The 57,671-nt window shown below is 71.4% G+C and carries 42 protein-coding genes and 1 riboswitch (2 of these 43 cut by a window edge); of the genes, 13 read left to right on the forward strand and 29 right to left on the reverse strand.

Annotated features, from left to right (window positions below; genetic code table 11):
* On the reverse strand, positions 1-4,099 hold the 5' portion of the coding sequence (locus ACTWQC_RS11395; protein ID WP_443315494.1) for an SDR family NAD(P)-dependent oxidoreductase. The gene continues 4,706 nt to the left of window position 1, outside the view; the window shows 4,099 of its 8,805 coding nt (coding positions 1-4,099); it begins with the start codon at positions 4,097-4,099; its stop codon lies off the left edge, out of view.
* Between the two features lie 262 nt (positions 4,100-4,361).
* On the opposite strand from ACTWQC_RS11395, the gene ACTWQC_RS11400 reads away from it, so the two are divergent.
* The 3 genes from ACTWQC_RS11400 (at position 4,362) to ACTWQC_RS11410 (ending at position 7,236) form a co-directional block, all read left to right on the forward strand.
* The gene (locus ACTWQC_RS11400; RefSeq protein ID WP_443315495.1) at positions 4,362-5,411 is read left to right on the forward strand and encodes an FkbO/Hyg5 family chorismatase; all 1,050 of its coding nucleotides are present in this window, start codon (positions 4,362-4,364) and stop codon (positions 5,409-5,411) included.
* A 61-nt stretch (positions 5,412-5,472) separates the two neighbouring features.
* On the forward strand, positions 5,473-6,711 hold the full coding sequence (locus tag ACTWQC_RS11405; RefSeq protein ID WP_443315496.1) for a 3-deoxy-7-phosphoheptulonate synthase: 1,239 nt from the start codon (positions 5,473-5,475) through the stop codon (positions 6,709-6,711).
* A gap of 150 nt (positions 6,712-6,861) precedes the next feature.
* Positions 6,862-7,236, forward strand: a complete 375-nt coding sequence (locus ACTWQC_RS11410) for a hypothetical protein (RefSeq protein WP_443315497.1) — start codon at positions 6,862-6,864, stop codon at positions 7,234-7,236.
* A gap of 1,016 nt (positions 7,237-8,252) precedes the next feature.
* Here the strand turns inward: ACTWQC_RS11410 and ACTWQC_RS11415 are convergent.
* The 4 genes from ACTWQC_RS11415 to ACTWQC_RS11430 all read right to left on the reverse strand — a co-directional run bounded on the left by ACTWQC_RS11415 (position 8,253) and on the right by ACTWQC_RS11430 (position 14,287).
* On the reverse strand, positions 8,253-8,903 hold the full coding sequence (locus tag ACTWQC_RS11415) for a thymidine kinase (protein ID WP_443315498.1): 651 nt from the start codon (positions 8,901-8,903) through the stop codon (positions 8,253-8,255).
* Between the two features lie 240 nt (positions 8,904-9,143).
* Positions 9,144-10,355: an alkaline phosphatase family protein gene (locus ACTWQC_RS11420; RefSeq protein WP_443315499.1), complete on the reverse strand. Its 1,212-nt coding sequence runs from the start codon at positions 10,353-10,355 to the stop codon at positions 9,144-9,146.
* Position 10,356: 1 nt separating this feature from the next.
* A complete protein-coding gene (locus ACTWQC_RS11425) occupies positions 10,357-10,950 on the reverse strand; it encodes a DUF5998 family protein (protein ID WP_443315500.1) in 594 nt (197 codons plus the stop codon).
* 463 nt (positions 10,951-11,413) lie between these two features.
* The gene (locus ACTWQC_RS11430; RefSeq protein ID WP_443315501.1) at positions 11,414-14,287 is read right to left on the reverse strand and encodes a bifunctional acetate--CoA ligase family protein/GNAT family N-acetyltransferase; all 2,874 of its coding nucleotides are present in this window, start codon (positions 14,285-14,287) and stop codon (positions 11,414-11,416) included.
* Between the two features lie 117 nt (positions 14,288-14,404).
* Here ACTWQC_RS11430 and ACTWQC_RS11435 point away from each other — a divergent pair, with 117 nt between their 5' ends.
* A complete protein-coding gene (locus ACTWQC_RS11435; RefSeq protein ID WP_443315502.1) occupies positions 14,405-14,686 on the forward strand; it encodes an HPr family phosphocarrier protein in 282 nt (93 codons plus the stop codon).
* A gap of 133 nt (positions 14,687-14,819) precedes the next feature.
* Here ACTWQC_RS11435 and ACTWQC_RS11440 read toward each other — a convergent pair whose 3' ends face one another.
* The 4 genes from ACTWQC_RS11440 to ACTWQC_RS11455 form a co-directional block, all read right to left on the reverse strand.
* Positions 14,820-15,521 (reverse strand): GntR family transcriptional regulator, encoded by a 702-nt coding sequence (locus tag ACTWQC_RS11440; RefSeq protein WP_443315503.1) that lies wholly within the window; start codon positions 15,519-15,521, stop codon positions 14,820-14,822.
* Between the two features lie 163 nt (positions 15,522-15,684).
* On the reverse strand, positions 15,685-16,452 hold the full coding sequence (locus ACTWQC_RS11445) for a M23 family metallopeptidase (protein WP_443315504.1): 768 nt from the start codon (positions 16,450-16,452) through the stop codon (positions 15,685-15,687).
* 15 nt (positions 16,453-16,467) lie between these two features.
* Positions 16,468-16,629: riboswitch (cyclic di-AMP (ydaO/yuaA leader) on the reverse strand.
* A 208-nt stretch (positions 16,630-16,837) separates the two neighbouring features.
* Complete coding sequence (locus ACTWQC_RS11450; RefSeq protein WP_443315600.1) at positions 16,838-18,205, reverse strand: M16 family metallopeptidase; 1,368 nt, start codon at positions 18,203-18,205, stop codon at positions 16,838-16,840.
* Positions 18,206-18,222: 17 nt separating this feature from the next.
* Complete coding sequence (locus tag ACTWQC_RS11455; RefSeq protein ID WP_443315505.1) at positions 18,223-19,575, reverse strand: M16 family metallopeptidase; 1,353 nt, start codon at positions 19,573-19,575, stop codon at positions 18,223-18,225.
* 241 nt (positions 19,576-19,816) lie between these two features.
* Here ACTWQC_RS11455 and ACTWQC_RS11460 point away from each other — a divergent pair, with 241 nt between their 5' ends.
* Complete coding sequence (locus tag ACTWQC_RS11460; RefSeq protein WP_443315506.1) at positions 19,817-22,267, forward strand: DNA gyrase/topoisomerase IV subunit A; 2,451 nt, start codon at positions 19,817-19,819, stop codon at positions 22,265-22,267.
* A 132-nt stretch (positions 22,268-22,399) separates the two neighbouring features.
* On the opposite strand, the gene ACTWQC_RS11465 is transcribed toward ACTWQC_RS11460, so the two are convergent.
* A complete protein-coding gene (locus tag ACTWQC_RS11465; protein WP_443315507.1) occupies positions 22,400-23,497 on the reverse strand; it encodes a CobW family GTP-binding protein in 1,098 nt (365 codons plus the stop codon).
* Between the two features lie 216 nt (positions 23,498-23,713).
* The gene (locus ACTWQC_RS11470) at positions 23,714-24,865 is read right to left on the reverse strand and encodes a citrate synthase/methylcitrate synthase (RefSeq protein ID WP_443315508.1); all 1,152 of its coding nucleotides are present in this window, start codon (positions 24,863-24,865) and stop codon (positions 23,714-23,716) included.
* An 87-nt stretch (positions 24,866-24,952) separates the two neighbouring features.
* On the opposite strand from ACTWQC_RS11470, the gene ACTWQC_RS11475 reads away from it, so the two are divergent.
* Positions 24,953-26,218, forward strand: a complete 1,266-nt coding sequence (locus tag ACTWQC_RS11475) for a citrate/2-methylcitrate synthase (protein WP_443315509.1) — start codon at positions 24,953-24,955, stop codon at positions 26,216-26,218.
* Between the two features lie 102 nt (positions 26,219-26,320).
* Here ACTWQC_RS11475 and ACTWQC_RS11480 read toward each other — a convergent pair whose 3' ends face one another.
* Complete coding sequence (locus ACTWQC_RS11480) at positions 26,321-26,824, reverse strand: hypothetical protein (RefSeq protein ID WP_443315510.1); 504 nt, start codon at positions 26,822-26,824, stop codon at positions 26,321-26,323.
* Between the two features lie 4 nt (positions 26,825-26,828).
* On the opposite strand from ACTWQC_RS11480, the gene ACTWQC_RS11485 reads away from it, so the two are divergent.
* From ACTWQC_RS11485 to ACTWQC_RS11495, 3 genes are all read left to right on the forward strand, one after another.
* The gene (locus ACTWQC_RS11485) at positions 26,829-27,770 is read left to right on the forward strand and encodes a sucrase ferredoxin (protein ID WP_443315511.1); all 942 of its coding nucleotides are present in this window, start codon (positions 26,829-26,831) and stop codon (positions 27,768-27,770) included.
* A gap of 238 nt (positions 27,771-28,008) precedes the next feature.
* Entirely contained in the window at positions 28,009-29,646 is a 1,638-nt protein-coding gene (locus ACTWQC_RS11490; protein WP_443315512.1) for an ATP-binding protein, read from the forward strand.
* The gene (locus tag ACTWQC_RS11495) at positions 29,643-30,347 is read left to right on the forward strand and encodes a response regulator (RefSeq protein ID WP_443315513.1); all 705 of its coding nucleotides are present in this window, start codon (positions 29,643-29,645) and stop codon (positions 30,345-30,347) included. Before ACTWQC_RS11490 ends, ACTWQC_RS11495 begins: the two co-directional genes overlap by 4 nt.
* Positions 30,348-30,439: 92 nt before the next feature.
* Here ACTWQC_RS11495 and ACTWQC_RS11500 read toward each other — a convergent pair whose 3' ends face one another.
* The 3 genes from ACTWQC_RS11500 to ACTWQC_RS11510 all read right to left on the reverse strand — a co-directional run bounded on the left by ACTWQC_RS11500 (position 30,440) and on the right by ACTWQC_RS11510 (position 34,825).
* Positions 30,440-32,053, reverse strand: coding sequence for a solute symporter family protein (locus tag ACTWQC_RS11500; protein ID WP_443315514.1), 1,614 nt, complete (start codon positions 32,051-32,053; stop codon positions 30,440-30,442).
* Positions 32,050-32,574 (reverse strand): DUF485 domain-containing protein, encoded by a 525-nt coding sequence (locus ACTWQC_RS11505; RefSeq protein WP_443315515.1) that lies wholly within the window; start codon positions 32,572-32,574, stop codon positions 32,050-32,052. Before ACTWQC_RS11505 ends, ACTWQC_RS11500 begins: the two co-directional genes overlap by 4 nt.
* A gap of 130 nt (positions 32,575-32,704) precedes the next feature.
* Positions 32,705-34,825 carry a DNA gyrase/topoisomerase IV subunit B gene (locus ACTWQC_RS11510; RefSeq protein ID WP_443315516.1) on the reverse strand — a complete coding sequence of 707 codons (2,121 nt, stop codon included), beginning with the start codon at positions 34,823-34,825 and terminating at the stop codon, positions 32,705-32,707.
* A gap of 442 nt (positions 34,826-35,267) precedes the next feature.
* On the opposite strand from ACTWQC_RS11510, the gene ACTWQC_RS11515 reads away from it, so the two are divergent.
* Positions 35,268-35,498, forward strand: coding sequence for a DUF7455 domain-containing protein (locus ACTWQC_RS11515; protein WP_443315517.1), 231 nt, complete (start codon positions 35,268-35,270; stop codon positions 35,496-35,498).
* A gap of 147 nt (positions 35,499-35,645) precedes the next feature.
* On the opposite strand, the gene ACTWQC_RS11520 is transcribed toward ACTWQC_RS11515, so the two are convergent.
* The 6 genes from ACTWQC_RS11520 to ACTWQC_RS11545 form a co-directional block, all read right to left on the reverse strand.
* Positions 35,646-36,473 carry a S1 family peptidase gene (locus ACTWQC_RS11520; protein ID WP_443315518.1) on the reverse strand — a complete coding sequence of 276 codons (828 nt, stop codon included), beginning with the start codon at positions 36,471-36,473 and terminating at the stop codon, positions 35,646-35,648.
* Positions 36,474-36,662: 189 nt separating this feature from the next.
* Positions 36,663-38,237, reverse strand: a complete 1,575-nt coding sequence (locus ACTWQC_RS11525) for an RNA polymerase sigma factor (RefSeq protein ID WP_443315519.1) — start codon at positions 38,235-38,237, stop codon at positions 36,663-36,665.
* Positions 38,238-38,640: 403 nt separating this feature from the next.
* Positions 38,641-39,582, reverse strand: a complete 942-nt coding sequence (locus tag ACTWQC_RS11530; RefSeq protein WP_443315520.1) for a FadR/GntR family transcriptional regulator — start codon at positions 39,580-39,582, stop codon at positions 38,641-38,643.
* A 56-nt stretch (positions 39,583-39,638) separates the two neighbouring features.
* Complete coding sequence (locus ACTWQC_RS11535) at positions 39,639-41,753, reverse strand: ATP-binding cassette domain-containing protein (RefSeq protein ID WP_443315521.1); 2,115 nt, start codon at positions 41,751-41,753, stop codon at positions 39,639-39,641.
* Positions 41,754-41,977: 224 nt separating this feature from the next.
* A complete protein-coding gene (locus ACTWQC_RS11540; RefSeq protein WP_443315522.1) occupies positions 41,978-42,742 on the reverse strand; it encodes an NUDIX hydrolase in 765 nt (254 codons plus the stop codon).
* Between the two features lie 130 nt (positions 42,743-42,872).
* Positions 42,873-44,147 (reverse strand): DUF4192 domain-containing protein, encoded by a 1,275-nt coding sequence (locus tag ACTWQC_RS11545; RefSeq protein WP_443315523.1) that lies wholly within the window; start codon positions 44,145-44,147, stop codon positions 42,873-42,875.
* A gap of 146 nt (positions 44,148-44,293) precedes the next feature.
* Between ACTWQC_RS11545 and ACTWQC_RS11550 the strand changes: the two genes are divergently transcribed.
* The gene (locus tag ACTWQC_RS11550) at positions 44,294-46,459 is read left to right on the forward strand and encodes a RecQ family ATP-dependent DNA helicase (protein ID WP_443315524.1); all 2,166 of its coding nucleotides are present in this window, start codon (positions 44,294-44,296) and stop codon (positions 46,457-46,459) included.
* Between the two features lie 206 nt (positions 46,460-46,665).
* Positions 46,666-47,304, forward strand: a complete 639-nt coding sequence (locus tag ACTWQC_RS11555) for a hypothetical protein (RefSeq protein ID WP_443315525.1) — start codon at positions 46,666-46,668, stop codon at positions 47,302-47,304.
* A gap of 104 nt (positions 47,305-47,408) precedes the next feature.
* Here the strand turns inward: ACTWQC_RS11555 and ACTWQC_RS11560 are convergent, their stop codons facing one another.
* The 3 genes from ACTWQC_RS11560 to ACTWQC_RS11570 form a co-directional block, all read right to left on the reverse strand.
* Positions 47,409-48,020, reverse strand: coding sequence for a hypothetical protein (locus ACTWQC_RS11560; protein WP_443315526.1), 612 nt, complete (start codon positions 48,018-48,020; stop codon positions 47,409-47,411).
* A gap of 67 nt (positions 48,021-48,087) precedes the next feature.
* A complete protein-coding gene (locus ACTWQC_RS11565) occupies positions 48,088-48,789 on the reverse strand; it encodes a ribonuclease HII (RefSeq protein WP_443315527.1) in 702 nt (233 codons plus the stop codon).
* Between the two features lie 47 nt (positions 48,790-48,836).
* On the reverse strand, positions 48,837-49,460 hold the full coding sequence (locus tag ACTWQC_RS11570; protein WP_443315528.1) for a TetR/AcrR family transcriptional regulator: 624 nt from the start codon (positions 49,458-49,460) through the stop codon (positions 48,837-48,839).
* A 116-nt stretch (positions 49,461-49,576) separates the two neighbouring features.
* On the opposite strand from ACTWQC_RS11570, the gene ACTWQC_RS11575 reads away from it, so the two are divergent.
* Positions 49,577-51,130 carry an MFS transporter gene (locus ACTWQC_RS11575; RefSeq protein WP_443315529.1) on the forward strand — a complete coding sequence of 518 codons (1,554 nt, stop codon included), beginning with the start codon at positions 49,577-49,579 and terminating at the stop codon, positions 51,128-51,130.
* Positions 51,131-51,297: 167 nt separating this feature from the next.
* Here ACTWQC_RS11575 and ACTWQC_RS11580 read toward each other — a convergent pair whose 3' ends face one another.
* The 5 genes from ACTWQC_RS11580 to ACTWQC_RS11600 all read right to left on the reverse strand — a co-directional run.
* Positions 51,298-53,058 carry a DUF4153 domain-containing protein gene (locus ACTWQC_RS11580; protein ID WP_443315530.1) on the reverse strand — a complete coding sequence of 587 codons (1,761 nt, stop codon included), beginning with the start codon at positions 53,056-53,058 and terminating at the stop codon, positions 51,298-51,300.
* Positions 53,059-53,317: 259 nt separating this feature from the next.
* A complete protein-coding gene (locus ACTWQC_RS11585) occupies positions 53,318-54,226 on the reverse strand; it encodes an ADP-ribosylglycohydrolase family protein (RefSeq protein WP_443315531.1) in 909 nt (302 codons plus the stop codon).
* 12 nt (positions 54,227-54,238) lie between these two features.
* Positions 54,239-54,898 (reverse strand): histidine phosphatase family protein, encoded by a 660-nt coding sequence (locus ACTWQC_RS11590; protein ID WP_443315532.1) that lies wholly within the window; start codon positions 54,896-54,898, stop codon positions 54,239-54,241.
* 40 nt (positions 54,899-54,938) lie between these two features.
* The gene (locus ACTWQC_RS11595) at positions 54,939-55,544 is read right to left on the reverse strand and encodes a YdbC family protein (RefSeq protein WP_443315533.1); all 606 of its coding nucleotides are present in this window, start codon (positions 55,542-55,544) and stop codon (positions 54,939-54,941) included.
* A gap of 66 nt (positions 55,545-55,610) precedes the next feature.
* On the reverse strand, positions 55,611-57,671 hold the 3' portion of the coding sequence (locus ACTWQC_RS11600) for a vitamin B12-dependent ribonucleotide reductase (protein WP_443315534.1). The gene runs 822 nt beyond the window's last position; 2,061 of the gene's 2,883 nt are visible here — the last part of the coding sequence; its start codon lies off the right edge, out of view; the stop codon is at positions 55,611-55,613.

Consider the following 57,671-nt stretch of genomic DNA (forward strand, 5'->3'; position numbering starts at 1 on the left):
TCGGTGCGGTCAGTCCGTTGGACGCACCGTCCTGATTCACCGCCGAACCGCGGATCACGGCCAGGACCGGGTGTCCGTTGCGGCGAGCGTCCGAGAGCCGTTCCAGCAGCAGCACTCCAACGCCCTCGGACCACCCCGTACCGTCCGCTGCCGCGGCAAACGCCTTGCACCGGCCATCCCGGGACAAGCCCCGCTGGCGGCTGAACTCCACGAACACCGCCGGAGTGGACATCACCGTCACGCCACCGGCCAGCGCCAATGAGCACTCCCCCTGCCGCAGCGACTGCGCAGCGAGGTGCAACGCCACCAACGACGACGAACACGCCGTATCGACCGTCACCGCCGGGCCCTCCAGGCCGAAGCTGTAGGAGATCCGGCCGGAGGCGACACTGCCCGCAGTCCCCACACCCAGGTACGCCTCGAGGTCTTCGCGAATCTCGCCGGGACGAGCGGCGTAGTCGTGGTGCATCACTCCCGTGAATACGCCTGTTCGGCTCTCCCGCAGGGTGCCCGGGTCGATACCCGCTCGCTCGAACACCTCCCAGGAGGTTTCCAGCAGCAGACGCTGCTGCGGATCCATGGCGAGGGCCTCCCGGGGAGAAATCCCGAAGAAGGAGGCATCGAACTCACCCGCGTCGTGAAGGAAACCGCCGTGGCGGGCGTAGGTCGTGCCCGGGTGGTCCGGGTCCGGATCGTAAAGCCGCTCCACGTCCCAGCCCCGATCCCCCGGGAACTCCGTAACGGCGTCAATGCCCTCGGACACCAGCCGCCACAAATCCTCCGGCGACCGCACCCCGCCCGGATACCGGCAACTCATCCCCACAATCGCCACCGGCTCATCCGACAGCCGGGCGGAGGCAACCGGCTCTCTCGTCGGGCGGTCGCCCACGAGTTCTGCCCGCAGGTGGCAGGCGAGTGCGGCGGGGGTGGGATGGTCGTAGGCCACGCCGGTCGGCAAGCGGAGCCCCGTCGCCGCGGTGAGCCGATTGCGCAGCTGTACGGCGCTCATCGAGGTGAGCCCGATTCCCTTGAACGGGCGATCGACATCGATGGACTCTGCCGTCAGTCCGCATACCTCCGCGACTTCGTCCCGCACCAGATCCAGAAGCAAGCTGTCCCGCTCGGCCTTCGGCAACCCGGCCAGGCGCCTGCGGAGGGCCGCCCTGTCCTCTTCGTCCGGTGCACTCAAGCGACTCGGCACGTCGACCAGGTTCCTCAGCAATGGCGCGACCGACCCCGTCGCGGCCGGTACCTGAAGCCCCGCCGTGTCCAGCCGCACGGCGACGAGGAACGCCTGATCCACCCTGTTCACCGCGTCGAAGAGCGCGAGGCCCTCCTGTCCCGAGAGCACACCGAGGCCGGGCAGCAGCGTGCCGGGGGGAGTTCGCGGATCCCACGGACCCCATGCCACCGACACAGCGGGCAGCCCCCGAACGCGGCGGTGCTGTGCAAGCGCGTCGAGGAATGCGCCGGCCGCGACGTCCTCACGCCGGTCGACGGCACCCAGCGCGCCCACCGCAGAAGAGCACAAGACGAACGCCGAAAGGCCCATGTCCTCAGTGAGTTGGTGCAAGTTGAGCGAGCTGCCCACCGTGGACGTGAGCGCCTGACCCGCATCGCCTGCCAGCACCGAGAGCGCGGTGCAGTCCAGGCCGGTGTCGGTGTGCACCACCGCTGTGATCGGACGTCGCGCCCCGTCCAGAACCGCTGCGAGCGCGTCTCGGTCCTCGAGGTCGCACGCTGCAAGCACGACCGCAACTCCCAGCCAGGTCAGTTCGGACTTGAGTTCCGCCGCTGCCTCGTCGGCCCCTCCGCGCGGACTGATCAGCAGCAGATGACGTACGCCATGCGCGGCTACCAGGTGACGCGCGATCCGCGCGCCGACCTGGCCCGCCGCACCGGTGATCACCACGGTGCGTCGCGGATCGAGCAGCGCCTTCGAGCCGTGGTCGGCGGATACGGGAACCCGTGCCAGCCGGGGCGCTAGTACCGCCCCGGAGCGGATCGCCAGTTGCGGCTCACCCGCGTCGAATCCGAAGGGCAGGACATGGCCCGTGGCTTCGTCGTCGGCATCGACGATGACGAACCGGTCCGGGTGCTCGACCTGCGCCGCGCGCACCAGTCCCCACAGCGGCGCGTGGACCAGATCGCTGACGTCCTCGGTCGGCCCTGTCGCAACCGCGCCTCGGGTCACCAGGACGAGTCTGGAGGCCGTCAGTCGGTCCTCTGCCAACCACGCGGTCAGCTCTGCGGAAGCGTCTTCGACCACTCGATGCGTGGCCACCGCGGGATCTTCGGTGACGCCGGGCCCGTACGACACCAGAACCGCCGGCGGCGCGGGTGCACCCGAAGCGACGGCAGCACGCAGTTCGGCGAGATCCGCATAGTTCAGCACCTCGACGCCGGCGCCGAGGAGTCCGGGTGTCAGCTCGAAGGGGTCATCACCCACGACGGCCCAATGACGCGAGGCCGGTGCCGCCATGGCCGAGGGCAGCGGAGTCCAGTCGACGCGGAACAGTGACTCGTAATGAGTGCTGCTGGTCGCGCGCAACCGTGCAGGCCGTTCCAGTAGGACGTGACGGGTTGTCTTGCCGGAGGCGGTGCGCGGGATATCCGCGATCTCGTAGAGCTCCTCGGGCACTTTGAACGAGGACAGTTGCTCACGGCAGGCCGCGAACAGCGCTTCGGGATCCAGCCCGCCCTCACCGGGCACCACGAACGCCACCGGGACCTCGCCTAGCACGTCGTGCGGTTTCCCGACCACCGCCACGTCCGCGACGCCCCGTTCTCGCAGCAGGACCTGCTCGACCTCGCCGGGGTGGATGTTCTCGCCGCTCCGGATGATCAGTTCCTTGATGCGGCCGGTGATCGTGAGGTAGCCGCACTCGTCCTGGCGGGCCAGATCGCCTGTGCGGTACCACCCATCGGGCAGCGCGGCAGCGGTGGCCTCCGGCTGGTTGTGATAGCCGGCCATGATGCTCGGGCCGCGTACCCACACCTCGCCCTCGTCGCCGGTGGCGACGTCGGTCCCGCTGTCCGGATTCACCAGGCGCACGCTCAGGCCGGGTACGGGCAGGCCGCAGGAGCCCTCGACCCGGGTGCCCGTCGGCCAGCTCGCGGTGATCAGCCCGCAGGTCTCGGTGCTGCCGTAGCCGTCGAGCAGGGGCACGCCAAAGGTCCCCTCGAACGACGTGCGGAGCGGGGCGGGGCACACCGCGCCGGCGGACAGGCAAATCCGCAGTTCAGGAGCGGTGAACTCGGTCTCGTGTGCCGCCCGCAGCAGAAGGTGGTACATGGTCGGTACGCCGACCAGAAACGTGAAGTGCTCCTCGCGCAGGGCCTCCAGCGTCTCCTCGGCCGAAAAGCCGTTCGTGATGCGCGCGGTGGCACCGGTCGCGGTCACCCCGAGCACGCACAGGACATGCGCGAGACTGTGGAACAACGGCGCAGGCCAGAGCATCCGGTCCTGCTCCGACAAGCCCAGGATCGGCGCGTAGCACGCGGCGACCGACCAAAGGCAACTGCGCTGGGTGGACAGCACGCCCTTGGGCTTTCCGGTGGTCCCCGAGGTGTAGAGCATCCAGGCGAGATCGTCGAGCCCGAGGTCGTCACGGGCGGGCGTGGCCGGATCACGCGAGGCCATGGCGGCGAACGACACCGAGCCCGGTGGCGCGTCGGCAGGCAGGGCATTCTCCCCGGTGACGACCAGTCGAAACGGTAAGCGCTCCGGCAGCAGCCTGCGCAGCTGACCGAGGTGAGCGGCATCGGTGATCACTACTCTGGCGCCGCTGTCGTCGAGCAGATAGGCCAACTCGGCATCGCTGCTCTGCGGGTTGAGGGGGACACCGATCGCGCCGGCCCTGGCGATCGCCAGGTAGCTCTCCACCACCTCCACGCAGTTGTCGAGGTAGATCGCCGCGCGGTCGCCGGGCTGCAGCCGCAGCTCGGCGAAGTGTCCGGCCAGCCGCCAGGTTCGCCTTTCCAGCTCGGCGTAGTTCACGCTGCGCCGTTCGTCGGCAAAGGCGACCTTCTCTCCGAAGCGATCGGCGTGTGCCCGCAGAAGTTCGGGCAGCGGCCGGATCAGCTCGGTACGCAGCATGTGGACACACCTCTCAGTCGCATCAGCCATGCGATTCCTGCTGACGGAAATGGTTGCGCCAACTGCACCCCATGTGTTTGACGCGCACTCAGCTTGACCCTGGAACGTATCCGGGTGACACCCCTAGCGGTCCCCTATAACCTCCCTATTTTTGAGCACTTCGCGGTTCTCGCAATCAGCACGCAGCAACTCCTGATTCGCCGGTGCTACGTTCCCTGGGCGCGCACCAAGGACCTCATGAATCACTAGTTCAGGCGGAGAGATGCCCAAGTTGCTGCATCCTGCACGAGCCAATGCGGTCGCGAATACGCTGACCTCAAAGTTCACAGCCATCAAAAATGTGGGAGATGTTCCCGATGCCAGGCCCGGTTCACGAGTGCTCGGGCTCGTCAACTATTCCGACACGGGTACCGACCCGCAGTCGCGAAACGGACATGTTGAACTGAGCATCCACATGGCCGATTCTGCGGACAAAGGGTTCTCGGAGGCGTGGTACACCGGACGGCCGACCGAGTGCGGAGTGCGCGACGGAATCAGCTACGCACATGACGGCGAGTACCTGTTCTGCGCGGGGCGCATCCCACCCGCCACCGCGTACACCGAGGCGACAAGGGCAGCGTATTCCACCATATTCGATCTGATCGCGTCGCTCGGGTACCGGAACATCTTCCGTATGTGGAACTTCGTGGCCGACATCAACGGCGACAACGCCGAGCACCTGGAAATATACCGGGACTTCTGCCGAGGGCGGACGGAGGCGTTCGAGCGCCACGGCATGCCGACCGACCAGATGCCCGCGGCGACCGGGATTGGTTCGCTCGGCGGCGGGATCGCGTTTTATCTCCTCGCCTCGCGGTCAGGCCACAGGGTCAACATCGAGAACCCGAGGCAAATGGCGGCCTACCATTATCCGAAGCTGTACGGACCCAAGTCACCCGCCTTTGCCCGCGCTACCTACATCGCGCCTGAAGGCCCACCGGACACGAACGGGCAGCTCTTCGTCGCGGGTACAGCCAGCATTCTCGGGCACCGGACGATTCATCAGGGCGACGTTGAAAAGCAGTGCAGCTTGGCACTGGACAACATCAGCAGTGTCATCGGCACCGGCAATCTGTTGCGGTACGGCATACAGAAGGGTTACGAACTCACGGATCTGCGCAATGTCAAGGTCTACATCCGGCGCCGGGAAGACATGCCCGTCGTGCGGAATATCTGTGAGCAAGCCTTCTCGCCGACAACTGACATCGCATATCTGAACGTCGACATCTGCCGCTCGGAGCTGCTCGTCGAGATCGAAGGAATCGCAGCCTGACCAGCTGACTTACACCGCGTCATACGTACGATCCGCCCATCGATTCCAGGTCGTGAGAGTCGTGACGAAACCTGAACTGAGCCGTGCCTACGATTCCCTTTCCGACGACACTGCCACCGCCTGGCGGCGGCTCCCGGCCGCCCAGCAGCCCGACTGGCCGGACCCGGCAGCACTGCACCGGGTCACCGAGGAGCTGCGCGAACTCCCCCCGCTCGTCTTCCCCGAAGAGTCCGACCGGCTGCGGGTCCGGCTGGCCGCCGTCGCGCGCGGCGAGGCCATCCTGCTGCAGGGCGGCGACTGCGCGGAGACCTTCGACGGCACCTCCGAGGAGCAGGTCCGCAACAAATACGCGGCGCTGGGGCAGATGGCCGCCTCACTGGCCGATGCCGCGTCGGCCCCGGTCGTCACCGTCGGCCGGATCGCGGGGCAGTACTCCAAGCCGCGCTCCCGCCCGCTGGAGGTCCGCGACGGGGTGCCCCTGCCCGTCTACCGCGGCGACGCCGTGAACGGCACAGCCTTCACCGCCCAGGCCCGTACGCCCGACCCGCAGCGGCTGAAACGGGCGTACCACGCGTCGGCGGTGACGCTGAACCTGCTGCGCGGGTACACCGCGTACGGGGCCTGTGGCACGGAGCGCTGCGACGACGAGTTCTTCACCAGCCACGAGGCCCTCATCCTCGACTACGAGAGCGCGCTGACCCGCACTGACCCCGAGTCCGGCGGAATGTACGGCAGCTCCGGCCACATGCTGTGGATCGGCGAACGGACCCGGCAACCGGGCGGTGCGCATATCGAGTTCGCCTCGCGCATACGCAACCCGATCGGTGTCAAGCTCGGCCCCGAGGCCACCGCCGACGACGCTCTGGACCTCATCGACCGGCTCGACCCTGACCGGAAGCCCGGCAGGCTCACCTTCATCTCGCGCATGGGTGCGGGCGCGGTACGGGAGGTGCTGCCCGACCTGGTGGAGAAGATCACGGCGTCGGGCGCGCAGGTGGTGTGGGTGTGCGACCCGATGCACGGCAATACCTTCTCGGCGCCGAGCGGCCACAAGACGCGCCGGTTCGCGGACATCCTCGACGAGACAACGGGCTTCTTCGAGGTGCACCGCGATCTGGGTACCCATCCCGGCGGCATCCACCTGGAATTCACCGGTGAGCCGGTCACCGAGTGCGTTGGCGGCACGGACGGGGTGACGCTGGACGAGCTGTGCCACCGGTACGACAGCGCCTGCGACCCGCGCCTGAACCGCCGCCAGGCACTGGAGCTGGCCGCGATCGTGGCGGACCACTACCGCTGAGCCCCACCCGGAACAACTCAGCTCGGTCTTCGATCTGCATGGCGAGAGCTACGCGCTGGACTCGGCGTGTTCCGGCGGACGATGCGCTGGCGGCCGGCGAACCGGGTCCATGCGGTGATCCGGGGTGTGGGAACGGCTAATGAGGGGACCGTGCAGGGCGGGATGCATCCCCAGGCGGCCGGTCAGCTCCGGGCGTTGCGCCGGGCCTACCGCGATGCGGGCCTGACCCCGGACTCGGTGGATTACCTGGAGGCGCACGGCACCGGGACCACGGTCGGCGACCCGGTCGAGGTCGGCGTCCTGCGCGAACTGCGCGGTGAGCGGGGTGAGCGGGGTGCACCCGGCTTCCTCGGCGCGGTGAAGGCGGTGGTCGGGCACTCGCTCAACGCCGCGGGGATAGCCGGACTCATCAAGACCGTCCTGGCCGTGCACCGGGGAGTGATACCGCCGCAGCCGGAGTTCGACCTGGCCGACCGTTCCGGGCCCGACGCCGCGCGGCTGACCGTCCCGACGACGCCGACCTGATGGCCGGGGGCCGGGCAGCCGCGCCGGGCGGGGGGTGAGCGCCCTAGGAGGCTTCGGCGGCACCGGTATCCATCTGGTGGCGGAGGAGTGCACCACGGAACCAGCCCGCCCGGCACCGGACGGGGGGCCGCACCTCCTGGCGCTCCTGGCGGACGCTCGCCAGCCTCATCCGCATCAGCGCCGCCGACCGGAGCTGCAGTGGCCCGAGGAACGCTGTCGGAAAACCCAGGGCGCCTTCGGGATGGACGGCACGCATGCGTGCTGAACTCTTCCCCCGGGGGACGAGCGTCTGGCGACCATCGCGGCAGCCTTCCTCTGGGCGGCCGTGCTGGCCCGATCACCGTCAGCTGTGCGTCACCCCTCCCAACGCGGGATGTGGCGCGCGGCCGCCGGGGCAGCGCTGGCCCTGACGTCGACGTTCTGCAGTGCGGCACAACGCCGGCCTCGGCAGCCAAAACGGACCCAAGATCAAACGCATCCAGCACCAATCCAGCGTCCGCATTCCGGACATAAAACAAAGACGCCCACGTCGCACGACCTGACCTGCGAAGTCTTTCTGACTCAACGTCAGTTCATCCTGCAGAAATTCAGCGGAACACAGTGAACACCACCCACGAGCCAACCAGCCCAACGCCCCTGACCTGCGAATTCTTCGGTCCGAGAAGCGGCCGACCGGCACTAAACGTTGAAGCGGAACTCCACCACGTGCGCTGACACTCTCTGCCTTCCAAAGGCGCGTGCGCCCGGCGCTCCCCATTCAGAAGCACCGCTGACCACATCACGAGCGCTGCGCCGTGGCTGACCGGGACTTACCCCTCTTCCGGGTCCCCGGGGGGCTCGAGCCTGCGGCCAAGACCATCCGCCAGGGCCCATACACCTCCTGAGTCCACCACCCAGAGCCTCCCCCGTTCCATCCGCTCCAGAACTCACCGCCGCACCATGCCCCGAACGCTCGCTCCGCTGCGACGGGCACGATCAGCGAGCAAGCCCTCTCGCTTCCCCCCTCCGACCGGAGGTCACGCAGAGGAGACCGGCAGCACGTCCGGCGACAGCGTCCCCGCCCTCGACGCAGCACTCGTCATCCGTCGGCGGTGATGGCGTCGACACAGCACCTCGTACCCCACCTCAGCCGCCGACCGGGCAACATCCCCCACCACGACCTGCTCGCCCTCGATGACCATCTCCCCGCCCACGGTACGGGCGTTGTGAGTCGCCCGCGCACCACACCAGCACATCGCCTCGACCTGCAGAGTCTCGACACGGTCGGCGAGCTCGATCAGGCGCTGGGAGCCGGGAAAGAGCTTGGTGCGGAAGTCAGTGGTGATACCGAAGGCGAAGACGTCCAGGTTCAGGTCGTCCACGATCCGGGCCAGCTGGTCGATCTGCTCCGAGAGCAGGAACTGGGCCTCGTCGACGATCACGTAGTCGACCTTGCCGCCCCGCGACAACTGCTCCACCACGTACCCGTACAACTCCAGACCCGGCCCCGCCTCCACCGCGTCGGTCACCAGCCCCAGACGCGACGAGAGCTTGCCCTCCCCGGCACGGTCATCACGTGTGAAGATCAACCCCTGCAGCCCTCGCGTCGTTCGATTATGTTCGATTTGAAGCGCCAAAGTACTCTTCCCGCAGTCCATCGTTCCCGAGAAAAACACCAATTCGGACATCAGGACCGCGGGACCTTCCGGATCGAACGAAGACGACACACACCGCCAAGCCGGACAACAACAGCAACAGACGACACAAACCCGCCCACAACACCAGCAACACATGGCGAATGCCCCAGCAAATCGGTGCTCTTGCCGCAGTCCATCGTGCCGCTGAAGAACACCAGCTCGGGCATGGAGTTGTCGGGCCTTTCTTCGGGCTTCAGGCTTCAGGCGGGCTCGGGGGCGCGACTCATACGGTCAGGTGCTGCGTACTTCGAGGAGCGGGACGAGCTGTTCGACGGCCGTCATCGAGCCGTGCAGGCCGACCATGGACGACTCGTGCGGCTCGCTCTCCAGGGCGACGATCGCGACGTCGTCGCAGGCCGCGGCCACGACATCGCCGATCCGCCCGTAGACGCGCTCGTCCACCCCGGCCCCGGGCGGGCCGAACCAGCCCGCCTCGATCGCCTCGTCACGGGTCGCCACCCACATCCGGTCGCCCAGCACCTCGCTCCAGACCGCGGCCACGTCGCCGGCGGCGCCCGGCACCGCGTAGACGTGCCTCGCGCGCCCCTCGCCGCCCAGCACCGCGACTCCGGCGCGCAGTTCCCAGTCCTCGTCGAAGTCGATCCGGGATTCCGGGTCGAAGGGAATGTCGATCATGCCGTGGTCGGCGGTGACATAGAGGACCGAGCGGGGCGGCAGCTGCTCGGCGAGGCGCTGCGCGAGCCGGTCGACGTACGCGAGCTGGCCGCGCCAGGCGTCGGAGTCCACGCCGAAACGGTGCCCCTTGCCGTCCACTTCGCTGTAGTAGGTGTAGACGAGCGAGCGGTCCGCTGCGGCCAGCTGCTCGGCCGCGAAGTCCATCCGCTCCTCGCCGGAGAGCCTGCCGAGGAAGCTGCCGCCGCTCAGCGCGATCTTCGTCAGCGGGGTGTGCTGGAAGTCGGGCGAGGTGACCTGGCAGGTGTGGATCCCGGCGGCTTCGGCGAGTTGGAAGACGGTGGGATACGGCTGCCAGACGTGCGGGTCCGTCCAGGGCTTCCAGCGCAGCTGGTTCATCAGGGCGCCGGTGTCCGGGTCCAGGACGGTGTAGCCGGGCAGACCGTGCGCGCCGGGCGGGCGGCCGGTGCCCACGGAGGCGAGGGACGTCGCGGTGGTGGACGGGAAGCCGGCGGTTATCGGCACGCCGGTGCCGCCGCGCGAGCTCGCCAGCAGGCCGGTGAGGAACGGCGCTTCGCCGGGATGGGCCTTCAGCAGCTCCCAGCCGAGCCCGTCGACCAGGAAGACGCAGACGCGGTCGGCCGGCTCGAGACCGAGCCCCGCGGACAGACCCGGCACGCCCTGTCCGGCGACCACGGTCGGCAGCAGATCGGCGAGCGAGCCCGTGCCGTACTCGGGCGCGGGTGCGCTGCGCGGGTCGAGGGCGGCGGGCTCGTGCCGGCCGGAGCCTTCGGTGGCGGCCTGGACCATCTCAACGGCCGGACACGGAGGCCGCGGTGGCCTCGGACAGCGCCTGTGCGAAGGCCAGCGTCTGCCGGACCGAGTCGGGGCCGTCGCCTGCCTCGCTGACCCGGAGGCTGAGATCGTCGGCGGTGGAGGAGCCGGTGTAGCCGTGGTCGGCCTCGCAGTTGGGGTCACCGCAGGCGGCGGGCTCGAGGTCGATGCGGCTGACCGCGCCCCAGCCGATGGTGAGGACGACCTCGCGGGGCAGGTTGCCGGGGGTGTACGACTCGGGGTTGGCGACGACCCGGCTGACCACCACCGAGGAGATCCGGTCGAGCTTGACGGACTCGGTGGAGGTGGTGGCGTACGGCGAGGGGGACGTGCCGTCGGCGGCCTGCTCGTCGGTATGGCTGACGATGAAGCGGGTGCCGGTGAGGACGAGGACGGTGACGTGGCGGCGGACCTCGTTGGCGTCGAAGGTCGTCTCCTGGTGGACCAGGTAGGACGCCACCGGCTCACCGCCCACGGCGGCCTCCACCGCCTCGGCCACGAGGGCCGGGTAGTAGCCGCTGCGCTCGATCGCCGCGCGCAGCCCTTGGGTCGTCGTACCGGTCTTCGCCATGCGGCCCATCCTAAGGGGCCGCGGGCCCCCCTAGCCTCCCCCGCCGTGGCCTGTGCCCGCGTGGGGCCCCGGGCGCGGGGCACAGCACCCGGCAGCGGCTGGGAGAGTTCGGCACCGCCGGACCGCACCGTCCCCGCCTCTCGCCGCCCCGGCGGCAAGTTCTTTCCGCGGCAGCGGCGAGAGGTCGGCGCTGCCGAACCGGCCCCCAAGCCTCCCCCCGCCGTGGCCCGGGCCCGCGTGGGGCCCCGGGCGCGGGGCACAGCACCCGGCAGCGGCTGGGAGAGTTCGGCACCGCCCGACGGCACCGTCCCCGCCTCTCGCCGCCCCGGCGGCAAGTTCTTTCCGCGGCAGCGGCGAGAGGTCGGCGCTGCCGAACCGGCCCCGGCCACACCTGCCGCGCTCCCCCTGGCGGGCGTCCGCGACGGGCCAGCGGTGGGAAGAGCGCGCCGCAAGGGCGCTTCGCTCAGTACGCCGGGAGGCGGCGGGGGCCCAGGTCCGCGGGGGCCGGGCGGGGGGCCAGGCTGACCGATGCGCCGAGGACCGTCAGTCCCTGCGGCGCGACCACCACCGGCTCCAGCTCGACCCGGACGACCTCCGGATGGTCGTCGACGAGCCGCGAGACGCGCAGCAGCAGCTCCTCCAGTGCGGCCGTGTCGACGGGCTGGGAGCCGCGCCAGCCGAAGAGCAGGGGCGCGGTCCCGATGGACCGGATCAGCTCGGCGGCGTCACGGTCGGTGACGGGGACCAGCCGGTGGGCGGTGTCGCCGAGCAGCTCCGAGGGGGCGCCCGCGAGCCCGAAGGAGAGCACGGCTCCGGCGGCCGGGTCGATGGCGGCCCGTACGACGGTGTCCACGCCGCGCGGCGCCATGGCCTGAACGACCGGCCGCAGCTCGTCTGCCTTGCCGAGGTGGTCGGTGAACTCCTGGTGGGCGCGGCGCAGCTCGGCCTCGGTGGTCAGGTCGAGCCGGACACCGCCCAGGTCGGCGCGGTGCCGCAGGTGGGGCGCGGTGGTCTTGAGGGCGACCGGGTAGCCGAGCCGGGCGGCGGCCGCGGCCGCGGCGTCCGGGTCGGGGGCGGGGAGCGTGGGCCGTACGGCGATGCCGTAGCGGGCGAGCAGGCGCGCCGCGTCGTCCGGGGCCAGCGGGCTGCTGCGGGGCACCGGGCCGCTGCCGGGCTCGCTCGGGGCCCGCGTGTCGCCGTCCCCCGCGACCCCGAGCAGCGCGTCGATGTCCGCCCCTGCCGCCGCCTCCTCAATGTCCTCGTACTCCGGCACCCGCCCCGGCTCGGCTGCCTGCCGACGCCACTGCGCGTACCGCACGGCCTCGGCGAGGGCCCGCACCGCGCGCTCGGCGGCGGGGTAGGTGGGGATCCCGGGGGCGCCGAGAGCCTCGGCGAGGCCCTCGATCTCGAGGTGGACCACGGCCACCGGCTTGGCCGCCCCGCCGTCCGCGACCGCCTGCCGCAGGGCCGCGGCGAGGGCCCGTCCCTCCGCCAGGCGGTCGGCCTCCGTGGCGGCGTCCTCGCCGGCCCAAGCGGCGTCCTCGCCGACCCAGGGGATCGCGTTGACGACGACCGCGTCGCAGATGTCGTCGGCCAGGGCGGCGGCCACCGCCGTGCGGTAGTCGTCGGGGGTGGCGGCGGTCGTGAGGTCGCGCGGCCGGAGCGGGCGGAGGCGCTCGGTCAGGCACGCGTCGTACGTCAGCAGCCCGAGGGACTCGGAGTTGCCGAGGATCGCGACGCGCGGCCCCGCGGGCAGCGGCTGCCCGGCGAGCAGCAGCCCGGCGTCGGCGAGCTCGGTGACGGTGCCGACGCGGATGACGCCGGCCTGCCGGAGCAGGGCGGAGACGGTGGCGTCGGGGATACGGGTGGTGGGCACGGTGTGGCCGGTCGGCGCGCTGCCCGTGTGCCGGGCGCCCTTGACGACCACGACGGGCTTGACAGCGGCGGTGCGCCGGGCGAGCCGGGTGAACTTCCGCGGGTTGCCGATGGATTCGAGGTACATCAGGACGACGTCGGTGTCCGGGTCGTCGTGCCAGTACTGCAGGAAGTCGTTGCCGGACACGTCCGCCCGGTTGCCCGCGGAGACGAACGTGGAGAGACCGATCTGCCCGGCGCCGCGCCGGTACAGCCCGGAGAGCAGCGCGATGCCGATGGCGCCGGACTGCGTGAACAGGCCGAGCCGGCCGGCCCGGGGCAGCTCGGGCGAGAGGGAGGCGTTCAGCCGTACGGCCTCGGCCGTGTTGAGGAGACCGAAGGCGTTGGGCCCGATGATCCGCATGCCGTACGAGCGGGCCTGCCGGACGAGTTCGCGCTGCCGCTCGCGCCCCGCGGGCCCGCTCTCCGCGTAGCCGGAGGAGACCACGACCAGGCCTTGCACGCCGTGCTCTCCGCAGTCGGCGACGACCGCGGGCACATGCTCGGCCGGTACGGCCACGACGGCCAGATCCACCTGCTCGCCGATGTCGTGGACGAAGCGGTGGGCCTGGACGCCCGGGCCCGGGAGGTCGGGTGCGCCGAGCACCGCCCCGCCTTCGGGGAAGGCGTGGTTGACGGCGTGCACCCGCCCGGTGAAGCCACCGGCGAGCAGGTTGCGCAGCACGGTGCGGCCGACGCCGCCGGGCCTGCGGCTGGTGCCGATGACGGCGACGGAGCGCGGGGCGAGGAGCCGCTGCACGGAGCGGGCCTCGGCGCGCTGCTCCCGGCCCCGCTGGACGGCGAGGGACCGGTCGGTCGGCTCGAGGTCGAACTCCAGGCGCACCACGCCGTCCTCGAAGCTGCGCTGCTGGGTGTACCCGGCGTCCGTGAACACCTTGATCATCTTGTTGTTGGCGGGCAGCACCTCGGCGGCGAAGCGGCGGATGCCGCGCTCGCGGGCGACGGCTGCGATGTGCTCGAGGAGGGCGGAGGCCACGCCGCGGCCCTGGTGGGCGTCTTGGACCAGGAAGGCGACCTCGGCCTCGTCGGCGATATCGGGAGAGGTCGCGAAGCGTCCGTTGAGGGTGGCGGTGGGCGACGGGCCGGAGGTGGCGGGCCGTCCGTCGGCGTCGATCCGGTCGTAGCGCACGGTCGCGATGAAGTCCCCGCCGACGGTGGCCGCGAGGCCGACCCGGTCGACGTAGTCGTGGTGGGTGAACCGGTGCACATCGCGGTCGGAGAGCCGAGGGTACGGTGCGAAGAAGCGGTAATACTTCGACTCGTCCGAGACCTGCTCGTAGAAGCGCACCAGGCGCTGCGCATCGTCCGGAGTGATCGGCCGGATCTGCGCCGTGCCGCCGTCACGCAGCACGACGTCGGCCTCCCAGTGGGCCGGGTAGGCGTGTTCCGGCGTCGTCTGCATGGGGACAAGCGTACGGGCGCAGGGCGGAGCGGAGCACTCCGTGAGCCGTGAGAGACTGGACGGAACTACTGGTCTAGACAACGTCGGGAAACCTGACACGACCCGAAGGGCAGCACCATGGTTGAGCGCCGCGTCACCGTCGGCTGGAACGAGGGCCTGCACGCCCGGCCTGCTTCGATCTTCGTCCGCGCGGCGACCGCCGCAGGCGTCCCCGTGACGATCGCCAAGCCCGACGGCAACCCGGTCAACGCCGCCTCCATGCTCGCCGTGCTCGGCCTGGGCGCCCAGGGTGGCGAGGAGATCGTTCTCGCGTCGGACGCCGATGGCGCCGACATCGCTCTGGACCGTCTGGCCAAGCTGGTCGCCGAGGGTCTCGAAGAGCTTCCGGAGACTGTCTGAACCGTCCGGACCCGACTCGGCGGAATACGCAAACGAGCCGCGGTGGACCTTTATGGCCACCGCGGCTCCGTCGTTCGGAAGTCGCTTTTCTTTTCCGCGCGGAATTCGCCCCTCGTTGTATACGGCAGCTCTGTTAATTCTGCGCGCTCAATCTGTTTACGGAGTGTTTCGAAGTTCTCACATGGCCCGGGCGGCGCAGCCGGTAGCCCGCGAGGGAGCGCTCGGTGTGCACGGTCATCAGGGCACGCGCGCGGTCGGCGTCGCCCCGGGCCACCGCGTCGGCTATGGCCGCGTGTTCCTCCCAGGAGTCGGCGGCCCTGACCGGCGCGTCCGACGCGTACACCCAGGTGATCTTGCGGCGGACCTGGGTGAGCAGGGCGGCGAGGCTGGGGCTGCCCGAGGCCTGGGCAAGGGTCTCGTGGAACCAGCCGCCCAGCGACCGCAGATCCGCCAAGTGCCCGCGGCGGGCGCGCTCCTGACCCAGCCGCACGAGCCCGCGCAACACCTTGAGGTGCGCTTCGGTACGGCGCTGTGCGGCGCGCGCGGCGCCCAGCGGCTCCAGCAGGGCACGGATGTCGAGGAGGTCGGCCGCCTCCTGCTCCGACGGCTCGGCGACGCAGGCTCCGGCATGCCTGCGGGTGGTCACGAAGCCCTCGGACTCCAGGGTGCGCAGGGCCTCGCGGACCGGGACGCGGGAGACGCCGTACCGGCGGGCCAGGACCTCCTCGGTCAGTCTGCTGCCGGGGGGATGCACGCCGGAGACGATGTCGTCCCGGATCGCCTGGCACACCGCGTGCGCGGGAATGCGGCCCGTGGCCACCGCATCGCCGTTCACATCCGACCCCGCATAGCCGGTCCTCCGCTTTAATCCCCGTGAAACATGCTCGATCACTGCTTGTTCAGGGACTCTATTGCAATGCGGTGGAATTTCCGACGGGCGGGGCCGGAACATGGATATCTTTTGGCCAGAGCGGCTGTGAAACAGGCCACGAAACGGGTCAGATACGCACTCCGTGCGAGCGGAGATAGGCCGCGGGGTCCATGTCGGAGCCGTAGTCGGCGGACGTACGGGCCTCGAAGTGCAGGTGCGGACCCGAGGTGTTGCCCGTGCTGCCCGACAGGGCGATCCGCTGCCCCGGGGTGACGCTCTGGCCGACGGAGACGCGGATCGCCGACAGGTGGCCGTACTGCGTGTACGTGCCGTCCTTCATCCTGATCACGACGTTGTAGCCGTACGCGCCGGCCCAGCCCGCCTCGACGACGGTGCCCGCGCCCACCGCGCGTACCGAGGTTCCGGCCGCGGCGTGGAAGTCCACGCCGGTGTGGGCCCCGGAGGACCAGGCGCCGCCCGCCGCCCCGTACGCGGTGGAGATGTAGCTGCCCTCGACCGGCAGCACGAAGGCGTTCAGCCGCTTGCGCTCGGCCTCGCGCGCCGCGCGCTCCTTTCTGGCCTTGGCCTCCGCCGCCCGCTTCTTGGCCTCGGCCTCGGCCCTGGCCCGCGCGGCGGCCTCGTCGGCCGCGGTCCGCTGGGCCTGCGCCTGGGCGCTGATCGTCTCGGCGAGCGAGTCGCCCATGACGATCGCCTGGCGCAGCCCGGTCTGTTCGGCCTCGGGCGGCTGAGCGGGCGCGGCGAGCGCGGAGCCCGAGGCGAGGGAGGCCACGACGCCAGTGGTGGCGAGGGTGGCTATGCCTGCGATGTTCGCGCCCGAGCGGACGAGACGGCTCGGACGGCGGTGCTTCCCGGTGGCACGGGTGAACGACGCCATGCGGCGGCGGTGCTCCTTTCCTTCCTTCTCGCCTACCGGGTTAGCTGACGGGTTCGGAGCAGGAAGGTCTCCTACGGGCCCCTCCGCCAGGAGGCGCCCGATTCACCCCAGGGACTCACAGTTTGGGTCCCCGGCTCCCCTGGCTCGCGCCGTACGGGGACTCGGCGATGACTGCCCGGAGCCGCGGGTGCGGCGCGTGGTCGGCCGGACAGCCGGACCGACGCTAAACGGGACATCTTTCAATCGCCAAAGAAATCAGGGCGTTTGTAGCCGACACCACACAACAAACGGCCGACTCATCAACAAACCGGGCATACGGAAGTACCCCGGAGCAACGGACGCTCCGGGGTACTTCGTCACTCCCGCGAGAGGGCCTGACGCACCGTCAGCCAGTGACGACCTTCACCTCGCCGATGCCCAGGGCCCGTACGGGCTCCTCGATGGCGGACGCGTCGCCGACGAGGATGGTGACCAGGCGGTCGGACGGGAAGGCGCTGACGACCGCCGCGGTCGCCTCCACGGTGCCGGTGTCGGCGAGCCGCGCGTACAACTGCCCCTGGTAGTCGTCCGGAAGATGCTGCTCCACCTGGTCGGCGAGGGTGCCCGCGACCGCCGCCGACGTCTCGTACTTGAGCGGGGCGACGCCGACGAGGTTCTGCACGGCGGTGTCCCGCTCCGCGTCCGTCAGGCCCTCGGCCGCCAGCGTGCGGAGGACCTTCCAGGCGTCCTCGAGCGCCGGGCCCGTGGAGGCGGTGTCCACCGAGCCGCTGATGGCGAGCAGGGACGCGCCCGTGCCGTCCGGGGCCGAGCGCAGCACCTGGCCGAAGGCCCGCACGCCGTAGGTGTAGCCCTTCTCCTCCCGCAGCACCCGGTCGAGCCGGGAGGTGAGGGTGCCGCCGAGGCAGTAGATGCCGAGCACCTGGGCGGGCCAGACCCTGTCGTGGCGGTCCGAGCCGATACGGCCGATCAGCAGCTGGGTCTGGACGGCTCCGGGACGGTCGACGATCACCACGCGGCCGGTGTCTTCCGCGGTCACCGGCGGTACGGGCCGGGGCGCGGCCGTGGTGCCGGTCCAGGCGCCCAGGGTGTCGCCGAGGACCGCGGCGAGGTCGATGCCCGTCAGGTCGCCGACGACCACCGCGGTGGCGGTGGCGGGCCGGACGTGCGCCTCGTAGAAGGCCCGTACGGCGGCGGCGTCGATGCGCTCGACGGTCTCCTCGGTGCCCTGCCGGGGCCGGGACATCCGGGAGGTGGCCGGGAACAGCTCCTTGGAAAGCTCCTTGGCGGCGCGGCGGGCCGGGTTGGCCTGCTCGTGCGGGATCTCGTCGAGGCGGTTGCGGACCAGCCGCTCGACCTCGCTGTCCGGGAACGCGGGGGCGCGCAGGGCGTCGGCGAGCAGGCCGAGCGCCTTGGACAGCCGGGAGGCCGGGACCTCCAGGGAGACGCGGACGCCGGGGTGGTCGGCGTGCGCGTCGAGGGTGGCGCCGCAGCGCTCCAGCTCCGCTGCGAAGTCCTCCGCGGTGTGCTTGTCGGTGCCCTCCGACAGCGCCCGCGCCATGATCGTGGCCACGCCGTCCAGGCCCGCGGGCTCGGCGTCGAGCGGCGCGGCCAGGTTCACTTCGACGGCGACGACCTGCTGGCCGGGGCGGTGGCAGTGCAGCACGGTCAGGCCGTTGGCGAGAGTGCCGCGCTCGGGGGCCGGGAAGGCCCAGGGCTTGGCGATCCCGCCCTGCGGCTGCGGGTGGAAGGTCATGGTGGGGCCGGCGTCGCTCACTGGGCCGCCTCCTGTCCTGCGTTGTCGTCGGCCTGGCTGTCTGCGGGTGCTGTCGGCTCGTAGACGAGGACCGCGCGGTTGTCGGGGCGCAGCCGGGCGGCGGCCACGGCCTTGACCTCGTCTGCGGTGATGGCCAGGAGCCGGTCGACGGCGGTCAGCGCCAGCTGGGGGTCGCCGAACAGCACCGCGTAACGGCAGAGCTGGTCGGCGCGGCCGCCGACGGTGGCGAGCTGGTCCAGCCACTCCCGCTCCAGCTGCGCCTGGGCGCGCTCCATCTCCTCCGGCGTCGGGCCCTTCTCCGCGAACCGGGCCAGCTCCTCGTCGACGGCGGCCTCGATGTCCGGGACCTCGACGCCGCCGGAGGTCTTCACGTCCAGCCAGCCGAGCGAGGGGGCGCCGGCCAGCCGCAGCAGGCCGAAGCCGGCGGCCACGGCCGTACGGTCGCGGCGCACCAGGCGGTTGTGGAGCCGGGAGGACTCGCCGCCGCCGAGGACGGTGAGCGCCAGGTCGGCGGCGTCGGCCTCACGGGTGCCGTCGTGCGGGAGGCGGTAGGCGGCCATCAGGGCGCGGGCCGGGACCTCCTCCTCGACGACCTCGCGCAGCTGCCGGCCGATGACGTCCGGGAGCGAGCCGTCGCGCGGCGCCGGCTTGCCGTCGTGGGCCGGGATGGTGCCGAAGTACTTCTCGATCCAGGCGAGCGTCTGCTCCGGGTCGATGTCGCCGACCACCGACAGCACGGCGTTGTTCGGCGCGTAGTAGGTGCGGAAGAAGTTCCGCGCGTCCTCAAGGGAGGCGGCGTCCAGGTCGGCCATGGAGCCGATCGGGGTGTGGTGGTACGGGTGGCCCTCGGGGTAGGCCATGGCCACCAGCTTCTCGAACGCGGTGCCATAGGGCACGTTGTCGTAGCGCTGGCGGCGCTCGTTCTTCACGACGTCCCGCTGGTTCTCCAGGCCGTCCTCGTCGAGCGAGGCCAGCAGGCTGCCCATGCGGTCGGCCTCCAGCCAGAGTGCGAGCTCGAGCTGGTGGGCGGGCATGGTCTCGAAGTAGTTGGTGCGCTCGAAGCTGGTGGTGCCGTTCAGGGAGCCGCCTGCGCCCTGGACCAGCTCGAAGTGGCCGTTGCCCTTCACCTGGGCGGAGCCCTGGAACATCAGGTGCTCGAAGAGGTGGGCCAGGCCGGTGCGGCCCTTGACCTCGTGGCGGGAGCCGACGTCGTACCAGAGGCAGACCGCGGCGACCGGGGTCAGGTGGTCCTCGGAGAGCACCACGCGCAGACCGTTGTCCAGGCGGTGCTCGGTCGCTTTCAGGCCGCCGGAACCGGCCTGTTGCGTGGCCGTGTGACCCATGGGCATGTACGTCCCTTCGATCGCGGGATGGCAGAGGTCGTAAAGAGTCCTGCCACTGTATGCAAGCGTGCTGCCACCTGGCGAAGTTCCCGTACCGTACGGGGGTCATACGGGTAGGTGGAACGCGCTGTCGGTGGGTGGGTCCACAATGGTCGGCGTCAGAACCTCCCTCCTGCTGCCGCCTCCGGCGCGCGGGAGGGGCCCGGAACACACCGCTGAAGGCAGTTTCTAAGGAGCAGCAGCCGCGATGGCCCGCCGCAGTACGAAGACCCCGCCGCCGGACGAGTTCGAGGAGCGCATCCTCGACATCGACGTCGTCGACGAGATGCAGGGTTCCTTCCTCGAGTACGCCTACTCGGTCATCTACTCGCGCGCCCTCCCCGACGCCCGCGACGGCATGAAGCCGGTGCACCGCCGCATCGTGTACCAGATGAACGAGATGGGCCTGCGCCCCGACCGGGGCTATGTGAAGTGCGCCCGCGTCGTCGGCGAGGTGATGGGCAAGCTGCACCCGCACGGCGACGCGTCGATCTACGACGCGCTGGTGCGCATGGCGCAGCCCTTCTCGATGCGGCTGCCGCTGGTGGACGGGCACGGCAACTTCGGCTCGCTGGGCAACGACGACCCGCCGGCCGCGATGCGGTACACCGAGTGCCGGATGGCCTCCGCCACGTCCCTGATGACGGAGTCCATCGACGAGGACACCGTCGACTTCGTCCCCAACTACGACGGCCAGGAGCGGGAGCCGCTCGCGCTCCCCGCCGCCTATCCGAACCTGCTGGTCAACGGCTCCTCCGGGATCGCCGTCGGCATGGCGACCAACATGCCGCCGCACAACCTCAGCGAGGTGATCGCCGCCGCCCGGCACCTGATCAAGCACCCGAACGCGGACCTCGAGACCCTGATGCGGCACGTGCCGGGACCCGACCTGCCGACCGGCGGCAAGATCGTGGGGCTGAGCGGGGTCCGGGACGCGTACGAGACGGGGCGCGGCTCGTTCCGGATCCGCGCGACCGTGGCGGTGGAGAATGTCACGGCCCGCCGCAAGGGCCTGGTGGTCACCGAGCTGCCGTTCACGGTCGGCCCGGAGAAGGTGATCTCCAAGATCAAGGACCTGGTCAACGCGAAGAAGTTGCAGGGCATCGCGGACGTCAAGGACCTCACCGACCGGGCCCACGGCCTGCGCCTGGTGATCGAGATCAAGAACGGTTTCGTCCCGGAGGCCGTGCTGGAGCAGCTCTACAAGCTGACGCCGATGGAGGAGTCGTTCGGCATCAACAACGTCGCGCTGGTGGACGGCCAGCCGCTGACGCTGGGCCTGAAGGAGATGCTCGAGGTCTATCTGGACCACCGCTTCACCGTGGTCAGGCGGCGCAGCGAGTTCCGGCGCGGCAAGCGCCGCGACCGGCTGCACCTGGTCGAGGGCCTGCTGGTCGCGCTGATCGACATCGACGAGGTCATCCGGATCATCCGGTCGAGCGAGAACTCGGCGGAGGCGAAGGAGCGCCTGATGGACCGCTTCTCGCTGAGCGATATCCAGACGCAGTACATCCTGGACACCCCGCTGCGCCGGCTGACCAAGTTCGACCGGCTGGAGCTGGAGTCGGAGCGCGACCGTCTCGGCGTGGAGATCGAGGAGCTGACCCGGATCCTGGAGTCGGACGCGGAGCTGCGCAAGGTGGTCTCCGGCGAACTGGCCCAGGTGGCGAAGAAGTTCGGCACCCCGCGGCGTACGGTCCTGCTGGAGTCGGCGGGCATCCAGGTCGCGGCGGTGCCGCTGCAGGTCGCGGACGACCCGTGCCGGGTGCTGATGTCCTCCACCGGGCTGCTGGCCCGTACGGCGAACGGCGAACCGCTCGGCCCGGACGACGCGAAGCGCTCCAAGCACGATGTGATCGTCTCGGCGGTCCCGGCGACGACCCGCGGCGAGGTGGGCGCGGTGACCTCTGAGGGGCGGCTGCTGCGGCTCTCGGTGATCGATCTGCCGGTGCTGCCCGAGACCGCGACGGCTCCGAACCTGGCGGGCGGCGCTCCCATCGCGGAGTTCCTCACCCTGGAGCCGGACGAGGCGGTGGTGTGCCTGACCACCCTGGACGAGTCCTCGCCCGGCCTCGCGCTCGGCACCGAGCAGGGCGTCGTCAAGCGCGTGGTGCCCGACTACCCGTCCAACAAGGACGAGTTGGAGGTCATCTCGCTCAAGGAGGGCGACCGGGTCGTCGGCGGTGTCGAGCTGCGGACCGGCGAGGAGGACCTGGTCTTCATCACCGACGACGCGCAGTTGCTGCGCTACCCGGCGGGGGCGGTCCGGCCGCAGGGCCGTCCGGCGGGCGGCATGGCGGGCGTCAAGCTCACGGCCGGGGCGAAGGTGGTCTTCTTCGGGGCGGTGGACCCGGCGGCGGACGCCGCGGTGTTCACGATCGCCGGAGCGCTGGACACCCTCGACGGCAGCTCGCAGGGCACGGCCAAGCTGACCCCGTTCGACCAGTACCCGCGCAAGGGGCGGGCGACGGGCGGCGTGCGCTGCCAGCGGTTCCTCAAGGGCGAGGACTGCCTGGTGCTGGCCTGGGCGGGCGCCGTTCCGGCTCGTGCGGCGACGACGAACGGCACTCCGGCGGAGCTGCCGGAGCCGGACCCGCGGCGCGACGGCTCGGGCGTGCCGCTGGCGAAGGCGGTGGCGGTGGTGGCGGGGCCGGTGTAGCCGGTACGCGGGCGTGGCCGGACCCGGGGTGTGCGAGGTCGGCCCGGCCGGTACGGGGGCGTGGCCGCGCTGGAGTGACCGGGTACGCGGGCGTGGCCCGGCCGGTGCGCCCCGTCCGCGCGCCCGGTTCGGTTATGCCTGCGCGTAGCGCAGGACGCCCCACATGCTCTCGGGACCGGCCTTCTGCGGGCCGGTCCCGGCGCATGCCGCGAGCCCCCGCCGCAGGGCGCCGGCGTCGATGCCGGCGCCGATCAGCACCAGCCGGGTGGAGCGCTTCTCTCCGCGCGCCCACGGCGACGGGTAGAAGCGCAGGAAGTCGCCGACCGCGTGCAGGGCGAACTTCTGCCGGTGCCCGGCCACCGCGAAGTGGACGAAGCCCTTGATGCGGTAGAGGCCCTCCGGCCGGGCGTCGAGGAACTCCATGAGGCGGCGCGGGTCCACGGGATCGTCGGAGGTGAAGGCCACGCTCTCGTAGGCGGCGTGGAGATGGTGGGCGTGGTCGTGCTGATGGCCGTGATCGTGACCGCTGCCGTGGCCGTGGCCGTGCTTCTGGTCGTGCTTCTGGCCGTGCTCTTCGCCGGCGCACAGCTCGTCGAACGAGAGCTGGCGGACGGCCGGTTCCCGGTCCGCCCCCTCCCGCCGGTCGAAGAGCAGCTCCGGGTCCACCCGGCCGTAGGAGGCGTGCACCACGGGCCTTCCGGGGCTGAGCCGCGCGAGCTCTTCGAGGAGCGCCGAGCGGGCCTCCTCCGCCACGCGGTCGGTCTTGTTCAGCACCACCAGATCGGCGACCCCCAAGTGCCGGTCGAGCTCCGGGTGCCTGGCCCGGGTGTCCGGGAACTCCGCCGCGTCGACGACCTCGACCAGTCCGCCGTAGACGATCCGCTGGTTCGTGGTGGAGAGGATCAGCCTGATCATCTCCTCCGGCTCCGCCAGGCCGCTCGCCTCGATGACGATCACGTCGATACGGGCCGCGGGGCGGGTGAGCCGGTCCAGCATCTCGTCCATGTCGCTGGTGTCGACGGCACAGCAGAGGCAGCCGTTGCCCAGCGAGATCATCGAGTCGACCTGTCCGGCGACGGTCATGGCGTCGATCTCGATGCTGCCGAAGTCGTTGACGATCGCGCCGATGCGGCTGCCTCTGCTGTTGCGGAGGAGATGGTTGAGCAGGGTGGTCTTGCCCGATCCCAGGAAGCCCGCGAGGACGATGACGGGGATCTGCTTCTTGGCCACGCCCAGATCGTAGTCAGGCCGCGGGAACGGCCGGGCGGCCGGGCGGACGGGCGAGATGCGGCTCGGCACCCGCACGCCGTCTCGCCACCGGTCGACCCCGGCACCAGCCCTGTCGCAGGCGGCCCGGACCCCCGTCCCGGGCCACCTCATCCGTAGCTGCCGCGGTCACTCCCCCGCCCGTCACGCCACGGCTACCCGCACGCCGTGGGGTGACGGCTAAGCGGCCGGGTCCGGCTCCGCCGGAGGCGGGCCCACATAGCGGGCCGCAGGCCGGATAATCTTGCTGTCCTCGGCCTGCTCCAGGATGTTCGCACTCCAGCCCACCACCCGGGCGGCGGCGAAGGTCGGCGTGAACATCTCCCGCGGGATCCCGCAGAGTTCCATCACCACCCCCGCGTAGAACTCCACGTTGGTGTGCAGCTCCCGGCCCGGCTTGAGCTCCGCGAGGATCGCCTCGACCCGCCCCTCGACCTGGACGGCGAACTCCACCAGCGGGCCGCCGAACTCCTCGGCAATGCCGCGGAGCATCCGCGAACGCGGGTCCTCCGTGCGGTAGACGGCGTGCCCGAAGCCCATGATCCGCTCCCCGGCGAGGACCCGCTCCCGGACCCAGAGGTCGATCCGCTCCGGCGTCCCGATGGCGTCGAGCGTGTCCAGGGCGCGGCTCGGTGCGCCCCCGTGCAGCGGCCCCGACAGGGCACCGACCGCCCCCACGAGGCATGCGGCCAGATCGGCTCCGGTCGAGGCGATGACCCGGGCGGTGAACGTCGAGGCGTTGAAGCCGTGGTCGACGGTGGAGATCAGGTAGTGCTCGATCGCACGCGCCCGGGCCGGGCCCGGCTCCGAACCCGTGAGCATGTAGAGGTAGTTGGCCGCGTACGGAAGGTCGTCCCGGGGCGCGACCGGCTCCTCGCCACGGCCGAGCCGGTACAGCGCGGTGAGCAGGGTCGGGACGGCGGCGCAGGCGGCTAGGGCGTCCTCGCCGCGCCGCTCGGCCCCGGTGTCGTAGAGCGGCCGGAAACCGGCCGACGCCCCGAGCAGTGACAGCGCGGTGCGCAGGCCCGCGAGCGGGCCGGAAGCGGAGCCGGCACGGGCGATGGCGGGCAGGGCGGCGGACACGTCAGCGGGCAGGTGTCGCAGAGCGGCGGTCCGGGCGGTGAAGGCGGCGCGCTCGACCGGGTCCGGGAGCGCGCCGTGGAACATGAGGTGCCAGACGTCCTCGAAAGTACGGGTCCCTGCCAGCTCGACAGCAGAGTACTGGCGGTAGTGGTAGAAGCCCTCGCTCCCCCGTACGTCCCCGAGCGCGGTGTCCGTGACGACGACTCCCGTGAGCCCCCGGGGCACGGCAGTCGGCGGGATGGTCTGCATGGTGTCCTCCAGAAGTGTTGATTCGACTGTCCATGCTTGATTCAATGTGCGTCAAGATTGATTCAATCAATATGAGTGGGCGGAGCCATGACGGACGAGGGCGAAGGAGCACAGCGGCAGGGACGACGGCTGACCACACGCGAGGCCGCGGACCGGCTGGGCGTGAAGCCGGAGACGGTCTACGCGTACGTGAGCCGCGGGCTGCTGACCAGCCGCCGCACGTCCGGGGGCCGCGGCAGCACGTTCGACCCGAAGGAGGTCGAGGCGCTCGCCCGGCACGGCCGCCGCGACCAGCCCGCCCCGGGCGCCGACGCCGTGTCGACGGGGGGCGCCCCGGCCATCGGCACCGGCATCACCCTCATCGGCCGGGACCGCTTCTACTACCGGGGCGTCGACGCCACCGAGCTCACCCGGCGGTACGGCTACGAAGAGGTCGCCGAGTGGCTGTGGACCGGCACGATGACGCCCGGCATCCGGTTCTCCGCGCCCGAGGAGGCCCTCGCGGCCGCCCGCCGGGCCGTCGCCGCCCTGCCCCCGCACAGCGGCCCGACGGACCGGCTGCGGGTGGCTGCCGTCGCCGCCGCGGCCGCCGACCCGCTCCGCTTCGACCTGTCGGAGACGACCGTCCTGGCCACCGCCCGCAGCCTGATCCCGACGCTGGTCGGCGCCCTCCCCCTCGCCGGGCGCGCACCGGGCCCGCGCACGGAGCTGGCACAGCGGCTGTGGCCCCGGCTGACGGACACTCCCGACACCAAGGCGTCCGTACGGGCCCTGAACGGGGCTCTGGTGCTGCTCATCGACCACGATCTGGCGGCGTCCACGCTCGCCGCGCGCGTGGCCGCGTCGGCGCGCGCCCACCCGTACGCCGTGGTCTCCGCGGGCCTCGGCGCGCTCGAAGGACCGCTGCACGGCGCCGCCAGCGGTCTAGCGCACCGGATGCTGGCCGAGGCTCTGGAGCGGGGCAGCGCGGCCGCGGTCGTCGCCGACCACCTGCGAGCCGGGCGCCGGGTGCCGGGGCTCGGGCACCGGCTCTATCCGGGCGAAGACCCGCGCGCACAGGCGCTGTTCACGCTGCTCGAGGAGATGCCGCGGGCCGCCCGCGCGCTGGAGGCGGCCCGCGAGGTGGAGGCGACGACGGCCCGCCACGTCCCGCTGCACGCCAACGTCGACCTGGCGCTCGCCGTGCTGACGGTGTCCACGGGCATGCCGCCCGAGGCGGGCGAGACGGTCTTCGCCGTGGCCCGTACGGCGGGCTGGATCGCCCATGCGCTGGAGGAGTACGCGGAGCGGCCACTGAGAATGCGCCCCAGCGGCCGCTACCGCGGGCCCCGCCCGCCCCAGCCGTTGCCGTAACGGGCGGTGCCGCCCGGCTCCCGGCCCCTTCCGGACCGGGCCCGGTAAGCCTCCGCGCGCTGGGGAGCGGCATCGCCATCTCCAACCAGCAGTCCCGTCCGATCAGCAGTCCTGCCCGATCCTTGTGCCGTCGTTCACCGCTGCCCCGGCCTCGACAGAGGTGAGCCGGCAGCGTGGTGCCTGGCGGCCGCGGTGGTGTACGGCGGGCCCGGCGAGCGGCCCGGGCCGGGCGACCGCGCAGGCGAGACGGCGGCCGGGCGTACGGCGTCGGGTGCGCAGCCAGGCCGACATGTCCTGCGGAAGCCGCTCAACCTCCAGCAGGACGCTTGTGCCCGGGAGTCCGGCGGGCTCCCCGGCGAGCTCGACGACGCGGACGAGTCCGTGCGTACGCGAGCTCGCCGGCCGGGCGCGGCGGATACCCAGCGCCGGGTCGTCGGGCACGCCGTGCGCCTCGGTCGCGGAGTCGAAGCCGGTGCCGTCGCAGCCGAAGCAGGTGGTCGTACAGGTCATGTCGTGGCTGCACAGCATCCAGGTCGCAGCCGCGCCAACGCGCGCGTGCGCGGCGAGGCTGGTGTCGATGGAGGCGCGCAGCGAGGTTAGGCTCACCTCTGTGAGTACCTGCGCCACCGCATCGCGGAAGCTGGCCGAGCCTCTCGCGGGCACCTCGGCCACCGCCCGCACGTGGCTGCTGGTCGAACAGCCCGGCCCCTGGGGCGCCAAGGCCCTCACCTCCAGCCACCTCGACCCGGCGGTCGGGCGCGCCCTGGAGCGGGCGGCCGAAGGGACCGGCGTACGGGTCGCGCTCATCCGGCGGCCCGGCCGCCACGCCGACTGCCACACCCCCTCCCGGCGCCGGGTCTACGCCGCGCACACCCTGCCCGGCCGGTCCTGGATCCGTACGGCCGAACTGACCGGCCCCGAGCCGCTGCTCGGCCTCGACTTCGCGGCCCTGGGCGCGGGCGAGCCCGGCGGCCTGGAATCCCCGTGGGAGGCGTACGAGGGCGATCCGCTCGTCCTCGTCTGCACCAACGGCAAACGCGACCGCTGCTGCGCGCTGCTGGGCCGGACACTCGCGGCCGAACTGGCGGCCTCGGGCGCGGGCGGCGTCTGGGAGGTCACGCACATCGGCGGCCACCGGTTCGCCCCCACCCTTTTCGTGCTCCCGCACGGCTACGCGTACGGCCGGGCCACCGCCCACGCGGCCAAGGACGTCCTGGAGGCGGCGCGCGCGGGCCGTGTCGTCACGGCGGACGCACGCGGCCGCTCGGCCTGGGAGCGGCCGGGACAGGCGGCCGACCTGGCCGTGAGGAAACTCACCGGCGAGGACCGGGCAGGCGCCCTCGACATCGTGAACATGGCCGTCCGGACCGATGGCCCGGGCCCCGCTCCGGCCTGGACCGTGACCGTCGCCCACGCGGACGGCCGGATCTGGCACGTCGACATCGCGCAGGGAACGGCCGAGCCGCCGCGTCCGGAGAGCTGCGGCTCAGCACTCGGCTCCCCCGCCCGGATGGACGTCCTGGCCGTCCGCGAGGCGGCCCCCGCCGCGTAGGCCATGGGCCCATGTGGTCGCCCGCGCCTCGTAAGCCCCGCCTCCTGGGCGACGCGACCGGCAGCGCGCATTGCGACGCGCCCCTGTTCTGCGCTTTTCGCTCGCGCTACAACAACAGCCACGGACCAGGCCGCGGACAGCGCTCACCCCGGCCGCCCCCTTACCCTTCGTTCACATGGCCGAATCGGAAGAGGGCGCTCCGCACCGGAGCGGTGAGCGGCGAGACGGAGGCGGACGCATGCGCATCGGATGGCCCCGCCGCGTCTTCTCGCAGGTGCTGCTCATGCAGCTCGCCATCGCCACCGGCGTCACCGCGCTCGCCACCGGGCTGTTCCTCGCCCCGCTCGGCGACCAGCTCGACGACCAGGCCATGCGACGGGCCCTCGCGATCGCGCAGACCACCGCCGCCCGCCCCGGCCTCGCCGAGGATCTCCAGCGGACCGCGCCCTCCCCCGAAGGTCCCGTCCAGGCCGAGGCCGAACGCATCCGCAGGTCCACCGGCGCCGAGTACATCGTGGTCATGGACGAGCGCGGCGTCCGCTGGTCGCACACCTCGCCGGACGAGATCGGCCACCACGTCTCCACCGACCCCAGCGCCGCGCTCGCGGGCCAGGAGGTCATGCAGATCGACAACGGCACCCTCGGGCGGTCGGCCCGCGGCAAGGTGCCGCTGCGCGAAGCCGACGGCGACATCGTCGGCGCCGTGTCGGTCGGCATCGCGTACGAGAGCGTGCGCGACCGGCTGATCTCGGCCGTGCCGGGGCTGCTGGCGTACGCGGGCGGCGCCCTGGCCGTCGGCGCCCTCGCGGCGTACGTCGTCTCCCGCAGGCTCCAGCGGCGCACGCACGATCTGGCCTTCTCCGACATCTCCGCGCTGCTCGCCGAGCGCGAGGCGATGCTGCACGGCATCCGGGAAGGCGTGGTCGCGCTCGACGCGCGGGGCAGGATCCGGCTGGTGAACGACGAAGCGCAGCGGCTCCTCGGCATCGGCCCCGCGGACACCGGGCGGCCGCTGGACGAGGTGCTGGGCCCGGGCCGTACGACCGACGTGCTGGCCGGCCGGGTCACCGGCGACGATCTGCTGACCGTCCGGGGCAACCGGGTGCTCGTCGCCAACCGCATGCCGACCGACGACGGCGGGGCCGTGGCCACCCTGCGCGACCGCACTGAGCTTGAGCGGCTCGGCCGGGAACTGGACGGAACCCGCGGCCTGATCGACGCGCTCCGCGCCCAGGACCACGAACACGCCAACCGGATGCACACCCTGCTGGGGCTGCTCGAGCTCGGCCTCTACGAGGAGGCGGTGGAGTTCGTCACCGAGGTCGTCGGCGTGCACCGGGCGACGGCGGAGCAGGTCACGGAGCGGGTGCACGACCCGCTGCTGGCCGCCCTGCTGGTGGGCAAGGCCGCGGTCGCGGCGGAGCGCGGCGTCGGCCTGCGGATCTCCGGGGACACGCTGCTGCCGGACCGGGTGGTCGACCCGCGCGGACTGGTGACCGTGGTGGGCAACCTCGTCGACAATGCGCTGGACGCGGCCGCCGGAACCCAGGAGCCCCTGGTGGAGGTTGCGCTGCGGGCGGAGGGGCGTACGGCGGTGCTGCGGGTCGGCGACTCCGGGCCCGGCGTCCCGCCGGGACAGCGCGAACTCATCTTCACCGAGGGCTGGTCCACCAAAGAGGCCCCGTCGCACGGACAGCGCGGGATCGGGCTCGCGCTGGTGCGGCGGCTGGCCGAGCGGCAGGGCGGCAGCGCCCTGGTCGGCGCCCGGGAGGGCGGCGGGGCCGAGTTCACGGTCGTTCTGCCGGAGGCCCTGGCCGAGGAGCTGACGGAGGATCTGACCGAGGCCGGACTGGCCGAGGCAGGAGAGGTGCGATGAGCGGCCCGATGAGCGGCGCACCGATCGACGTCCTGGTCGTGGACGACGACGTACGCGTCGCCGGGATCAACGCGGCGTACGTCGCGAAGGTCTCCGGCTTCCGCGTCGCGGGCACCGCGCACACCGCGGCCGAGGCCCTCGCCTTCCTGGAGGGCAACGAGGTCGATCTGGTCCTGCTCGACCACTACCTGCCGGACGAGACCGGTCTCGCGCTGGTGGGGCGGCTGCGGCAGCTCGGCCACCACACCGACGTGATCATGGTGACGGCGGCCAGGGACATCGCGACGGTCCAGGCCGCCATGCGCCACGGCGCGCTGCAGTACCTCGTCAAGCCCTTCACCTTCGCCGGACTTCGCGCCAAGCTCGAGGGCTACGCCGCGCTGCGCCGCGCCCTCGGCAGCGGCGGCGAGGCCGAACAGGACCAGGTGGACCGGATCTTCGGGGCACTCGGCGGTGCCTCGGCGGGCCCCGCCGAACTGCCCAAGGGGCACTCGGCGCTCACGGCCGACCTCGTCCGGGAGGTGCTGCGAGGCGCGGAGGGCCCGCTGTCGGCGCAGGAGGTCGCCGAACGGTCAGGGCTCAGCAGGCAGACCGCGCAGCGCTATCTGAAGCTCCTGGAGCGGGCGGGACGGGTCCGGATGAGCCTGCGGTACGGGGAGACGGGCCGCCCCGAGCACCGCTACCTGTGGGACCGGGCCTGACCGGTCGGGCCTGGCCTCACCCGGTCCGGAAACGAACGCGGCGCGGGCCCGCGCCCGCGGCGCAGCTCGCTTCCCGGCGCGGAGCGCCGGGCCTAGGCGGCCCCCGCACCCGTCAGTGACCGCACCTCCGTCTCGGCATGCCTGGCCACCCGGTCCGGCTCTTCGCGAGACGTCACCGTTCCCAGCCAGCCCGCCAGGAAGCCGAGCGGTACGGACACGAGACCGGGGTTCTGCAGCGGGAAGAGCGCGAAGTCCGCGCCGGGGACGATCGCTTCGGGGCTGCCGGACACCACGGGTGAGAGCAGCACCAGCACCACGGCCGGCACCAGGCCCCCGTAGACGGCCCACAGCGCACCCCGCGTGGTGAAGCGGCTCCAGAAGAGGGCGTAAAGGAGCACGGGGAGGTTTGCGGAGGCGGCCACGGCAAAGGCGAGGCCGACCAGGAACGCCACATTGAGGTCCTGCGCGAGCAGCCCGAGGGCGATGGCCACCGCCCCGATACCCACGGCGGAAGCCCGCGCCACCGCGACCTCGCTGCGCTGCCCTGCGCGGCGGCCGCGGCGCAGCGACGCGTACAGGTCGTGGGCCACGGACGCGGACGAGGCGAGCGTGATCCCCGCGACGACGGCGAGGATCGTGGCGAAGGCGACAGCGGCGACCACGGCGAAGAGCACCGTCCCGCCGGTGGAGCCGGGCCCGCCGCCGAGGTCGAGGGCGAGCAGCGGAACGGCCGTGTTCCCGGCGGGGTTGGAGGCGCGTACGGCATCCGTGCCGACGACGGCGGCCGCGCCGAATCCGAGCACGATCGTCATGAGGTAGAAACCGCCGATCAGCCCGATCGCCCAGACGGCCGAGCGGCGGGCGGCGCGGGCCGTCGGCACCGTGTAGAAGCGGGACAGGATGTGCGGCAGCCCGGCGGTCCCGAGGACGAGCGCGAGGCCGAGGCTGATGAAGTCCAGCCGGGCGGTCCAGTCGCCGCCATACGCGAGCCCGGGCGCGAGGAAGTCCCGCCCGTGGCCGCTGCGTTCCGCCGCGGTGGTGAGCAGGACGCCGAGATGGCCGTCGAAGCGTACGAGGACGAACGCGGTCAGGGCGGCGGCCCCGCCCATCAGCAGCACGGCCTTGACGATCTGGATCCAGGTGGTGGCCCGCATGCCGCCGAAGGAGACGTAGACGACCATCAGCGCGCCGACCACGACGACGGCCCAGGTGCGGGCGCCAGGCCCCGAGCCGCCGAGCAGGAGCACGACCAGGCTGCCCGCGCCGACCATCTGGGCGACCAGATAGAGCACGGAGACCGTGACCGAGGAGATGCCCGCGGCGATCCGTACGGGGCGCTCCCGGACGCGGGCGGCGACGACGTCGGCGAGCGTGAACCGGCCGCAGTTGCGGACGAGTTCGGCGACGAGCAGCAGGACGACGAGCCAGGCGACGAGGAAGCCGACGCAGTAGAGCATGCCGTCGTAGCCGAAGAGCGCGATCAGCCCGGAGATTCCGAGGAAGGAAGCGGCCGACATGTAGTCGCCGGAGATGGCGAAACCGTTCTCCATGGGCGAGAACAACCGCCCGCCCGCGTAGAACTCCTCCGCGGAACCGCGCCGTCTGCGGCTCACCCACGTGGTGATCGCGAGAGTCGCGGCGACGAAGGCGCTGAACAGCACGAGCGCCAGCGTCTGGTGCTCCGTGGCCGCGAGCCCGCCGGTCAACGCCCCTGCTCCCGCGTCAGCTCCTGGGTCTCCCAGCGGAGCTCGAGGGCCGCCCGGTCCCGGCGCAGCCGCGCGTGCCGGGCGTAGGCGCACGTCAGCAGGAACGTTGTGGCGAACTGGGCGAGCCCGGCCAGCATCGCGACGTTCAGCGGCCCTCCGGCGACCGGCCGCGCCATCAGGCCGGGGGCCGCGGTCGCGGCGATCACGTACGCGAAGTACCAGGCCAGGAAGGCGATCGACGCGGGCAGTACGAAGCGGCGGTACCGGCCGCGCACCTCCTGGAAGGCCGCGCTGTGCTGCACCGCCAGATAGACGTCCGCGGCGGACTCGGGCCGGGGCGGGCGCTGTGCTGCGGCAGCCGGGGCACCCGGCCACCTTCCGCCCGCCCGCGACGGGCTCTCATGGCCCTCATGGCTCTCATGGCTCTCATGGGCAGGCTCGTCCCAGCCCGAGGCAACCACGTCGTACCAGGGGTCGTCGAGCCGGGTCGTTCCGGCATCGGGCCTGTCGTGTCTTTCCACCCCGGACTCCCTTGCTCCGCGGACTGGTGGCCGCGCAGCAAGGATGGACAGAGCGGGAAGATCCGGGAATCTCTTATCCCGGACGTTCACCCCATCAGGTGAAGAATCCGGCGTTACGTACGGTTTGGTGTCAGGCGTCGATGCGGGAACGGTCCAGCGTGGCCGCGGAGTTGGTGATGAATTCCTTGCGCGGCGCGACCTCGTTGCCCATGAGCAGGTCGAAGGCCGCCTCCGCCGCCTCCAGGTCGCTGATGTTGACCCGGCGCAGCGTCCGGTGGCGCGGGTCCATCGTGGTCTCCGCGAGCTGGTCCGCGTCCATCTCGCCAAGGCCCTTGTAGCGCTGGATGCTGTCCTTGAAACGGATGTTCTTGGCCTGGAGTTCCAGCAGCTTCTCGCGCAACTCGCTGTCGGAGTATGTGTAGATGTACTTGTCCTGGCCCTTCTTGGGGTTGGTCAGCTCGATCCGATGCAGCGGCGGCACCGCCGAGAAGACCCGGCCCTGCTCGACCATGGGCCGCATGTAGCGCTGGAAGAGGGTCAGCAGCAGACAGCGGATGTGCGCCCCGTCGACATCGGCGTCGGCCAGGAAGATGACCTTGCCGTAGCGCGCCTGGTCGATGTCGAAGGTCCGGCCGGAACCGGCTCCTATCACCTGGATGATCGCGCCGCACTCGGCGTTCTTGAGCATGTCGGAGACCGACGACTTCTGAACATTGAGGATCTTTCCGCGGATCGGCAGCAGCGCCTGGAACTCGGAGTTCCGCGCCAGCTTGGCCGTGCCGAGCGCCGAGTCGCCCTCGACGATGAACAGCTCGCTGCGGTCCACGGCGTCGCTGCGGCAGTCGGCCAGCTTCGCCGGCAGCGAGGAGGACTCCAGCGCGGTCTTCCGGCGCTGCGCCTCCTTGTGCTGCCGAGCCGCGATACGCGTACGGGCCGCCGCGACGACCTTCTCCAGGACCGCTCTGGCCTGCGCCTTGGCGTCCCGCTTCGTTGACGTCAGGAAGGCCTTGAGCTCCTTGGCCACGACGGCCGCCACGATCCGGGACGCGGCGGAGGTGCCCAGCACCTCCTTGGTCTGGCCCTCGAACTGCGGCTCGGCGAGCCGGACCGTCACGACCGCCGTGAGCCCCTCCATGGCGTCGTCCTTGACGACGTCGTCCTCGGCGACCCGGAGCAGCTTGGTGGAGCGCAGCACCTCGTTGATGGTCCGGGTGACCGACCGCTCGAAGCCCGCGACATGGGTGCCGCCCTTAGGGGTGGCGATGATGTTGACGAACGACCTGGTCGTCGTGTCGTAGCCGGTGCCCCAGCGCAGCGCGATGTCGACGCCCAGCTCGCGGGTGACCTCGGTCGGCGTCATGTGGCCGCGGTCGTCCAGGACCGGGACGGTCTCCTTGAACGTGCCCTGCCCGGTCAGCCGCAGCACGTCGCACACGGCCTTGTCCTGCGCCAGGTACTCGCAGAACTCGCTGATGCCGCCGTCGAACCGGAAGACCTCCTCCACCGGCCGGTCGGCCTCGAGCCCACGCTCGTCCCGTACGACGATGGTCAGGCCGGGCACCAGGAACGCCGTCTGCCGGGCGCGCGCGTGCAGCGTGTCCAGCGAGAGCTTGGCGTCCTTGAGGAAGATCTGGCGGTCCGCCCAGTAGCGCACCCGGGTGCCGGTCCGGGTCTTCGGCACCTTCTTGCCCTTCAGCAGGCCGCTCGACGGGTCGAACGGCGCGTCCGGGCCCGACTCGGTGAAGATGCCGGGCACGCCTCGCCGGAAGCTGATCGAGTGCGTGCGGCTGCCGCGGTCGACCTCGACGTCGAGCCGCGCGGACAGGGCGTTGACGACCGACGCTCCGACGCCGTGCAGACCGCCGGAGGCCGCGTACGAGCCGCCGCCGAACTTTCCGCCCGCGTGCAGCTTGGTCATGACGACCTCGACGCCCGACAGGCCGGTCTTCGGCTCGACGTCGACCGGGATGCCGCGGCCGTTGTCCCGCACCTCGACCGAGCCGTCCTCGTGGAGCAGGACCTCGATCCGGTCGCAGTGGCCGCCGAGCGCCTCGTCGACGGAGTTGTCGATGATCTCCCAGAGGCAGTGCATGAGGCCCCGGCTGTCGGTCGAGCCGATGTACATGCCGGGGCGCTTGCGCACGGCCTCCAGGCCCTCGAGGACGAGCAGGTGCCGCGCGGTGTAATTGGAGCCGTCGCGGTCTGCTCCCGTCAGCAGCGCAGTGGACGGCACGGACGTCTCGGCGGTCACGCGGTTCGCTCCTCGCTGAATTTCTGTTGGATCCGGGTGGGGACTCAGAGATGACTGGGTCGCCCGTCAGAGGGTACCGAGGCTTGATAGAGCCGTTGTGCCGCCACCCGTCAGGACGTCCATGCTAGTCCAGAGTCGTTCGTACGTTCGATACCCCGGAGGGATGACGCGAACATCACGTTCCCTTCGAGGCATGAACCATTTAGGCTCCGGGCACGTCCTCATGAACAAACCGGCAATCCAGCCGGGAGGACGATGTAAGCAAGCAAGACCAGCGCGATGACCACGTAAGCCAAGGCAATACGGCTCATTCGCCGCCAACCGGCAGCGTCCAGCCGTCTCGGAAGCAAACTTTCGAGGAAAAGGCCCGAGCGGGAACGTTTACGGCCTGGTTGGATGTTGACCCTGGTACGACAGCTCGTCGAGCTAGAGAAGAGGCGACGTGACTACTGTTCTGACACCCGCGACTCCGCTGACGGCCGCTGACCGCTGCGACCGCTGCGGCGCCCAGGCGTACCTGCGCGTCGTCCTGATGAGCGGCGGTGAATTGCTCTTCTGCGCCCACCATGGCCGCAAGTTCGAACCCGAACTCAAGAAGATCGCCGCGGAAATACAGGATGAGACGGAGCGCCTCACCACGGTGCCCGTGTCCGCGTCCGAGGACGAACGCTGACGCATCGCTGTCCGACGAGCCTCTGCCGGCCCAGGGCCGGCCGGTGGGCGGTCACCCTTGTGGACAAGGGGTGGCCGCCCGCTCTCGTCGGCTCTCGGCGGAATTGACCGCTCCATTTCACGGCCGCGCGCGCCATGGCTGTCAGGGTCACGACTTCAGGGCGGCCAGCCCGGATACCGCGGACACCCTCGTGTAGACGCCGGGGCTTCCCGGCTCCCCGCATCCACTTCCCCACGAGACCAGCCCGATCAGCCGGCCACGGGCCACGAGAGGCCCTCCACTGTCCCCCTGGCAGGCGTCCCGCCCGCCCCCGGCCCGCCCGGCGCAGACCATCGTCTCCGCCTCGTAGCGGCCCTCCTCCGTCCCCGGGTACGCCACCTCACAGACTGCGTCGTTCAGCACCTGCACCCCGGCCGCGTGCAGCCGGGTCGTGTACGTGGACCGGCCCGTCGTATCGCCCCAGCCGTAGACCGCGGCCGCGGTGCCCGACTGGTAGGCGGCGTCACCGGCCTCCGCCATGGGGATCACATGGTTCCGGGGCAACGCCCGTGACAGCGTGAGCACCGCGACATCTCCGGAGTTGCTCTCCGCGTCGTAGTCCGGGTTGACCCAGATCCCCCGCACCGGGATCTCCCGGCCGCTGTGGCCCCGCAGGTCGTCGCGGTCCGCGATGACCTGAAGATCGCGTACGGCGCTCCGGTCCGTCCCCAGCACCTCCCGGCTCATGCAGTGCGCCGCGGTGAGGACCTTCGTAGGCCCGACCACCACCGCCCCGCAGAACTGCCCGGATCTCTTACCGCCGAACTGCTGGCGACTGCCCAGCGCCACAGCCCAGGGACTCTTGGCCACCGGAACCGGCTGCCCGCCTATGATCACGCCGTCCGCGGTGGCGGGGGCCGGCGTCGCGAGCGGCAGAGCCACGGCTGCGGACGTCAGCGCCAGCGCGCCGACGAGTACACGGGAGATGGGACGCATGCTGACTCCTGACTCTCTGGTGCACTGTGCACACCCAGAGTGACCCAATCGGGCGGAGAACGCACCCGGACGGACGCACCGGACAGCAACCGGCCCGGAACCCCGAGCGGGATTCCGGGCCGGAAAGAGCAGCTCCGAGCGGTGCTGGTCCGCTGTCCGCCGTTCACTGCCGACGGCGCGCGCCGTGCCTCAGTCGAGGTAGTCGCGCAGCACCTGCGAGCGGGACGGGTGGCGCAGCTTGGACATCGTCTTCGACTCGATCTGCCGGATGCGCTCACGCGTCACGCCGTAGACCTTGCCGATCTCGTCCAGCGTCTTCGGCTGTCCATCCGTGAGGCCGAAGCGCATGGACACCACGCCGGCCTCGCGCTCGCTCAGCGTGTCGAGGACCGAGTGCAGCTGCTCCTGCAGGAGCGTGAAGCTGACCGCATCGGCCGGCACGACCGCCTCGGAGTCCTCGATGAGGTCACCGAACTCGCTGTCGCCGTCCTCGCCCAGCGGGGTGTGCAGCGAGATGGGCTCACGGCCGTACTTCTGGACCTCGATGACCTTCTCGGGGGTCATGTCGAGTTCCTTGGCCAGCTCCTCCGGGGTCGGCTCGCGGCCCAGGTCCTGGAGCATCTGGCGCTGCACGCGTGCGAGCTTGTTGATGACCTCGACCATGTGCACCGGGATACGGATGGTGCGGGCCTGGTCGGCCATCGCGCGGGTGATCGCCTGACGGATCCACCAGGTGGCGTAGGTCGAGAACTTGTAGCCCTTGGTGTAGTCGAACTTCTCGACCGCGCGGATCAGACCGAGGTTGCCCTCCTGGATGAGGTCCAGGAAGAGCATGCCGCGGCCGGTGTAGCGCTTGGCCAGGGAGACCACGAGTCGGAGGTTCGCCTCGAGCAGGTGGTTCTTGGCGCGCCGGCCGTCCTCGGCGATGATCTCCAGCTCGCGCTTGAGCTTCGGGGCCAGCTTGTCGGCGTTCGACAGCTTGTCCTCGGCGAAGAGGCCGGCCTCGATGCGCTTGGCGAGCTCCACCTCCTGCTCGGCGTTGAGGAGCGGGACCTTGCCGATCTGCTTGAGGTAGTCCTTGACGGGGTCGGCGGTGGCACCGGCCGCCGCGACCTGCTGCGCGGGGGCGTCGTCCTCGTCCTCGTCGGAGAGCACGAAGCCCTCGTTCTCGGGGCCGGCCTCGGCGCCCTCCACCGCGGGCTTGCCTGGGGCAGCGGCTTCCTCGATGGCCTCGTCGGCCTCGACCAGCTCCTCGGCTTCCTTCTTGACCGGGCCGGCAGCGGTCTTCTTCGCCACCGTCTTCTTGGCCGCGGTCTTCTTCGCGGCCGTCTTCTTGGCCGCGGTCTTCTTCGCCGCGGTCTTCTTGGCGGGCGCCGCCTCCGCCTCGTCGGCGACACCGTCCGCAGCCTCGGCGGCAGCGGCGGTCTCGGCGGGGGCGGTGGCCTTCTTGGCCACGGACGTCTTCGCGGCGACGGTCTTGGTCGCGGTGCGCTTCGCCGGACTCTTCGCTGCGACGCTCTTGCGGGTGCGCTTGGGCGCCTCTGCGGCACTGACCATCAGCGTCACACCCTCCTCGTCGAGGACCTGGTTGAGGCTGCGCAGAACATTCTTCCACTGGGTTGGCGGAATCTGGTCAGCCTCGAAGGCCCGACGCACGTCGTCGCCGGCGATCTGCCCCTCAGCCTTTCCCCGCTCGATGAGCGCCATGACAGACTCGGACTCGGCGATCTCCGGCGGGAGCGTACGGGATGTGCTGGCCGACACGAACAACCTCTCGGAACGATGGGAACGGCTTCCGGCCCCGTCCACAGTGGACCGGAGCCGACGACCGCCGGCGGGGATGGACCGACGGCGCGGGCGGAACCGCAGAGCAACACAGCGTCGCGAACGACATCCGTATTCCCTCAGCAGCTATCACCTCTTAGGTCATCGCGCTGCCCCGAAGAGTGTTACGCCCAATCCACGTGGCCCGAGTCACACTTCGCAGCGGCCGTAAACCGGCCGTAATCGGGCACATCGTCGCGATTGGCTCGCGTATCGGCTCCTGCCCCACTCGGGCGGGCGCTCAGGCGGGGCAGGAGCCGATCCCGCGGTCGATGCTCACGTGCTCGCGCGGGCGTCAGTACGGGCGCCGGTACACGCGCTGCTGCCCGTACTTGCGCCGACGTCAGTGCTCGCGGGGTGCGGGCACGACACGCTCCACCTCCGGGTGGACGGTGAGCAGCTGGCGCATGGCCGACTCCGCCCCAGCGGCGTCGCCGGAGCCGAGCGCCTCCACGATCCGCGAGTGGAGCCCGATGGTGGCCTCGGTGGGCCGGTCGCAGCCGGTGGCGGGCCCGCCGGAGACCTGGAGCGCGGACGACACGATCCCGGAGAGGTGCTCCAGCATGCGGTTGCCGCTGAGCTGGAGCAGGAGGCCGTGGAACTCGGTGTCGGCGCGCGAGAAGGTGAGGGTGTCGCCCTGCGCCAGGGCGTGCCCCATGATCTCGACCATGTCGGCGAGCCGCTGCTGGACCTCCTCCCGGCCGTGGCCCGCGGCGAGCCGGGCGGCGAGCGGTTCGATGGTCCAGCGGAGCTCGCACAGCTCCCGGCGCTGATCCTCGCGCTGCGGCCCGAAGGCTCGCCACTCGATGATGTCCGGGTCCAGCAGGTTCCAGTCGCTGACCGGGCGGACCCGGGTGCCGACGTTGGGGCGGGCGCTGACGAGGCCCTTGGCCTCGAGGACGCGGAGCGACTCGCGTACGACGGTCCGGGAGACCTCGAATCGCTGGCCGATCTCCTCGGGGACGAGCGGGCGGTCGGCTCCGAGGTCTCCGGAGACGATCATCTGGCCCAGCTGCTGGACGAGTTGGCCATGCAGCCCTCGGCCGCGGCTGCCGGTCGCCCGGCGGCCGACTCGGCCCATCTCCGCGTCGGACCCGTCCCATGAGGGACTGCCGGTTCGGTCGGCGCCCGGGGCTTCGCCGTAGGGGTAGCGGTCAAGCTCGCCCGGACCGGGGAGGCCGGAGTCGACGGGGCGAGCCGCGGTCATCATGGTGTGCGCAAGGGTACTCACGCATCCTTTGTCGGCGGCGCTCCGGGCAGCCTTGAGGTCTTTGGTGAAAAGCACACGAAAGGGTGATCGCCCATCACCTCATAATTGACGCCTAATCGGAAGGAAATGGGCTATCTCCGCTGGGTTGTGGGCAGTTCGCGTGCTACCCGACGGAGCAGGGGCCACCAGGCCGCCTTGCCACGCAACACCGCGACCAGGTAAGCGCCGATCAGCGCGCAGAGCGACAACGCCAGGGCCTGGCCCACCGGTTGGGCACCGAGGCGCAGCGCGCCGGTGAGCCAGCGGTCGACGCCGCCCGGCCACTGCAGCAGGCTGGTGGACCGCAGGCGGTCGGACAGCCCGGCGAGCGGGTACGCGGCCGGGCCCACCGGAATCGCCCGTACCGCAGGGACGACGAGCATGGGCACCGCCAGCACCGCGGCGAGCCCCGTCGCCGTCGAGCGGAACAGTCCTGCGGCGAGCAGCCCCGCCCAGGTGCAGCCGATGACGAGTCCGGCCCATCCGGCCGCCGCCACGGGCCAGTCGGGCGGCAGCCGGACCGCCTCACCGCCGAAGACGAGCCGCAGCGCTGCGGCGTTGACGGCGGCGGAGACGATCGCGAGAACGGCCGCGGCGGCGGTACAGACGACGAGCTTGGCGACCAGCAGTCCGAGCCTGCGCGGCACCGGGCTGTTGACGTGGGTGAGCGCGGGGTAGCGGAACTCCTGCCCGAAGGCGAGCGCCCCCAGCATCCCGGCCCCGAACGCGGCGGGCGGGAGCGGGAGTTCGCCCGGCCAGCCCGCGAGCAGGCGGGCAGGCGGGGCGTCGCTGATACGGGCCGTCAGCAGCGCGAGGAGGAGGCCGACGGCGAGCGTGGCGGCCGCGGCGATCCAGCTGGTCCGTACGCCGCCGGCGCGGCGCAGCTCGTAACGAAGGAGCCAGGCGGAACCGGGCTGCGCGACCTGGGCGATCTCGGCGTCGGGGGACGGGGAGGGTGATGGGGATGGGGACTCTGAGAACTGCGGAGATGGTGAGGTCTTTGGAGTGAAGGGTGATTCCGGGGTGGTGCCAGAGGCCGGGGCTGCTGAGGAAGTCGGGGCTGCCGTGGAGGTCGTGGCCTCCGCGGACGGCGTGGGCTCCGTGGCGGGATCAGCCGGGGCATTCGGAGATCTCGGGGCATCGGGAGAGTTTGGGGAGGTGGGGGACTCCTGGGGATCGGGCGCGGCAGCGGGCTCTTGGGTAGCGAGGGTGGCAGCGGAGTCCCCTGGGGCTTGAGGGTCGTCGCGCTGTACGGGCGGGGCTTCGGCCGCTGGAGCAGTCGGCGCCGCGGCGGGTGCGGAGCGGCCGTCGGCGCGGTCGAGCGGATGAGGGACGGGTCCGGAGTCACCGATCTCGTCCGCGAGTTGATGCACGAGAATGCCGTGGCGGAAGGCCAGCTCACCCACGGCTGCACAGCTGCTGCCGTAGACACAGATACGTGTCCCGCTCTCGTGCACGACCTCCGAGGGGCCGTCGGGGCGCGTCTCGTCGGTGAGCAGGGCGGCGAGGCGGGCGGCGTGCGGGGAGCGGACGGCGACCCGGGGGCGCAGCCGGGTGCGGGCGAAGTCGGCCGCCTTCTGGTCGGCCACGAGGCGGCCGCGGTGGATGGTGACGACCCGGTCGGCGACGCGAGCCGCCTCTTTGGGGTCACGGGCGGTGATCAGGACGGCACTGCCCTGCGCCGCACAGCGCCGCAGCATTCCGTGCAACCAGGCCGCCTCGCGCGGCGACAGGCCGTGCCCCGGCTCGTCGAGTACGAGCGTGTGCGGGTCGCCGATCAAGGCGGCGGCCAGACCGAGCCTGCGGTCCATGCCGCGCGAGAGCGATCCCAGCCGCTGATCGGCGATACCGCTGAGGCCGACGAGATCCAGCACGGCGTCGGCGCGTTGGGCGGGAACGCCGGCTGCGGCGCCCAGCATGCGCACGTGGCTGCGTGCCGTGCGTGCGGGATGGCCGGGAACGTCACCGAGCACCACGCCGACCTCGCGGGTGGGGTGCGGGATCCGGTCCAGGGGGCGGCCGCGGAAGAGGGCAACGCCGCGGCCCGGCTCGAGTTGGAGCAGGACACGCAACGCCGTTGTCTTGCCCGCGCCGGGACCACCCAGCAGGGCGGTGACGTGCCCGGGACGGGCCTCGAAGGTCAGGTCGTCAACGGCGGGCGGGGCGCTGCGCCGGGGGGCACTGGTCAGTCCGATGGCCTGAATCATCGCTTCTCTCGCGGGGGACGGGAGACTGCTCGGCGGCTGCGGGCCGTACCCGAGATACCGGAGCAAGATAACGCGATATGTCCTACTTTCCCTGGCGGCGCGCAGCACTTGGCGTGTGACGCGTGGTTGCTGCGCCCTCCCCACCGGAAGCCCACCGAGCTCCCGCGCGCAAGTGGTGCCGCCGCGACTTCCGCGTTCTTCTCCCAGGCGCAGGCGGTTTCGCCTCAGACCTCGGGGCGCAGCATCGGCGGGTTGAGGAGCGTCGCGCCGCCCGCGCGGAACAGCTGGGCCGGCCGTCCGCCCTGACGGGTCGTCGTACCACCGGTCGGTACGAGGAAGCCCGGTGTCCCGGTCACTTTGCGGTGGAAGTTGCGCGGATCGAGGGCCACTCCCCAGACCGCTTCGTAGACCCGGCGCAGCTCGCCGACCGTGAATTCCTGGGGACAGAACGCCGTGGCCAGAGAGGAGTATTCGATCTTGGAACGCGCGCGCTCCACTCCGTCCGCGAGGATCTGCGCATGGTCGAAGGCCAGGGGGGCGACCTGCTCCCCGTCCCGCCCGAAGCCACCTTCCTGGCCGAGCAGGTCCTCCACGGGAGCCCAGCGCGCGCTGTGCGCGTCCCCGCCGGGACGCGGGGCAGGCAGGTCGGGCGCCAGTACCAGATGCGCCACGCTGACAACCCGCATGCGGGGGTCGCGCTTGGGGTCGCCGTACGTGGCGAGCTGCTCGAGGTGAGCTCCGTTGACGGGGGACTGGCCCGAGGGGTCGTGCGCCAGCAAGCCGGTCTCCTCGGCCAGCTCGCGGGCTGCGGCGGCCGCGAGGTCCTCGTCGGGCCGCACGAATCCGCCGGGCAGGGCCCACCGCCCCTGGAACGGTGGCTCACCACGGCGCACGGCCAGCGCACACAGCGCGTGCCTGCGCACGGTGAGCACGACCAGGTCGACAGTGACGGCGAAGGGCGGAAAGGCCGACGGGTCGTAGGGCGCCATGCGGTGATCATAGTCGTCTCCCTGACGATAAACAGGTCCTTGCGTGGCCCCGTGCGCGGGGGGCTGCGGATTGCTCCGCTCGGGCCCCGGCGGCCGGCCCCGTCCGGCGCCGGGGCCTCGTCCGCGGGCGTCATGATCCGCTCCCGGTCCGCCGTTGCCCGGTGCGGCGGCTGCTCGTGCCGCTCCGGACCGCGTGTCCGTCGGGCCGGGTCCGGCCGCGGGGGCGGCCGGACGGCGACCGCGGTGGCATTCGGTCGGGTCGACCGGCCTCGCGCCCGGCTCGTTCCTGGCGGAGGCACCGGCGCAGCAGCTCCGGATCAAGGCCCTCGTTGGCGCCCTGGTGCAGCAGCTTGGCGAACAGGTAGTCCGGGTCCGTGCGGAGCGCCATGCCGAGGGCGACCCGGGCCGCGGGTTCGTCGCCCGTGGACATGGCCACCCAACCGGCGAGCGTCAGCGGGGCCGCGGCGTGATCGCCGTATGCACCGACGCAGCGCCGGGCGATCGCCCTCCACACCCGCAGTGCCGCTTCGGCCTCCGGGCCTTCCATCCACTCCGCGGCGCGGTCCCGGGTCGTGCGGTCCTGCAGCCCGAGGATGATCGCGGCGGCTTCCGCGTCGGTGACCAGGGCATCGTCACGCGCATCGACCTCCGGGTGGCTGCCCGACGCCGGTGAGTCGGCGAAGCGGTCCAGCAGCCGCTGGACGAGGCCGAGCGTCTCCCCGCAGACCGTCTCCCGGTCCACTCCCCCGAGAATCCGGGGAACCAGCTCCGCGGTGGCCGCATCCAGCGCCTCCTCCTGCGCTGCCACGACCGGTTCGGTTGCCGTGAGGGGCGCGAGCCTGGCTTCCATGTCGCGCAGCGAGCCGCGCACCTGAATCCCGGCATAGGTGGCGGCCGCCGCCATCACGGACGTGCCGGGCAGGCCGAGCGGAGTGCCCTCCGCTGGGCAGCAGCGCACGTCGGGGCAGCAATACGACCAAAATCGGCGGTCGGAAATGCAGAGCGCTTCGAGCACCGGCACGTCGAGTTCGCCGCACGCCGTGCGCACTTGCTGGGCCAGCGGCCGCAGCCGCTCCATCACGTCCTGCCCGTTCTCCCCCGGCTCCGGGTCCTGACACAGGAAGACGATGATGCCCTCGGGCCGGGACAGGCGCTTCTCGCTGCCCGACACCAGGCATTCGGCGAGCTGGCCCGCGACATCAGGCCACTCGCCGGGGCTGCTGGGAATACCGAGCCGGAGACGCGCCCCGAAACGGCCGCGTTCGCCGTGCAGAGCGACGAGGACGACGCTGTCGTCGGGGTGAAAGCCCATCAAGTACGGGAGCGCGTCGGCGAGTTCCGCCGGACTGCGCAGGGTGATCTGGTCGATGGCGGACGGCTGCGAGGGTTCGATGTGCTGCGTCATGCGACGACCGTGCCGTCCGGCCGCCCGGTCGCGAAAGCCCTGTGGATAACTCCCGGATATTGTCCTACGAATTCTGTGGACGAGGGTTTTCCACAGGCAGACGGTCTCGTTCGCGCGATGTCGGTGCCATCGGGTTGCATGGGGGCATGAGCAACGAAGACCTGCGTTCGTCGGCCGATGCCGTACTCGCCCGCCTCGTCGGCGACCCGGGCGGGACCGCCCGGCTGCGCGAGGATCAGTGGCGTGCGATCGAGGCGCTGGTCGCGGAGCGCCGCCGGGCCCTGGTCGTCCAGCGCACCGGCTGGGGCAAGTCGGCGGTGTACTTCGTCGCCACGGCCCTGCTGCGCGCCGCCGGCAGCGGGCCCACGGTGATCGTCTCGCCTCTGCTCGCGCTCATGCGCAACCAGGTCGAGGCCGCCGAGCGCGCCGGTATCCGCGCGCGCACCATCAACTCCGCGAACACCGAGGAGTGGGACGCCGTCCAGGCGGAGGTGGCCGCGGGTGAGGTCGACGTCCTGCTGGTGAGCCCGGAGCGGTTGAACAACCCGGACTTCCGCGATCAGGTCCTGCCGAAACTCGCCGCCAGTACCGGGCTGCTCGTGGTCGACGAGGCACACTGCATCTCGGACTGGGGACATGACTTCCGGCCGGACTACCGGCGCCTGCGCACCATGCTCGCCGACCTGCCACCGGGCGTGCCGGTGCTGGCCACCACCGCGACGGCCAACGCCCGGGTCACCGCGGATGTCGCGGAGCAGCTCGGCACCGGCGGGGCGGCGTCGGAGGCCCTTGTCCTGCGCGGCCCGCTGGACCGCGAGAGCCTCAGCCTCGGCGTGCTGCGGCTGCCCGACGCCGCCCACCGGCTGGCCTGGCTCGCCGACCACCTCGCAGAACTCCCGGGCTCGGGGATCATCTACACGCTGACGGTGGCGGCGACCGAGGAGGTGACGGCGTTCCTGCGGCAGCGCGGGCACACGGTCGCCTCGTACTCCGGGAAGACCGAGGACGCCGACCGCCGGGCGGCCGAGGCCGACCTGCTCGGGAACCGGGTGAAGGCGCTGGTCGCCACCTCGGCGCTCGGGATGGGCTTCGACAAGCCGGACCTGGGGTTCGTCGTGCACCTCGGCTCGCCGTCCTCGCCCATCGCGTACTACCAGCAGGTGGGGCGTGCCGGACGCGGTGTTGAGCACGCCGAGGTGCTTCTGCTGCCCGGCCCCGAGGACGAGGCGATCTGGCGCTACTTCGCCTCGCTGGCCTTCCCCGCCGAGGAGCAGGTGCGGCGCACGCTCGATGTGCTCGCCCAGGCGGGGCGGCCGCTGTCCCTGCCCGCCCTGGAGCCCCAGGTCGACCTCCGGCGGTCACGGCTGGAGACGATGCTCAAGGTCCTCGACGTGGACGGGGCGGTGCACCGGGTGCGCGGTGGCTGGACGGCCACGGGCCGGCCATGGGTGTACGACGCCGAGCGCTACGCATGGGTGGCCCGTCAGCGTGAGGCCGAGCAGCAGGCGATGCGCGACTATGCCGCCACGGATGAGTGCCGCATGGAGTTCCTGCGGCGGCAGTTGGACGACGAGGCCGCGGCTTCCTGCGGGCGCTGTGACAACTGTGCGAGCGCGCGCTTCACCGCCGAGGTCTCCGCGGGCTCCCTGGAAGCCGCCCGTGGCGAGCTCGGCCGTCCCGGAGTCGAGGTGGAGCCGCGCCGGATGTGGCCGACCGGGCTGGCCGCCGTGGGCGTGGACCTCAAGGGCCGGATCCCCGCTGCCGAACAGGCTGCGCCGGGGCGGGCCCTGGGGCGTCTCTCCGACATCGGATGGGGAAACCGGCTGAGGCCGATGCTCTCCGCGCAGGGCCAGGACGGGCCGGTTCCGAGGGACGTGGCCGAAGCGGTCGTGACCGTGCTCGCCGACTGGGCGAAGGGACCCGGCGGTTGGGCATCGGGGACTCCGGAAGCCCCCAGCCGGCCCATCGGCGTGGTCACCCTTGCGTCACGCACCCGTCCGCAGCTGATCGGGAGCCTGGGCGAACACATCGCGGTGGTCGGCAGGATGCCCCTGCTCGGCTCGGTCGTCTATGCGGACGAAACCACGGACACCAGGGTGCCGCGCACCAACAGCGCGCAGCGGCTCCGGGCGCTGCACGGCGCGCTGATGGTGCCCCCCGAGCTCTCCCATGCGCTGGACGCGGCCCGCGGGCCGGTGTTGCTGGTGGACGATCTGGCCGACACGGGCTGGACCCTCGCCGTGGCTGCCCGGCTGCTCCGCAAGGCCGGGGCCGAGGGAGTCTTTCCGCTGGTCCTCGCTGTGCAGGGGTGATCCGGGAAGCATCGCAGGGATATAGGCGGCGCATCGCCAGATACCGGTCGTCGGCGCCAATTGCTCATTGCCGCCTGCGAGTACGCTCGCAAGAATTGGCAGTGTCCCCCGCACCGGCCTGCCAGTTCGGAAGGGCACTGTCGTGGTGCGCCCGAACAGGCTCCGCCCGGCGTCGCGGGCGAGCAGACGCAGACGAAGGGAGGACCGTGACCTCCGGCTTCGCTCCGCCGTCCGCCGCGTCCTTCTCCGCGGCCGCGGGCTCCCCGTCCAGGCTGGGCCGGATGCTCGAACCCGCGGAGTGGGCCGCGGCTGGTATCCCTCTGCTGCGCAACCCCCGCGAGGTCGTCACCGGCCTCCACAGCCGCCATCTGCCGACGCCGTCGACCGCAGTGGTCGCCGTTCTCGAAGCGGACGAGCGAGTCGCCGCGAGCGCGTCCTTCAGCCGCCTCGCGAGCGCGGCTGACGGCTGGGTGTTCCGGAATTCCCTGCTGACGCAACTCCGCCGGATCATCCCGCACGACCTGCGCCGACGCGTGCCCGTCCGCACGGCCGTACTCATCTACTGCCGGAACGGCGACGCCCGGTGGACCGAGGAGGACGGCGCGTGGATGTGGGGGCTGCGCGACGCCTGCACACTGCACGGGCTGCGCTGCGGCGCGTACATCACGCTGACGCGGGAGGGCTGGCAGGTGCTCGGCGAGGGACGCGCCGGCCGCCGCCCCCACGCGTCCTCCGGCCCGGAAGAGAACCACGAAGTCGTCGAGCGATGGGACGCGGTCACTGCCGCGGCCCTGCATTCTGCGGGCGGGGGCGCGGGGACGCTGCGCCACGCGGCGGCGCACTGACGGCCGTACGGGGGCCCGTACCCGGGCATCCGCGCAAGGCGTCACCGCACAGGCCATCGCCGTACGCCGCCCACGTGCCACGCCGGGTGCCGGGAACCCGGCGGTCAGACTCCGGCGCCGATGAGCGAGTTGATCCGCTGCGGGTCGCCGCAGACGATCAGTAGCACGCCCGCCCGGGACATGGCCGCGGGCAGCGCACGGGCAATGGCGTCGTCCGCCCCGCCGTTCACCGCCACGACCACAACGGGGCGGCTCGCCGCGCGCTCTGCCGCCGCCGCGTCCGCGTAGAAGACGTCGTCGCGGGCGTCGTGCTGAGCCCAGTACGAGTCCTCGCCGAAGGACAGCTCGTGCGCCGCCCACGGATGCTGCTCGCCCGTGGTCAGCAGGAGGACGTCCTGCGGGGCACGGCCGGACTCCAGCAGCAGGTCCACGGCCTCCTCGGCCGCGTCCAGCGCTCCTTCGGCGGAGGCGGGGATCAACTGGATCTGCGGGACCTGGGCGGACGCCGCGGGCGTGGCCGCGTCGCGCGAGCCGCGCTGGGCGGGTGGTGCGGCGTGGCCGCGCTGCGGACCGGGACGACCGGGCCGCATCGGGGCGGGCCCGGGTCCGGGACCAGGAACAGGACGGGGGGTCGGCGCGGATCGGCCGGCGGCCGGAGTAGCGCGGGGACCCGGGACACTCTCGTGAATCTGAGGCTCCTCGGGGATGAGAGGCATGAGCTGATGTCTATCAAACGCCGGTGCGGTACGCATCGGCGGGGCGGGGTAGAAATCGGGCAGCCGCTCAGAAGTCGAAGCCGAGCTGCCCTCCGGATTCCAGCTCCTCATCCCCTGTCCAGCCCCGCTTCAGCTTGAGGTGCTGCCAGCGGGGCAGCGCGTCCCAGTAGGCCCACGACATGCGGTGGTAGGCAGTGGGGCCCAGCTTCTCGAGGGCGGCGCGGTGCACCGGCGAGGGATATCCCGCATTGGCGGTGAAGCCGAAGTCCGGGCACTCCAGGCCCAGTTCCGCCATCATCGCGTCCCGGCGCACCTTCGCGATCACCGAGGCGGCGGCGACCGCGACACACTTCTGATCACCCTTGATGACCGTACGGACCCGCCAGGGCGCTCCCAGGTAGTTGTGCTTGCCGTCGAGGATCACCGCGTCGGGCTGCACCGGTAGCGCCTCGAGCGCCCGCAACGCCGCGAGGCGCAGGGCCGCGGTCATCCCCAGCTCGTCGATCTCGTGCGGGGAGGAATGGCCCAGTGCGTGTGCGCTCACCCACCCCTCGAGAAGCCCGGCCAGCTCGGTGCGGCGCTTGGGGGTCAGCAGTTTGGAGTCCGTGAGACCCTCGGGCGGACGCCGCAGCCCGGTGATGGCGGCGCACACCGTGACCGGACCGGCCCAGGCACCGCGCCCGACCTCATCGATGCCGGCCACGATGCGGGCACCGGTGGTGGCGCGCAGTGAGCGCTCAACGGTGTGAGTAGGCGGTTCGTAGAGCATGGCGCCATCAGATTACGCCGCCTGGGCGGCCCCGTGGCAGGTGGGCATCAGCCGGGGTGAGGGCGCAGCAGCGGCACCATCACCTCGTCGACGAACTCGGTGATCTCTTGCTTCGGCAGTTCGCTGCTGCACACCTTGGACCGGTACATCATGAGGGCGGGGAGCACATCGGCGACATGCTCGCCGGTGGCGTCGGGCCGTACGTCGCCGCGCTTGATTCCGCGCCGGACGACCTCGCCGATGAGCCGCTTGCCCGGCATGACCACCCCGTTCAGGATCAGGTCGAGGAAGCGCTCCGCGGACGAGCTGTCGCATTCGTGAAGGACGGAGCGCAGCGCGTAACCCGGTCGCGAGAACATCGCGTCGCGCAGACCGCAGCTCAGGTGGATGAGATCGTCGCGCACGCTGCCGCAGTCCGGGGGGCTGTCGAGCGTGGGCAGGCCCGCACGCAGCGCGTCGGCGACGAGGTCCTCCTTGGACGCCCAGCGCCGGTAGACGGCCGCTTTGCCCGTCTGTGCCGCCGTGGCGACCCCTTCCATGGTGAGGCCGCTCCAGCCCACGGTGCTCAGCTGGTCGAGCGTGGCGTCGAGGATGGCTCGCTCGAGCACGGGGCCACGGCGGCGCAGGGACACCGGCGGTGCCTCGGCGGTCGTCCGGCGTGAAGTGGCCATCGAATTCACTCCGTTGGGAATTTCTAGTGAACGGTTGCGTTCACTGAGTGCGGGTGACTACTGTCGGTCATGCAGTGAACGTCACCGTTCACTAAGTCTGTTATGGGGGAACCGTAGTGACAACCTCTCAGTTAGCGGCTCCACGCAAGCCGGGCGCCGCACGTCGGGAAGGCCGGCCGGGTGTCGCCCTCGCCGTCATCGCCGCCTGCCAACTCATGGTGGTACTCGACGCCACGATTGTGAATATCGCGCTCCCGCACATCCAGGAGGCGCTCAGCTTCTCCACCACTGACCTCTCGTGGGTTCTCAGCGCCTACACGCTGACGTTCGGCGGGCTGCTGCTGCTCGGCGGGCGGGCGGGCGACATTCTCGGCCGCCGGCGCGTGTTCATAACGGGCATCCTGATCTTCACGCTCGCCTCCTTGCTCGGCGGATTCGCCCAGGAGCCCTGGCAGTTGCTCACCGCCCGCGCCCTGCAGGGAGTCGGCGGCGCTATCGCCTCGCCCACCTCGCTCGCCCTGATCACCACCACGTTTCCCGAAGGGCCGGAGCGTAACCGGGCGTTCGGGGTCTTCGCCGCGGTGTCCGCCGGAGGCGGTGCGATAGGACTGCTGGCGGGTGGCATGCTCACTGAGTGGCTCGACTGGCGCTGGGTGCTGTTCGTCAATGTTCCGATCGGCATCCTGATCGCCGCACTCGCCCCGGTCTACATCAGCGAGTCACAACGCCACCCCGGCCGCTTCGACTTCGCCGGTGCGCTGACCTCCACCACCGGTATGGCCTCGCTGGTCTACGGCTTCATCCGTGCGTCGGAGGAGGGGTGGCGGGACGAGCTGACCCTCGGGGCATTCGCGGCGGCGCTGGTGCTGCTGGCCGCGTTCGCCCTGATCGAGCAGCGGGCACGGGAGCCGATCACGCCGCTGAAGATGTTCGCCGACCGGAACCGCTCCGGGACGTACGTGATCATGCTGAGCCTCTCGGCGGCGATGTTCGGCATGTTCTTCTTCATCGTGCTCTTCGTGCAGAACGTGCTGCAGTACACCCCGATTGAGGCGGGCCTCGCCTTCCTTCCCGTGACCGCGGCCATCGCGGTGGCGGCCGGGCTGTCGCAACGCCTGCTGCCCGCCCTTGGGCCCAAGCCGTTCCTCGTGGTGGGCTCGCTGATCACCGCGGTCGGCATGAGCTGGCTCACCCTGATCGGGCCCGACAGCTCGTACGCGGGCGGGGTGCTGGGGCCGATGCTGCTGTTCGGCTTCGGCATGGGCCTCAACTTCGTGACGCTGACGCTCACCGCGGTGTCCGGAGTCGCGCAGCACGAGGCGGGTGCCGCATCCGGTCTGCTCAATGCGACGCAGCAGGTCGGCGGTTCACTGGGCCTGTCGATTCTGGTGACGGTCTTCGGCACGGCGAGCCGGAACGAGGCGGAGCGCCAGGTCCCGTCCTTCATGGCGCAAGCCACGCCCGGGCAGAAGGCGGAGTTCGCCAAGTCCCATGAGCTGCCGGCCCCCTGGGGGCACCATGTGCTGGCCGAGGGCATATCCACGGCCTTCGTCGCAGGTGCGGGCATGGTCCTGCTCGCGCTGGTCATCGCGGTCGTGGTGGTCCGGGTGCGGAAGAGCGATCTGGAGGCGCTCGGCGGTGTCGCCGGTGCCGGCGGCCCTGTCGCCTGATTCGACCGCTCCCCCGGCCTCCTCGTGTGTGGGACACGGAAGGGGGCCGGGGGCGGGCTCGGACAGGACAGGGCTCGAACCTACGGGCCCGGGCGGGACGGGGCCCAGGCGGGGACGGGCCCAGGCGGGGACGGGCCCGGGCCCGGGCTCGGGCTCGGGCGGGAGGGCTAGTAGGCCTCGCGCTCGCCGCCGTACAGCCCGGCGCGGTCGCAGGAGTCCGTGCCCGCAAGCGGACGGTCCCGAAGGATGGCACGGGCCCGGTGCTCCCCGAAGCTCGTGGCGTACCAGGGCTCATCTGCGGACTGCAGATGACGTTCGATGTCCCGCAGGGCACAGGAGCGCTCCGGCTCGGGCAGCCCGTCGAGGGCGGGCACGGCGTCCGCCGACAGGTCCTGGAGGTACTCGAGGTCGATCTTGCCGGTGCGCTCGTACCGTTCGATGTTCTGCTCGGCCACGAGCCCGTCCGGTGACAGCAGTCCGAAGGCCAGCACGGCGGCTGCCGCACTTCCCACCACGGCCCTGGGCAGCCACCGGCCGCCGGCAACACCTGCGACCATGATCAGCACGATGACAAGGCCGAGCCAGAACTCGACTCCGGCCACTGAAATCCTCAGCCGGGTAAGGCCGTATGCATCGACGTACAGATCCATACGCCGCAGGGCGGAGGCGACCACGACCAGCGTGAGAGCACAGAGCGTACCGAGCACGGCGCGGACCAGCGTCCGGTCCCGCTGAGCCCCGCGCGGGGCCAAGCGCAGCGCCACCGCGATGACGACCAGAGTGAGGAGGGTTGCCCAGAGCAGCTGCCAGAAGCCCTGACGGGCGTACTGCGCATACGTCAGCCCCGTCTCACTGAGCACCTTGTCGTATCCGCCGAAGAGCACGGCGAGTTGCACGGCGATGAAGGCAGCGAAGAGCGCGTTGAGCACGACCAGCGGCAGGGCCCACTCGATTCTGCCCCGCGGTCGGCCCGGCCTGCCCTTGATCCGGTCCCAGCGCAGCGGTGCGGCGGCCGTACGTGCCGCAGCGAGCGCACCGAAGAGCCCGAGGAGGAAGAAGAAGGCACGGACCGGACTGTCCCCGATGGTCACATCGGGCGCCAGGCCGCCGAGCAGGTCGGCGAAGGCGGCATCGGCACCCGCGAAGAGCGCACCGAAGACGACCAAGAGGGCGGCCGCCACGCCCGCCGTACGGACCACGGGCCACCAGCGGTCCCGGGTACCGCCGGCTCGCTCGCGCAACCCCTGCCAGGCCCACCGGCCGCCGGGCACCAGCGCGCCCAGCACGCCGACCGAGCCGAGCAGGGCGCCTCGCCAGGTGCGGCCTCCGTGCAGGGCGAGTGACCCGAGAGCGAGAGCCGCGAGGATGGCGAGGAAGGCGGGCCATCCGGCGTCGCGCAGGGCGGGCACCGCGAGCAGGGCCAGCCCGCCGACCGCCCACACCAGGGTCCAGGGCCGGATCCGGCGGCCCGCGGCATGGGCGGCGAAGGCTGCGGTGAAGGCTGCTGCCCCCGCCACGATGAGAAGGTTGACGCCCATCCCTTCTTGCAGCAGCAGGGCGCTCAGGCCCGCTGTGGCGAAGGCGGCCCACAGGGTGGCGGGGCCGATCGGGGCCGGCGGGTCGGGCTGGATGTCCAGGCGCCACTGCGGTGCCGGCGGGCGGACGGGCCTCCACTGAACCCCGCTGTCCTCGTACGGCTGCGGTTTCCGGAGACGGGCCTGGGCCTCCGCATGGGCCTCCGCCAGGACCTCCGCCGGGCTCTCCTGCGACTCCGGTATGGCGTCTTCCGGCTCCTCGGCCTCCTGGGCCGACTCGGCATCCGGGGCAGACCCGGGTGCGTACTGGTCGTGCGGCACCGCCTCGTGCGGCTCCGCTCCCTCGGCCGCCGGCCCCTTCGGCTCCGGAGCGGTGGACTGCTGATCTGACACGGGACCCCCTCCCCGCCGGGCTCGTTCGCAGCGCTGCGGCGCACACGGCCCGGCATCTCGTTTCGGCACGTACCTGTCAAGATCGACACGGCGACGTGGCCGTCAGCGTAAGCCCAGTTCCGGCCATGTGGCGCCGCTCCACCCATCCGTGAGGCAAGCTGTGGCCCGACCGTGACGGAGGGATCCGGCCGGCCGAGACGTACGACGAGACCAGGCGGCCGGTTGGAGGGCCAGAGGGCGAGGAGTCAGAGGTTGGAGGTCAGACCTCTACGGCCGGGGTCCAAGCCGGGAGCGGCTCGGTGCGTTCCTGCCACTGGGGCGGCGGAGCACCGGCGTCCGTGGCCGCAACGATTCCGCCCACGATCGCGCAGGTGGTGTCCATATCGCCACCGACCTGAGCCGTGGTCCAGAACGCTCCCGCGTAGTCGTCGAGGTGGCGGGCCGCGGCCCAGAGCGTGAACGGCACGGTGTCGTGCGCGCTCGTGCGACGGCCGGAGCCGAGGACGGCCGCGACCGTGCCTGCGTCGCCGTAGTCGAGCATGTCGCGAGCGCGCCGCAGACCCGCCTGCACGGCGCTCCGCGGCACGAGCTCGATCACGCCGTCCAGCAGCGCCTCCGGCGCCGGGAGGCCGTCCGGGTTCGCGACCAGGGCCGCCCCTGCAGCGACCGCCATCGCCCCCGCGACCGCCTCGCGGTGCTGGTGAGTGGTGTACGAGGAGATCTCCGCCTGGTGCGTGGCCTGCTCCACGTCACCGGCGTACCAGGCGCCGAGCGGAGCGATCCGCATCGCGGCGCCGTTGCCCCACGACCCCTGCCCGTTGAAGAGCGCGGCGGCGAGCTCACGCCAGTCGCCGCCCTCCCTGATCAGCCGCAGCATCCGGTTCACGGCCGGTCCGTAGCCGCGGTCGAAGTCGTGGTGCTCGGCGAAGGACCGGGCGAGCGCGTCCTGGTCGATCCGGCCGTGCTCCACCAGCACGGAAAGGACCGAGCAGGCCATCTCGGTGTCGTCCGTCCACTGCCAGATGCCGGGAGGCAGCTCCCGCCGCTTCAGCGCGGGATAGTTCGACGGCACGAAGAACTGGGAGCCCAGGGCGTCGCCCACGGCCAGCCCCCGCAGGCTCGCGAGGGCACGCTCGCAGCGTCGCGTAAGAGTGGGATCAGCGGTCATCGCCCTGACACTCTAGCCGGTGACGTCGTACGACTCCGGGGTGCACCAGCGCTCGAAGGGCCGGTCCAGGTGGTACTTGCCGCCTGGTTCCAGGACCAGCGTCCGGAACTCTCCGTTGCCGGGATTCGACAGGGACTCGAACTCCGCCACGGTCCAGTGGAACCAGCGCATGCAGAACAGCCGCATGGTCAGACCGTGTGTGACCAGCAGCACATTGGGCGGGTGGTCAGGGTCCTCGAAGCTGCGGTGCAGGCTCTCCAGGAACGCGCCCACCCGGTCGTAGACGTCCGCGCCGGACTCCCCCTGCGCGAAGCGGTAGAAGAAGTGCCCGTACGCGTCGCGGTAGACCTTCTGCAGCCGCACGTCCTCGGCGTCCTGCCAGTTGCCCCAGTCCTGCTCCCGCAGCCGCGGCTCCTCCCGCATCCGCACCCGCCGGGGGTCGAGGTCCAGCGCCTTGAAGGTCTGGTGGGTCCGCCGGTACGGGGAGACGTACGCGCTGATGCGCTCCTCGCCGAACATCGCACGCAGCCGGACCCCGGCCTCCTCCGCCTGGTGCCAACCGCTCCGCGTCAGATGCAGCGCGTGATCCGGCAGCCGCTCGTAGACCGTGTCGTCGGCATTGCCCTCCGACTCTCCGTGCCGGAGGAGGACGATGCGCCGGGGCCGTGCCATGCGGCCACCATAATTCGCCGGTCCGGGGATCGCCGTGCCCTCAGACCGCCCAGGTCGGTTCGAGGGCCACGACATCACCGGCGAGTGCGGATATGTCGGCCTCGAGCTGGGTCCGCAGCGCCAGCCGCTCCACGCGCTCCTGGCGGTACTTCCCGTGCTCCGCTGCGGAGTCCCACAGCGACAGCACCAGGAACTCGTTCCCGGGTGCCTCCCCGAAGACCCCGCGCAGCATGCCGGGCGACCCGGCCATCGCCGGGTTCCACACCTTCTCCTGCATGAGCGTGAAGTGCTCCACCCGGTCCTCGCGGACCCGGCAGTGAGCCACCCGTGCCACATCGGCGTCCGAGAAGACCGGCTTGAATCCGACCTTCACATCGAAGCGGTGCTCGAACAGCCGGAACCGGGCGTCCTTGAAGGTGCCGGACTGGGCAGCCGCGAGCCGGTCGTGCGACCGCGCCATGAAGGAGTCGTAGAAGGCCCGGCTCTCCCAGAAGGCGAAGAGATGCGCGACGTCGGGCCGCGCCCGGCTCCAGCCACCGCCCTGCCCCCGGAACCCCGGCTCGCCGAGCAGCCCCGCCCATTTCCGCTGCCCCCGCTCGAACCCCCGGCGGTCCACCACGGTACAGCGAATCCACTTGACCAGCACCGCGCCATCGTAGTGGGAGCCGGCCGGCGGCCGGCTCCCACTCGTCAATCATTCGCGATCAGCTGATCAGCTGCAGCCGCTGGTCGAGCCGCAGCCCTCGCACAGGTAGCAGCTGCCCGCGCGGCGCATCTTGGTGCCGCAGGAGAAGCACAGCGGGGCGTCGGCGTTCAGGCCGAGCTGCATCTCGACCAGCTCCGTGGAGCTGTGCGCCTCCTTCGGGGCGGGCACGGCTGCGGTCACCTCGGGCTTCGGCGACGACGGCGAGGTCTTCCTGGGGGCCTCGACATGGCGCGGTGCCGACTGGGCGAGGCCCTCGACGTCCATCTCGTCGTCGGACGGCTCGTACGAGCCGGTCTCCAGGTGGCGCTGGCGCTCCTCGGCCGAGTGGATGCCGAGCGCGGAGCGGGTCTCGAACGGCAGGAAGTCCAGCGCGAGGCGGCGGAAGATGTAGTCGACGATCGACTGCGCCATCCGCACGTCCGGGTCGTCCGTCATGCCGGCCGGCTCGAAGCGCATGTTGGTGAACTTCGAGACGTACGTCTCCAGGGGCACGCCGTACTGCAGGCCCACGGAGACGGCGATCGAGAAGGCGTCCATCATGCCCGCGAGGGTCGAGCCCTGCTTGGACATCTTCAGGAAGACCTCGCCGAGGCCGTCGTCCGGGTAGGAGTTGGCCGTCATGTAGCCCTCGGCGCCGCCCACCGTGAAGGACGTGGTGATGCCGGGGCGGCCCTTCGGGAGGCGCTTGCGGACCGGCCGGTACTCGACGACCTTCTCCGGCACCGGCTCCGCCTGCTCCGCGGCCTTCTCCTCCTTCTTCTTGGCGGAGAGGGGCTGGCCGACCTTGCAGTTGTCGCGGTAGATCGCGAGCGCCTTCAGGCCGAGCTTCCATCCCTCGAAGTAGATCTCCTCGATCTCCTCGACCGTGGCCGACTCCGGCATGTTCACGGTCTTGGAGATGGCGCCCGACAGGAACGGCTGGGCCGCCGCCATCATGCGCACGTGGCCCATCGGTGAGATGGAGCGCTCGCCCATCGCGCAGTCGAAGACCTCGTAGTGCTCGTGCCGCAGGCCAGGGGCGTCGATGACGTTGCCGTGCTCGGCGATGTGGGCGACGATCGCCTCGACCTGCTCCGGCTGGTAGCCGAGCCGCTTCAGCGCCTTCGGGACCGTGTTGTTCACGATCTGCATCGAGCCGCCGCCGACCAGCTTCTTGAACTTGACCAGGGCCAGGTCCGGCTCGACGCCCGTGGTGTCGCAGTCCATCATCAGGCCGATGGTGCCCGTGGGGGCAAGCACGGAGGCCTGGGCGTTACGGAAGCCGCTCTTGTCGCCGAGGCGGATGACGTCCTGCCACGCCTCGGTGGCAGCGGCCCAGACCGGGGTGTCCAGGTCGTCCATGCGCTTGGCCGCGGCGTTGGCGTCCGCGTGCTGCCTCATGACGCGCTTGTGGGCGTCGGCGTTGCGGGCGTAGCCGTCGTACGGGCCGACGACCGCGGCCAGCTCGGCGGAGCGCTTGTACGAGGTGCCGGTCATCAGCGAGGTGATGGCACCCGCGAGCGCCCGGCCGCCGTCCGAGTCGTACGCGTGGCCGGTGGCCATCAGCAGCGCGCCGAGGTTGGCGTAGCCGATGCCCAGCTGGCGGAACGCGCGCGTGGTCTCGCCGATCTTCTGGGTCGGGAAGTCGGCGAAGGAGATGGAGATGTCCATCGCCGTGATGACCAACTCGACGACCTTGGCGAAGCGGTCGGCGTCGAACGACTGGTTGCCCAGGTCGTCGTCGCGCAGGAACTTCATCAGGTTCAGCGAGGCGAGGTTGCACGAGGAGTTGTCCAGGTGCATGTACTCGCTGCACGGGTTGGAGGCGGTGATCCGGCCCGTCTCCGGCGAGGTGTGCCAGTGGTTGATGGTGTCGTCGTACTGGATGCCGGGGTCGGCGCAGGCCCAGGCGGCCTCGGCCATCTTGCGGAACAGGGCCTTGGCGTCGACCTCTTCGATGACCTCACCGGTCATGCGGGCGCGCAGCCCGAACTTCGAGCCGGACTCGTACGCCTTCATGAACTCGTCGTTCACGCGGACCGAGTTGTTGGCGTTCTGGTACTGGACGGAGGTGATGTCCTCGCCGCC

The sequence above is a fragment of the Streptomyces sp. 8N616 genome, from assembly GCF_052246385.1.
Classification (GTDB): Bacteria; Actinomycetota; Actinomycetes; order Streptomycetales; family Streptomycetaceae; genus Streptomyces.

Coding starts and splice junctions, on each gene's coding strand:
- ACTWQC_RS11550 (WP_443315524.1), top strand. CDS start 44,294: ATGAGCAACGAAGACCTGCGTTCGTCGGCCGATGCCGTACTCGCCCGC.
- ACTWQC_RS11445 (WP_443315504.1), bottom strand. CDS start 16,452: ATGGCGTCGTTCACCCGTGCCACCGGGAAGCACCGCCGTCCGAGCCGT.
- ACTWQC_RS11450 (WP_443315600.1), bottom strand. CDS start 18,205: ATGACCTTCCACCCGCAGCCGCAGGGCGGGATCGCCAAGCCCTGGGCC.
- ACTWQC_RS11585 (WP_443315531.1), bottom strand. CDS start 54,226: ATGACCGCTGATCCCACTCTTACGCGACGCTGCGAGCGTGCCCTCGCG.
- ACTWQC_RS11490 (WP_443315512.1), top strand. CDS start 28,009: ATGCGCATCGGATGGCCCCGCCGCGTCTTCTCGCAGGTGCTGCTCATG.
- ACTWQC_RS11535 (WP_443315521.1), bottom strand. CDS start 41,753: ATGATTCAGGCCATCGGACTGACCAGTGCCCCCCGGCGCAGCGCCCCG.
- ACTWQC_RS11540 (WP_443315522.1), bottom strand. CDS start 42,742: ATGGCGCCCTACGACCCGTCGGCCTTTCCGCCCTTCGCCGTCACTGTC.
- ACTWQC_RS11495 (WP_443315513.1), top strand. CDS start 29,643: ATGAGCGGCCCGATGAGCGGCGCACCGATCGACGTCCTGGTCGTGGAC.
- ACTWQC_RS11565 (WP_443315527.1), bottom strand. CDS start 48,789: ATGCTCTACGAACCGCCTACTCACACCGTTGAGCGCTCACTGCGCGCC.
- ACTWQC_RS11560 (WP_443315526.1), bottom strand. CDS start 48,020: ATGCCTCTCATCCCCGAGGAGCCTCAGATTCACGAGAGTGTCCCGGGT.
- ACTWQC_RS11430 (WP_443315501.1), bottom strand. CDS start 14,287: ATGCAGACGACGCCGGAACACGCCTACCCGGCCCACTGGGAGGCCGAC.
- ACTWQC_RS11470 (WP_443315508.1), bottom strand. CDS start 24,865: ATGCAGACCATCCCGCCGACTGCCGTGCCCCGGGGGCTCACGGGAGTC.
- ACTWQC_RS11520 (WP_443315518.1), bottom strand. CDS start 36,473: ATGCGTCCCATCTCCCGTGTACTCGTCGGCGCGCTGGCGCTGACGTCC.
- ACTWQC_RS11590 (WP_443315532.1), bottom strand. CDS start 54,898: ATGGCACGGCCCCGGCGCATCGTCCTCCTCCGGCACGGAGAGTCGGAG.
- ACTWQC_RS11400 (WP_443315495.1), top strand. CDS start 4,362: ATGCCCAAGTTGCTGCATCCTGCACGAGCCAATGCGGTCGCGAATACG.
- ACTWQC_RS11545 (WP_443315523.1), bottom strand. CDS start 44,147: ATGACGCAGCACATCGAACCCTCGCAGCCGTCCGCCATCGACCAGATC.
- ACTWQC_RS11435 (WP_443315502.1), top strand. CDS start 14,405: ATGGTTGAGCGCCGCGTCACCGTCGGCTGGAACGAGGGCCTGCACGCC.
- ACTWQC_RS11425 (WP_443315500.1), bottom strand. CDS start 10,950: ATGGCGAAGACCGGTACGACGACCCAAGGGCTGCGCGCGGCGATCGAG.
- ACTWQC_RS11455 (WP_443315505.1), bottom strand. CDS start 19,575: ATGCCCATGGGTCACACGGCCACGCAACAGGCCGGTTCCGGCGGCCTG.
- ACTWQC_RS11415 (WP_443315498.1), bottom strand. CDS start 8,903: ATGTCCGAATTGGTGTTTTTCTCGGGAACGATGGACTGCGGGAAGAGT.
- ACTWQC_RS11475 (WP_443315509.1), top strand. CDS start 24,953: ATGACGGACGAGGGCGAAGGAGCACAGCGGCAGGGACGACGGCTGACC.
- ACTWQC_RS11570 (WP_443315528.1), bottom strand. CDS start 49,460: ATGGCCACTTCACGCCGGACGACCGCCGAGGCACCGCCGGTGTCCCTG.
- ACTWQC_RS11460 (WP_443315506.1), top strand. CDS start 19,817: ATGGCCCGCCGCAGTACGAAGACCCCGCCGCCGGACGAGTTCGAGGAG.
- ACTWQC_RS11420 (WP_443315499.1), bottom strand. CDS start 10,355: ATGGTCCAGGCCGCCACCGAAGGCTCCGGCCGGCACGAGCCCGCCGCC.